The 57,671-nt window shown below is 62.3% G+C and carries 50 protein-coding genes, 3 tRNA genes and 1 pseudogene (2 of these 54 running past the window's edge); 26 read left to right on the plus strand and 28 right to left on the minus strand.

Going from position 1 to position 57,671, the window contains the following annotated elements; translation table 11 throughout:
- Positions 1 to 160 carry the start of a 16S rRNA (guanine(527)-N(7))-methyltransferase RsmG gene (rsmG, locus tag RhoBH5_RS22065; protein WP_270008785.1) on the minus strand. The gene continues 521 nt to the left of window position 1, outside the view, so the window shows 160 of its 681 coding nt (coding positions 1-160); its start codon is at positions 158 to 160; its stop codon lies beyond the left edge, outside the window.
- Positions 161 to 866: 706 nt separating this feature from the next.
- Between rsmG and RhoBH5_RS22070 the strand changes: the two genes are divergently transcribed.
- Positions 867 to 1,103 (plus strand): hypothetical protein, encoded by a 237-nt coding sequence (locus RhoBH5_RS22070; protein WP_270008786.1) that lies wholly within the window; start codon positions 867 to 869, stop codon positions 1,101 to 1,103.
- Between the two features lie 193 nt (positions 1,104 to 1,296).
- On the opposite strand, the gene RhoBH5_RS22075 is transcribed toward RhoBH5_RS22070, so the two are convergent.
- The 7 genes from RhoBH5_RS22075 to rpmH form a co-directional block, all read right to left on the minus strand.
- A complete protein-coding gene (locus RhoBH5_RS22075) occupies positions 1,297 to 1,788 on the minus strand; it encodes a DUF6301 family protein (protein ID WP_047272667.1) in 492 nt (163 codons plus the stop codon).
- Between the two features lie 257 nt (positions 1,789 to 2,045).
- Positions 2,046 to 2,372, minus strand: coding sequence for a hypothetical protein (locus tag RhoBH5_RS22080; protein ID WP_020971491.1), 327 nt, complete (start codon positions 2,370 to 2,372; stop codon positions 2,046 to 2,048).
- Positions 2,373 to 2,490: 118 nt separating this feature from the next.
- Complete coding sequence (locus RhoBH5_RS22085; RefSeq protein ID WP_270008787.1) at positions 2,491 to 3,054, minus strand: Jag family protein; 564 nt, start codon at positions 3,052 to 3,054, stop codon at positions 2,491 to 2,493.
- Between the two features lie 20 nt (positions 3,055 to 3,074).
- Entirely contained in the window at positions 3,075 to 4,181 is a 1,107-nt protein-coding gene (gene yidC / locus RhoBH5_RS22090; protein ID WP_003942570.1) for a membrane protein insertase YidC, read from the minus strand.
- Between the two features lie 4 nt (positions 4,182 to 4,185).
- Entirely contained in the window at positions 4,186 to 4,566 is a 381-nt protein-coding gene (yidD, locus tag RhoBH5_RS22095; RefSeq protein WP_007729147.1) for a membrane protein insertion efficiency factor YidD, read from the minus strand.
- Positions 4,563 to 4,943 (minus strand): ribonuclease P protein component, encoded by a 381-nt coding sequence (rnpA, locus tag RhoBH5_RS22100; protein ID WP_019746209.1) that lies wholly within the window; start codon positions 4,941 to 4,943, stop codon positions 4,563 to 4,565. The genes yidD and rnpA overlap by 4 nt, the downstream gene beginning before the upstream one ends.
- 26 nt (positions 4,944 to 4,969) lie before the next feature.
- A complete protein-coding gene (gene rpmH / locus RhoBH5_RS22105; protein ID WP_003942540.1) occupies positions 4,970 to 5,113 on the minus strand; it encodes a 50S ribosomal protein L34 in 144 nt (47 codons plus the stop codon).
- A 780-nt stretch (positions 5,114 to 5,893) separates the two neighbouring features.
- Here rpmH and dnaA point away from each other — a divergent pair.
- From dnaA to RhoBH5_RS22185, 16 genes are all read left to right on the plus strand, one after another.
- Positions 5,894 to 7,456, plus strand: a complete 1,563-nt coding sequence (gene dnaA, locus RhoBH5_RS22110) for a chromosomal replication initiator protein DnaA (RefSeq protein ID WP_003942491.1) — start codon at positions 5,894 to 5,896, stop codon at positions 7,454 to 7,456.
- 584 nt (positions 7,457 to 8,040) lie between these two features.
- The gene (gene dnaN, locus RhoBH5_RS22115) at positions 8,041 to 9,225 is read left to right on the plus strand and encodes a DNA polymerase III subunit beta (RefSeq protein WP_270008788.1); all 1,185 of its coding nucleotides are present in this window, start codon (positions 8,041 to 8,043) and stop codon (positions 9,223 to 9,225) included.
- 44 nt (positions 9,226 to 9,269) lie between these two features.
- A complete protein-coding gene (gene gnd / locus RhoBH5_RS22120; RefSeq protein ID WP_270008789.1) occupies positions 9,270 to 10,178 on the plus strand; it encodes a phosphogluconate dehydrogenase (NAD(+)-dependent, decarboxylating) in 909 nt (302 codons plus the stop codon).
- Positions 10,179 to 11,408 carry a DNA replication/repair protein RecF gene (gene recF, locus RhoBH5_RS22125; RefSeq protein WP_007729171.1) on the plus strand — a complete coding sequence of 410 codons (1,230 nt, stop codon included), beginning with the start codon at positions 10,179 to 10,181 and terminating at the stop codon, positions 11,406 to 11,408.
- Positions 11,401 to 11,946 carry a DUF721 family protein gene (locus tag RhoBH5_RS22130; protein ID WP_003942471.1) on the plus strand — a complete coding sequence of 182 codons (546 nt, stop codon included), beginning with the start codon at positions 11,401 to 11,403 and terminating at the stop codon, positions 11,944 to 11,946. The genes recF and RhoBH5_RS22130 overlap by 8 nt, the downstream gene beginning before the upstream one ends.
- Before the next feature lie 124 nt (positions 11,947 to 12,070).
- Positions 12,071 to 12,982: a metal-dependent hydrolase gene (locus RhoBH5_RS22135; RefSeq protein ID WP_007729174.1), complete on the plus strand. Its 912-nt coding sequence runs from the start codon at positions 12,071 to 12,073 to the stop codon at positions 12,980 to 12,982.
- A complete protein-coding gene (locus RhoBH5_RS22140) occupies positions 12,982 to 14,103 on the plus strand; it encodes a PDR/VanB family oxidoreductase (protein ID WP_270008843.1) in 1,122 nt (373 codons plus the stop codon). Before RhoBH5_RS22135 ends, RhoBH5_RS22140 begins: the two co-directional genes overlap by 1 nt.
- A 28-nt stretch (positions 14,104 to 14,131) precedes the next feature.
- A complete protein-coding gene (locus tag RhoBH5_RS22145) occupies positions 14,132 to 15,055 on the plus strand; it encodes an alpha/beta fold hydrolase (protein ID WP_270008790.1) in 924 nt (307 codons plus the stop codon).
- A 197-nt stretch (positions 15,056 to 15,252) separates the two neighbouring features.
- Positions 15,253 to 17,289: a DNA topoisomerase (ATP-hydrolyzing) subunit B gene (gene gyrB, locus RhoBH5_RS22150; RefSeq protein WP_003942515.1), complete on the plus strand. Its 2,037-nt coding sequence runs from the start codon at positions 15,253 to 15,255 to the stop codon at positions 17,287 to 17,289.
- An 86-nt stretch (positions 17,290 to 17,375) separates the two neighbouring features.
- Positions 17,376 to 19,907 carry a DNA gyrase subunit A gene (gene gyrA, locus RhoBH5_RS22155; RefSeq protein ID WP_047272672.1) on the plus strand — a complete coding sequence of 844 codons (2,532 nt, stop codon included), beginning with the start codon at positions 17,376 to 17,378 and terminating at the stop codon, positions 19,905 to 19,907.
- On the plus strand, positions 19,907 to 21,316 hold the full coding sequence (locus tag RhoBH5_RS22160) for a DUF3566 domain-containing protein (RefSeq protein ID WP_228401581.1): 1,410 nt from the start codon (positions 19,907 to 19,909) through the stop codon (positions 21,314 to 21,316). The genes gyrA and RhoBH5_RS22160 overlap by 1 nt, the downstream gene beginning before the upstream one ends.
- Before the next feature lie 75 nt (positions 21,317 to 21,391).
- A tRNA-Ile gene (locus tag RhoBH5_RS22165) sits at positions 21,392 to 21,465 on the plus strand.
- A gap of 176 nt (positions 21,466 to 21,641) precedes the next feature.
- Positions 21,642 to 21,714 (plus strand) — tRNA-Ala (locus RhoBH5_RS22170).
- 268 nt (positions 21,715 to 21,982) lie between these two features.
- A complete protein-coding gene (locus RhoBH5_RS22175; protein WP_270008791.1) occupies positions 21,983 to 23,092 on the plus strand; it encodes a baeRF11 domain-containing protein in 1,110 nt (369 codons plus the stop codon).
- Positions 23,093 to 23,154: 62 nt separating this feature from the next.
- Positions 23,155 to 24,819, plus strand: coding sequence for an alpha/beta hydrolase (locus RhoBH5_RS22180; protein WP_007729186.1), 1,665 nt, complete (start codon positions 23,155 to 23,157; stop codon positions 24,817 to 24,819).
- Positions 24,820 to 24,946: 127 nt separating this feature from the next.
- Positions 24,947 to 26,224 (plus strand): lipase family protein, encoded by a 1,278-nt coding sequence (locus RhoBH5_RS22185; RefSeq protein ID WP_270008792.1) that lies wholly within the window; start codon positions 24,947 to 24,949, stop codon positions 26,222 to 26,224.
- Between the two features lie 57 nt (positions 26,225 to 26,281).
- Here the strand turns inward: RhoBH5_RS22185 and RhoBH5_RS22190 are convergent, their stop codons facing one another.
- Entirely contained in the window at positions 26,282 to 26,734 is a 453-nt protein-coding gene (locus RhoBH5_RS22190; RefSeq protein ID WP_042453366.1) for a hypothetical protein, read from the minus strand.
- Between the two features lie 90 nt (positions 26,735 to 26,824).
- On the opposite strand from RhoBH5_RS22190, the gene RhoBH5_RS22195 reads away from it, so the two are divergent.
- Both RhoBH5_RS22195 and RhoBH5_RS22200 read left to right on the plus strand, forming a co-directional pair.
- Positions 26,825 to 27,352 (plus strand): peptidylprolyl isomerase, encoded by a 528-nt coding sequence (locus tag RhoBH5_RS22195; protein ID WP_007729190.1) that lies wholly within the window; start codon positions 26,825 to 26,827, stop codon positions 27,350 to 27,352.
- A 17-nt stretch (positions 27,353 to 27,369) separates the two neighbouring features.
- Positions 27,370 to 28,314, plus strand: coding sequence for a rhomboid family intramembrane serine protease (locus RhoBH5_RS22200; RefSeq protein WP_270008793.1), 945 nt, complete (start codon positions 27,370 to 27,372; stop codon positions 28,312 to 28,314).
- Between the two features lie 31 nt (positions 28,315 to 28,345).
- Here RhoBH5_RS22200 and RhoBH5_RS22205 read toward each other — a convergent pair whose 3' ends face one another.
- Positions 28,346 to 28,873, minus strand: coding sequence for a lipoprotein LpqH (locus RhoBH5_RS22205; RefSeq protein ID WP_042920742.1), 528 nt, complete (start codon positions 28,871 to 28,873; stop codon positions 28,346 to 28,348).
- Positions 28,874 to 29,177: 304 nt separating this feature from the next.
- On the opposite strand from RhoBH5_RS22205, the gene RhoBH5_RS22210 reads away from it, so the two are divergent.
- A complete protein-coding gene (locus RhoBH5_RS22210) occupies positions 29,178 to 30,521 on the plus strand; it encodes an MFS transporter (RefSeq protein ID WP_003942551.1) in 1,344 nt (447 codons plus the stop codon).
- Here the strand turns inward: RhoBH5_RS22210 and RhoBH5_RS22215 are convergent.
- A complete protein-coding gene (locus RhoBH5_RS22215; protein ID WP_073512969.1) occupies positions 30,512 to 32,377 on the minus strand; it encodes a helix-turn-helix domain-containing protein in 1,866 nt (621 codons plus the stop codon). The genes RhoBH5_RS22210 and RhoBH5_RS22215 overlap by 10 nt on opposite strands.
- Positions 32,378 to 32,516: 139 nt before the next feature.
- On the opposite strand from RhoBH5_RS22215, the gene RhoBH5_RS22220 reads away from it, so the two are divergent.
- The gene (locus RhoBH5_RS22220) at positions 32,517 to 33,884 is read left to right on the plus strand and encodes an FAD-binding oxidoreductase (RefSeq protein WP_270008794.1); all 1,368 of its coding nucleotides are present in this window, start codon (positions 32,517 to 32,519) and stop codon (positions 33,882 to 33,884) included.
- A 109-nt stretch (positions 33,885 to 33,993) separates the two neighbouring features.
- Positions 33,994 to 34,842, plus strand: a complete 849-nt coding sequence (locus RhoBH5_RS22225; protein WP_270008795.1) for a TauD/TfdA family dioxygenase — start codon at positions 33,994 to 33,996, stop codon at positions 34,840 to 34,842.
- Between the two features lie 7 nt (positions 34,843 to 34,849).
- Here RhoBH5_RS22225 and RhoBH5_RS22230 read toward each other — a convergent pair whose 3' ends face one another.
- Together RhoBH5_RS22230 and crgA are read right to left on the minus strand one after the other, a co-directional pair.
- Positions 34,850 to 35,341, minus strand: coding sequence for a PH domain-containing protein (locus tag RhoBH5_RS22230; protein ID WP_063315331.1), 492 nt, complete (start codon positions 35,339 to 35,341; stop codon positions 34,850 to 34,852).
- Between the two features lie 107 nt (positions 35,342 to 35,448).
- Entirely contained in the window at positions 35,449 to 35,712 is a 264-nt protein-coding gene (gene crgA / locus RhoBH5_RS22235) for a cell division protein CrgA (RefSeq protein ID WP_003942576.1), read from the minus strand.
- A gap of 102 nt (positions 35,713 to 35,814) precedes the next feature.
- On the opposite strand from crgA, the gene RhoBH5_RS22240 reads away from it, so the two are divergent.
- Positions 35,815 to 36,528, plus strand: coding sequence for a DUF881 domain-containing protein (locus RhoBH5_RS22240; RefSeq protein WP_020967993.1), 714 nt, complete (start codon positions 35,815 to 35,817; stop codon positions 36,526 to 36,528).
- 22 nt (positions 36,529 to 36,550) lie between these two features.
- Complete coding sequence (locus tag RhoBH5_RS22245; RefSeq protein ID WP_270008796.1) at positions 36,551 to 37,216, plus strand: aminodeoxychorismate/anthranilate synthase component II; 666 nt, start codon at positions 36,551 to 36,553, stop codon at positions 37,214 to 37,216.
- 57 nt (positions 37,217 to 37,273) lie between these two features.
- Here RhoBH5_RS22245 and pknB read toward each other — a convergent pair whose 3' ends face one another.
- The 7 genes from pknB to RhoBH5_RS22280 form a co-directional block, all read right to left on the minus strand.
- Positions 37,274 to 39,199 (minus strand): Stk1 family PASTA domain-containing Ser/Thr kinase, encoded by a 1,926-nt coding sequence (gene pknB / locus RhoBH5_RS22250; RefSeq protein WP_007729221.1) that lies wholly within the window; start codon positions 39,197 to 39,199, stop codon positions 37,274 to 37,276.
- On the minus strand, positions 39,196 to 40,554 hold the full coding sequence (locus RhoBH5_RS22255; protein WP_019746232.1) for a protein kinase domain-containing protein: 1,359 nt from the start codon (positions 40,552 to 40,554) through the stop codon (positions 39,196 to 39,198). The genes pknB and RhoBH5_RS22255 overlap by 4 nt, the downstream gene beginning before the upstream one ends.
- A gap of 3 nt (positions 40,555 to 40,557) precedes the next feature.
- Complete coding sequence (locus RhoBH5_RS22260; protein ID WP_007735774.1) at positions 40,558 to 42,024, minus strand: peptidoglycan D,D-transpeptidase FtsI family protein; 1,467 nt, start codon at positions 42,022 to 42,024, stop codon at positions 40,558 to 40,560.
- On the minus strand, positions 42,021 to 43,472 hold the full coding sequence (locus tag RhoBH5_RS22265; protein WP_270008797.1) for an FtsW/RodA/SpoVE family cell cycle protein: 1,452 nt from the start codon (positions 43,470 to 43,472) through the stop codon (positions 42,021 to 42,023). The genes RhoBH5_RS22260 and RhoBH5_RS22265 overlap by 4 nt, the downstream gene beginning before the upstream one ends.
- A complete protein-coding gene (locus RhoBH5_RS22270) occupies positions 43,472 to 44,896 on the minus strand; it encodes a PP2C family protein-serine/threonine phosphatase (RefSeq protein WP_193594700.1) in 1,425 nt (474 codons plus the stop codon). Before RhoBH5_RS22270 ends, RhoBH5_RS22265 begins: the two co-directional genes overlap by 1 nt.
- Entirely contained in the window at positions 44,893 to 45,357 is a 465-nt protein-coding gene (locus RhoBH5_RS22275) for an FHA domain-containing protein FhaB/FipA (RefSeq protein WP_003943418.1), read from the minus strand. Before RhoBH5_RS22275 ends, RhoBH5_RS22270 begins: the two co-directional genes overlap by 4 nt.
- Positions 45,358 to 45,543: 186 nt before the next feature.
- On the minus strand, positions 45,544 to 46,974 hold the full coding sequence (locus tag RhoBH5_RS22280) for a DUF3662 and FHA domain-containing protein (RefSeq protein ID WP_270008798.1): 1,431 nt from the start codon (positions 46,972 to 46,974) through the stop codon (positions 45,544 to 45,546).
- A gap of 254 nt (positions 46,975 to 47,228) precedes the next feature.
- Between RhoBH5_RS22280 and RhoBH5_RS22285 the strand changes: the two genes are divergently transcribed.
- Positions 47,229 to 47,314: transfer RNA gene (locus RhoBH5_RS22285), tRNA-Leu, on the plus strand.
- A gap of 54 nt (positions 47,315 to 47,368) precedes the next feature.
- On the opposite strand, the gene RhoBH5_RS22290 is transcribed toward RhoBH5_RS22285, so the two are convergent.
- Complete coding sequence (locus RhoBH5_RS22290) at positions 47,369 to 47,710, minus strand: hypothetical protein (RefSeq protein ID WP_270008799.1); 342 nt, start codon at positions 47,708 to 47,710, stop codon at positions 47,369 to 47,371.
- Positions 47,711 to 47,923: 213 nt separating this feature from the next.
- Positions 47,924 to 48,163: a hypothetical protein gene (locus tag RhoBH5_RS22295; RefSeq protein ID WP_270008800.1), complete on the minus strand. Its 240-nt coding sequence runs from the start codon at positions 48,161 to 48,163 to the stop codon at positions 47,924 to 47,926.
- Between the two features lie 253 nt (positions 48,164 to 48,416).
- Here RhoBH5_RS22295 and RhoBH5_RS22300 point away from each other — a divergent pair.
- Positions 48,417 to 49,418, plus strand: a pseudogene (locus RhoBH5_RS22300) (IS481 family transposase); the annotation flags it as partial.
- A 238-nt stretch (positions 49,419 to 49,656) separates the two neighbouring features.
- Here the strand turns inward: RhoBH5_RS22300 and RhoBH5_RS22305 are convergent.
- From RhoBH5_RS22305 to hsdR, 6 genes are all read right to left on the minus strand, one after another.
- Positions 49,657 to 51,045: a hypothetical protein gene (locus RhoBH5_RS22305; protein ID WP_270008801.1), complete on the minus strand. Its 1,389-nt coding sequence runs from the start codon at positions 51,043 to 51,045 to the stop codon at positions 49,657 to 49,659.
- Positions 51,038 to 51,361, minus strand: a complete 324-nt coding sequence (locus tag RhoBH5_RS22310) for a hypothetical protein (protein ID WP_270008802.1) — start codon at positions 51,359 to 51,361, stop codon at positions 51,038 to 51,040. Before RhoBH5_RS22310 ends, RhoBH5_RS22305 begins: the two co-directional genes overlap by 8 nt.
- A gap of 71 nt (positions 51,362 to 51,432) precedes the next feature.
- Positions 51,433 to 51,753 (minus strand): hypothetical protein, encoded by a 321-nt coding sequence (locus RhoBH5_RS22315; RefSeq protein ID WP_270008803.1) that lies wholly within the window; start codon positions 51,751 to 51,753, stop codon positions 51,433 to 51,435.
- Between the two features lie 404 nt (positions 51,754 to 52,157).
- Entirely contained in the window at positions 52,158 to 53,888 is a 1,731-nt protein-coding gene (locus RhoBH5_RS22320; RefSeq protein ID WP_270008804.1) for a restriction endonuclease subunit S, read from the minus strand.
- Positions 53,885 to 55,333 (minus strand): HsdM family class I SAM-dependent methyltransferase, encoded by a 1,449-nt coding sequence (locus tag RhoBH5_RS22325; protein ID WP_270008805.1) that lies wholly within the window; start codon positions 55,331 to 55,333, stop codon positions 53,885 to 53,887. Before RhoBH5_RS22325 ends, RhoBH5_RS22320 begins: the two co-directional genes overlap by 4 nt.
- A 12-nt stretch (positions 55,334 to 55,345) precedes the next feature.
- Positions 55,346 to 57,671: the 3' portion of an EcoAI/FtnUII family type I restriction enzme subunit R gene (gene hsdR, locus RhoBH5_RS22330; protein WP_270008806.1), read on the minus strand. 38 nt of this gene lie beyond the right edge of the window; the window shows 2,326 of its 2,364 coding nt (coding positions 39-2,364); the start codon falls outside the window, past its right edge; the stop codon is at positions 55,346 to 55,348.

Here is a 57,671-nt window from a genome sequence, read left to right on the forward strand (position 1 = left end):
GGACTTCACGGGGACCAATGAGCCCGCGCTCGACACCATCCGTCGCCAGGGATTGGTAATACCGTTCCGCGATCTCATATCTGTCACCGAACACTGCGCGCGCAGTCTCTTGTTCGTCCCAGTCAACCGACGCCGCACCATTCTGTTCCACGTGAAACATCCTCCCGCGTAAACCGCGAAATCAACAATCAAGACCGAAATCATTATCCGCTCTGGAGCCGACATGTGTTCGCTTCTGCACACCGACTCGCTGTGAGTCTGCCGACTCGTTCATTCTTTGGGAAGTATTCGGCCCAAAATTCAAGCGGGGGAGGGGAGGGGTTCACGTTCCACGTGAAACATTGCGCTGAAAATTCTTCCAATTCTGACGCGTTTCACGTGAAACATGGCCGGGCGATCGAATGCAGATAGGAGCGCAATTCTTAGTATCATCACAGTGACGAAACTGCCATGGGTAGTTACATGGATGGCATTCTGACCCAAAAAGACCAATTTTCGACAAAAAAGTCGTTGCAAAGATCGCCGGCGACGGACTGCAGAACGGACTCGGTCAGTCAAATCCTCTCTGTAGGTCGACTCGGAAAACAGACTTCGATTCCAGATCTCGGACAGCTTCGGTATCTCATCGCCGGTTGTTGCGAGCCATACATCCGTCGGCTTGACACTCCTGTTGCGGAACACCGGAGACTTGTCATCACAGAACGCGAATCAATCCAAGAAGCTTCGCTCCACAGGATGCGCATGGAGAGTTCGCCTTCGATGTGGATACCGGTGTCGGCGGGAAGATCAAAGTCGAGCAGGGGACCTGCCCGATGCGCAGGATGAATTCCTGCGCCTAGGCTCTGCGCGATTAAGATCCGCGCTTGGTGCGGGAGTTGTTGGACGGCAAGGACTACCTGTTGGTGCATACCGAACCCGGAACCAACAAGATCATCGCTCACCAGTTCGATCCGGGCACCGCGAAGTCCTTCCACCTCGTACAGCCCGGATCCGCCCTCATGACGAGACCAGCAGCGGGTGTGGGCGCCGATCGCGCACACCCCGCGAGTCAACCGAACTCAGGGCGGTCCCGTGATTACCCCGACGCGGTCCGCAGTCTATGAACCGGAGCCCGTGTAGATGAGGTCGATTCCGGTTTGCTTGGCAAAGTAGTCGCCGCCGATCTCACCCCGAAGCCCGCAACAGCATCATCGACTTTGCGTGGCGACGAAGCCCATTCGATGTGATTGGTCCGATTCCTGTGAGGAGCGCGCAAACCTGTTCCCACACCGGATTCGATCTCGCCGACCTCGATCGCTAGTCCTCGTCCTCATACTCCGGTTCGGGCTCATCCACCCATGCCTGATACCCCGGACTCGTCAGACGCAAGTCGATCGCATTGACACCCAGGTGCAGTGAAATGACCGCTTTCGGCAGGTCCCACCGGAGAGCTGTCTTTGGTTCGGGTTCGGCGCTCGTGGCTGTCCCCAGGAGTGCGGTAAATGCCACATCGAGGTTCGTGAACCCTTCGTCCAGCAGCGGGCGCACCACTGTCATGGGCGTAGCGTCATCTGCCACGTCCGTGACGAAGATCGAGATCCAATTCATTCTGTGTTGCCGCCCGAACATTATCGATTCGGACTGACCAACACGGAGTCCGGTCCGAATCGAGGCGCCGGTCTGATCCAATTCAACGACCTCCCATCCAGCCTGTGCGCAGAAGGGTTCCAGGTCGTCGACGGACCAGGTCCAGTCGAATTCTGCGGCGAGGCGGGCAATCCGGGTGGCGCCCTCGATGTCGACGTGCATGTGCGGATGCTACTTCCTTCGTGATCGTTGTTGATGACGCCCCAATCCGGGGGCCGTCGAAGTGAGGGCTCGCGGGTTGTCGGTCATCGGATGCCAGCACCGAAGGTGACGACCTTGCCAGCAGGCCTGACGACATCAGGTCGGTGATCCATTGTGGCGGCAATCTGGGGCGGAGTTCGAGGGCTCGGGGCAACAACCATCGATCCGGTTTCACGTGAAACGAAGGCCGACTATTCCTCCTGGGGGAGGGGAGGGGCTCACATGTAGTACGGCATGTTGTCGATCGAATATCCGAACATGCACAGTGCACCCCCGACGAACAAGAAGGCAATCGCGAAGCTGAGCATGACCGGTCTCCCGGATCGCCATGCCAGTGCAAGTGGAATGAATACGACGGCGACTACTCCCAGCGGCAACAACCAGCAGAGCCAATACTTCAGACCGCCCGGCGGAAAGGACTGGACTTCCATTTTCTGCTGTAGTTCGAAGACCACGGGCCAATAGCTCAGGCCGCACACGAGCATCCCTATCAAGGCCCCAAGGGTCATCAATCCGAGAGGGAATCCGGAGCGCTCGTTGGACATGTCGACAACGATAGGCAGACCTTCACCGTGGCGCCGGATTCGGTTTCACGTGAAACACTCTCGGACACAAAAGCGGGCCCCGGAAAATCCGGGGCCCGCATTCGATCAGGGGGGAGTGTCAGTCCTTGAGGACAACCACTCGACGAGACGGCTCAGCGCCTTCGCTCTCGCTGGAAACACCGGCGACCTTGGCGACGGCGTCGTGCACGATCTTGCGTTCGAACGGCGTCATCGGAGCAAGCTCTTCGCGTTCGCCGGTCTCGAGAACACGCTGTGCAGCTTCCGCACCGAGAGCACTGAGTGCCTCGCGACGCCCCGCACGCCACCCGGCGATGTCGAGCATCAAGCGGCTGCGCTCTCCGGTCGACTGCTGAACTGCCAGACGAGTCAGCTCCTGGAGAGCATCCAGAACCTCACCCTTGCGTCCCACGAGCTTGATCAGGTCGTCGCCGCCGTCGATGCTGACGATCGCCCGATCGCCCTCGACGTCAAGGTCGATGTCTCCGTCGAAATCGAGAACGTCGAGCAACTGCTCGAGGTAGTCGCCGGCGATCTCGCCCTCTTCGATCAGGTCGTCATCGGAATCGTCGATGTCTACATCCACATCGGTAACCGGCGCAGTGGTCTCGGTGCTCACGTCTGCGTTCTCTCCATCCACAACGATGTCAGCTTCACTGGACATTGGTCGTTCTCTTTCCTGGATCAGCGCCGTTTATTGCGCTTGGGGGAGTTGCCGCGGTTGCTCTGTGGCCGGTTCTGTTTGGGTTTCGACGTGGAACCACCACTGGAACCCGAGGGCTTCGGCTGTGGCTTCTTGAGCGAAACTTCCGGGGCGTCACCGTCGTCGTCGGCTGAATCCGCGGTCTTCAGCGCAGCCGGAGATCCCTTCTTCTTGCTGGGATCAGGACGGGCACCGGGCTTGGGCGCATTGTCGTTGCGGCGAGTGATCGCTTCCTGCTTCTTGGCTTCTTCTTCCGCGTCGATCTTGCGGAAGACGAGGTGCTGCTGACCGTAGGTCCAGATGTTGTTCGACACCCAGTACAGGAGGATCGCGATCGGAAGGAACGGTCCACCGACCAGAACACCGAGCGGGAAGACGTACAGGGCGAGCTTGTTCATGATCGCGGACTGCGGGTTCGCGGCAGCTGCTTCGCTCTGACGGGCAACAGAAGCGCGTGAGTTGAAGTGCGTCGCGATGCTGGCGATGATCATCAGCGGAGCGGCCACGAGAATGATGTTCAGCCGTGACGGAAGCTCGGGAACGTTCTCGGTGACGTAGGCCTGAAGCTGCGCAACCGGCGTCGTGATCGCGGCCGAGATGGGCGCGCCGAACAGACGAGCATCCAGGAACGACTGGACGTCAGTGGCCGAGAAGACGTAGTTCGGGGTGTTGAGGTTGTCCTCGGCGCTCATGCCCAGCTGGCCCATGCCGGTGCCGGTGCGGTTGAACGAGCGCAGGACGTGGAACAGACCGATGAACACCGGAGCCTGAGCCAAGACCGGGAGACAGCCCATGATCGGGTTGAATCCGTGCTCCTTCTGGAGCTTCTGCATCTCGACGGCCTGGCGCTGACGGTCGCCCGAATACTTCTTCTGCAATGCCTTGATCTGTGGCTGCAGTTCCTGCATCTGACGCGTCGTGCGGACCTGCTTCACGAACGGCTTGTACAGAACCGCACGCAAGGTGAACACCAGGAACACCACGGAAAGCGCCCAGGCTATTCCGTTGTCCGGGCCGAGAATGAACCCGAAGACCTTGTGCCAGACCCACAGAATCGCGGATACCGGATAGTAGATGAAATTGAGCACGGCTCTAAGTACTCCTCTGTTCGTCCGTCGGACTGTGACACGCTGCGCGTGCTTCCGGACAGCTATGGCGGCTACCCGCATCACGGTCACGACGGGCAGGGACAGGGTCCCACCCTCCAGAATGCCAGGGGGCACACTTCGCCAACCGCACCACAGTCAAGAAAAGGCCTTTGATCGCCCCGTGAGTGCGCAGCGCTTCGACTGCGTATTCACTGCAGGTGGGGGTGAACCGGCAGGTCGGCATCCTCAAGGGCGACACATACGTCCGGTACAACTCGATACAGAAGATGAGAACAGTGGCGGGAGCGCGACGCACAGCCTTCAACACCGTGATGACACGGGAGGCTCTGGGAGTCTCGATCTGCTCAGAGAGCGGAGTACTCATGGCTCTTCACTTACCGACACCAATAGGTTCATTTTGGTCAGGCCCCCGCGCAACTGCTTGGCCAGTTCGGCTGAACTGGCGGTAGCTGCACCCGGAAGTGCGCGGATAACCACGTCCGTCTCCGGCGAAACCTGCCCGACGAAATCTGCACAGATATGACGAAGCCGGCGTGCGACTCGATGTCGAATCACCGCCGGCCCGACAGCCTTGCTCACGATCAGCCCGAAACGGGGACCGTGATTTGTTACTACCAGCGCCTCTACTTGCTCGCGATCGAACGCGTGCACGACAAGGTCGCGTCTTCCCATACGACGCCCGCGTCGCACCGCCACGGAGAAATCCGCGTGGCGACGCAACCGAGACGGCTCAGGCAACACCCCGAGCTCCTGAACTCGAAATCAGATCAGGCGGTGAGGGAATCGCGGCCCTTACGGCGACGCGCCGAAACGATTGCACGACCCGCACGGGTACGCATACGAAGACGGAAGCCGTGAACACGCGCGCGGCGGCGATTATTCGGCTGGAACGTCCGCTTGCCCTTGGCCACGGTCAACACTCCTCGAAGTTCATTGACGCCTCCCGGCGTCATTCAGTGATCGACGCCTTACGGCGCCTTTGGATCCAACAGGTACAGAACAATCAACTTCACTCGTTGTGGCTTGGAAGACCGATCCGACCTGACATATGTAGCCAGCACGAAGCGATCACCACCAGCGGGTGACCGTTCGAGGTTACTTACCACCGTTGCCAAGGTCAAACCAGCCCGATTCGGAGCCCTCCCGCGGCAACCACGGCGACACGCCGATACTTACATCATTCCGCAGATTCCATTCACAGTGTGCATACGGCCGTGACCTCGAGCGAGGCGGCAAGTGTGACCTTGGCAACAGTTCCGCTACGGACTGCAGGTGACCCGAAGGCAACCCGGACAGTTCCACCGGCGCATGCTCTCGACAAGGCCTCATCAGCACATACGGGCACGAGCGCCGGACGCGACCCCGAATCCCGAGTTTCCACATTCATCCACAGGGCTGTGAGTGTTGACGCATCCCCGACACCAAGTGGCGAACGCCTCGAGTTCCGACAAAGTTGCAGGTAGATCAATTTCTCGATCACTTTGACGAATTTGGTTGACGAAAAAACCGACTCAGTGCAGGTTTGTCCACATCTGTGGATAATTGTGTGGAAACACAGCCCAGGTGGCATATTCGTAGCCTGTTACGGGGTTCTCACCCCGGGTGGTAATCCACCGAATCATTCGACGCCGCAGCCATACGCTCGGCAGCTGCAGCACACCCACTGTCGGCGAAACACGGGAAGGAACCACGTGAACGACGATCCCAACGCGCTCGCACGGGTCTGGGTCGACGTGGTTGCAGAACTCACGAGTGATGACCCCGGAAGTAATCTTCCGGCTTTGAGCAGCAAGCAGAAGGCATTTGTCCGTCTGGTGAGGCCTCTCACACTTGCTCAGGGTTTTGCACTCCTCTCGGTTCCATCGCCATTTGCTCAAGAGACGATCGAGCGCGATCTGCGCGAGCCGATCCTGCAGGCACTCGGACGCCATCTCGGTGGCCAGGTCGAGGGACTCGGTGTCCGCATTGCACTCGAAGACGATGCCGACGCACCCGCCGAACCGGTCGAGGAGCGCACGGGCAGCCGTCAGTTCGAGTCGGTCAACTCATCGGGCGCATACCGTCGGCGCAGATTCACCGAAGGCGACGGCGAACCTTCGGACTCCGAGACTGCCGAGACCGAAGAAGTCGACGACGACCGCGAAGCACTCGCGAGCGTTCACGAATCGTGGCCGTCGTACTTCACGAAGCCGCCCGCTACTCCTTCTGCTTCGGGGTCCGGCGCCAACAGCCTCAATGCGAAGTACACCTTCGACACTTTTGTGATCGGATCGTCCAACCGATTCGCTCATGCCGCTGCCGTCGCGATCGCGGAGGCGCCGGCGCGTGCGTACAACCCCTTGTTCATCTGGGGAGCTTCGGGCCTGGGCAAGACGCACCTTCTTCACGCCGCCGGCCACTACGCACAGCGACTGTTCCCCGGCATGCGGGTCAAGTACGTCTCGACCGAAGAATTCACCAACGACTTCATCAACAGTCTTCGTGACGACCGCAAGGTCGCGTTCAAGCGTCGCTACCGGGAAACGGATGTCCTGCTGGTCGACGACATCCAGTTCATCGAAGGCAAGGAAGGTATCCAGGAGGAGTTCTTCCATACCTTCAACACCTTGCACAACGCGAACAAGCAGATCGTCGTTTCCTCGGACCGTCCGCCCAAACAGTTGGCAACCCTCGAGGAGCGTCTGCGGACGCGCTTCGAATGGGGCCTGATCACCGACGTTCAGCCGCCTGAGCTCGAGACGCGTATCGCGATTCTGAGCAAGAAGGCGAGGATGGATCGCCTCGAGGTCCCGCACGACGTCCTCGAGTTGATCGCCAGCCGTATCGAGCGCAACATTCGTGAACTCGAGGGCGCGTTGATCCGCGTCACCGCTTTTGCCTCGCTCAACCGCCAGCCGTTGGATCTGACGTTGGCCGAGGTGGTCCTGCGCGATCTGATGCCCGATTCGTCGAGCCTCGAGATCAACGCGGCGACGATCATGGCGGTGACGGCCGAATACTTCAACATGTCGATCGACGACCTGTGTGGGCCGGGTAAGGCCCGGCCACTCGCTCAGGCCCGCCAGATCTCGATGTATTTGTGCCGTGAGCTCACTGATTTGTCCTTGCCGAAGATCGGTCAGACGTTCGGCCGTGACCACACGACGGTCATGTACGCCGACAAGAAGATCCGTAAGGAAATGACGGAACGCCGCAAGGTGTACGACCAGGTTCAGGAGTTGACCGCAAGGATCAAGCAGCGCTCCAAGCGTTGACCTGCACTTATTTCGATCGATGCCGCTCGAGGCAGAGGTTCCCTCGAGCGGCATCGGTGTATTCGAAGGGTTCCACGTGCGGTCCCCTCGAGGGCGGTTGTCCACCTCGAGGGACGACACGCCGGAGTCAGACACGCCGATGAGAACAAACTCTTCGTTTCTTGTGAAAAGTATTCACATCTGTGGATAAGTGTGTTGATAACTCCGAAAGTCTGTGGAGTTCTCGAGGAGGAATCCGAAAACTTTCAGAGAGTGCACAGAGGGGGTCGATTGGTCCTCGAGTCTGTCCTCGAGAAGTGCACAGGCCCTCGAGGGGACCTACCAGCGTCGACAACCGTTGCTCCACAGATTGCACAGGACTTATTACTACTACTGAGAATTTCCTAGGAAAAGCTCTTTGAAAATAGTTCTGGGGACAACTCCTGTTGAGAACCTCGCCTCAGGCTGCGCTCGCCGCGGCTTCGGCTTTCCACTTGCGCCCTCGAGGGCATACGGTGGGCATCGCTTGGTCTGTGTCAGACTTCAAGTGAGCTGATGCAGATCCGCAGCAGACGAACATGCCTACCGAGAGGAATAACCCGGCGATGGAGCTTGGAAGCCTGAAGTTTCGCGTTTCCCGGGAAGAGTTCGCTGATTCAGTAGCGTGGGTTGCTCGTAGCCTGCCCTCGAGGCCGCCCGTGCCGGTTCTCGGCGGAGTTCTTCTCGACGCAACCGAAACCGGCCTCACCGTTTCCGGGTTCGACTACGAGGTATCCGCGCAGGTCCGCGTCTCGGCAGATGTCACAACTGCAGGTCAGGCACTCGTCTCCGGTCGCCTCCTCGCAGATATCACCAAGTCGCTTCCCAACAAGCCGGTCGATGTGACCCTCGAGGGCACTCGCGTGCTCATCTCGTGCGGAAGCGCCAAGTTCTCCCTGCCCACGATGCCGGTCGAGGACTACCCCCAGCTTCCGACGCTTCCGCAGCAGTCCGGGTCCATTCCCGTCGACCTGTTCTCCGAAGCCATCAGCCAGGTAGCTGTTGCAGCCGGCAAGGACGACACCCTTCCGATGCTCACGGGTATCCGTGTCGAGATCGAACAGAATTCGATCGTCCTCGCCGCTACCGACCGCTTCCGTCTCGCCGTACGTGAACTCGAGTGGACTCCGGCCAATCCCGACGTCCAGGCTGCTGTTCTCATCCCGGCCAAGACTTTGTCCGAGTCCGCGAAAACGCTTGCCGGCAATGCAAATTCGCCGGTCGAGTTGGCTCTCGGCTCCGGTACGTCCATCGGAAACGACGGACTCCTCGGCATCGTCAACGACGGACGCCGCACCACGACGCGCCTCCTCGACGCCGAGTTCCCGAAGTTCCGTCAGTTGCTGCCTGCTCAGCACACCGCGATGGCAACGGTCGAGGTCACGCCTCTCATCGAAGCCATCAAGCGTGTAGCACTCGTCGCCGAGCGTGGCGCACAGGTTCGCATGCAGTTCTCCGCTGACGGCCTGCTCCTCTCTGCGGGTGGCGACGACGCCGGCCGCGCGGAAGAGACGCTCAACGCGTCGTTCCAGGGCGAAGCACTCACCATTGCGTTCAACCCCGGTTACCTGATCGACGGGTTGAACTCGCTTCACAGCGAAAACGTTCTGTTCGGCTTCACCACTCCCAGCCGTCCGGCTGTTCTTCGCCCCGCGGCCGAGGAAGAGCCCACGGCAGACGAGTCCGGTAACTTCGCTGCGCCCTCGAGCGAGTACACGTACCTGCTGATGCCGGTTCGCCTTCCGGGCTGAGTGGAACCCCGCACTTCAGTTCGCGCCTGACCAGGGAGAACAGTATGAAGATCGGACTCGTAGGTCTCGGCAAGATGGGCTTCAACATGCGTGAGCGCTTGCGCGCGCATGGCCTCGAGGTGATCGGATACGACCCTCGACCGGAAGTCACCGATGTCGGGTCACTTGCCGAACTCGCTGCTTCCCTCGAGGGACCTCGAGTCGTCTGGGTGATGGTTCCGGCCGGTGAAATCACCCAGAGCACCATTGCCGAACTGGCGGATGCCCTCGAGGGCGGTGATCTGGTCATCGACGGTGGGAACTCGCGTTACACCCACGACGCTGTCCATGCCGAGCTTCTGGGCGCCCGTGGGATCGGTTTCCTCGACTGCGGTGTCTCCGGTGGCATCTGGGGCCGTGAGAACGGATACGGCCTGATGGTGGGCGGATCCGAGCCTGACGTCGAGAAGGCAATGCCGATCTTCGACGCCCTTCGCCCCGACGGTGAGGCTGCAGACGGCTTTGTCCACGCCGGTCCCGTCGGTGCTGGTCATTACGCGAAGATGGTGCACAACGGCATCGAATACGGCCTGATGCAGGCGTATGCCGAGGGGTACGAGCTCCTCGAGGCGGAAAGCCTGATCGCGGACGTTCCCGGCGTGCTCCGAGCTTGGTCGAAGGGGACCGTCGTACGTTCGTGGTTGCTCGATCTGCTTGTCGACGCCCTCGAGGAAGATCCGGAGCTTGCGCAGATCACGGGCTATACCGAGGATTCCGGCGAGGGCCGCTGGACGGTCGAGGAAGCTATCAAGCACGCTGTGCCCGCTCCCGTCATCTCCGCTGCTCTGTTCGCGAGATTTGCTTCACGACAGGATGATTCACCGGCCATGAAGGCTGTGTCCGCCTTGCGCAATCAGTTCGGCGGTCACGCGGTCAAGAGCGCTTCGCCCAAGAATTCGGCTTCTGGAAGCTAAGTGTTCGTTCGTAGATTTTCGCTGCGGGACTTCCGATCCTGGGATTCGCTGACGCTTGACCTCACACCGGGAACAACCGTTTTCCTCGGTTCGAACGGGCACGGTAAAACCAACGTCCTCGAGTCACTCGGGTATCTGTCGACGCTGTCGTCTCATCGAGTGTCCACGGACGCACCGATGATCCGCAGCGGTTCCGCCAGTGCTTTTGCCGGTGCAACGGTGGTCAACAACGGACGCGAACTGACCATCGACGTCGAACTGATCGAGGGAAAGTCCAACCGCGCCAGGATAAATCAGTCTCCGACGCGTCGCCCACGCGAAGTGTTGGGGATTTTGCAGTCGGTGATGTTCGCGCCGGAAGATCTGTCGTTGGTTCGCGGAGATCCTGGCGATCGTCGACGCTATCTCGACGAGTTGTTGACGTCCCGGATACCCCGAATGGCTGCTGTCCGTGCGGATTACGACAAAGTTCTGCGTCAGCGCTCAGCCCTACTCAAAACTGCCGGTGCGGCTTTGCGTCGCGGTTCTCGTGGTGGCGAGTCCGACAACGTCCTCTCCACCCTCGAGGTGTGGGACGGGCATCTGGCCGCTCACGGCGCACAATTGTTGGCCGGGCGCCTCGAGTTGGTCCATGATCTGGCGCCGCATCTGGCGGAGTCGTATCGTTCCATCGCACCCGAATCTCGGCCGGCGTCGATTCGATACAAGAGCAGTCTGGGGTCCTCGTTGGATCCCGAATTCACCGACCCTGCAAGGATTTCCGGTATCGACGACGTTGCGTACCTCGAGGAGAGATTCCATCTCGAGTTGGCACAGATGAGGTCGAAGGAAATCGATCGCGGAGTGTGTCTGGTCGGTCCGCATCGGGACGATCTGGAGCTGATTCTCGGTGACAGCCCGGCGAAAGGCTTTGCAAGCCATGGTGAATCGTGGTCTTTTGCGCTTTCGCTGCGGCTGGCAGGTTTTGCCCTGTTGCGCGCCGACGGCAGCGACCCGGTCCTGATGCTCGACGATGTCTTCGCGGAATTGGACCGTCGTCGGCGTCGTGCGCTCGCCACCGTTGCAGCCACCGCCGAACAGGTGCTGATCACGGCCGCCGTTCCCGAGGATGTACCGGACGAACTCGAGGCGGCCAAGTTCGGCGTCGAAGCCTCCGATACCGGAGACGGTCGGATATCCCGGATAGTGCCCGTAGGCTCGGCAGATCAGGAGGTCGAGTTCGATGACTGAAGACAGCAGCGCGGCCCCGGAGCCCGAGCTCAAGGGGATCGATCTGGCGCGCCGTGCCCTCGAGGAGGCACGCGCGACAGCCAAAGCCAACGGTAAGGCCGTCGGGCAGGGGCGCTCGTCGCCCAAATACGGAAGCGGCCGCCCGCGTCGACGCAGCGGTTGGTCCGGCCCCGGCCCGGATGCGCGGGACCCTCAGCCGTTCGGTGCTCTCACCAGCGCTATCTCCAAATCGCGTGGGTGGTCCCCCAAGGTGTCCGAGGGCACGGTCCTCGGTCGGTGGCCGCAGGTCGTCGGAGAAGACATCTCCGCGCACGCCGAGCCGATTTCTCTGAAAGAAGGTGTTCTCAGCATCTCCGCCGAGTCGACGGCGTGGGCTACCCAGTTGCGCATGATGCAGTCCCAGATTCTGGCCAAGATCGCTGCTGCCGTCGGTGACGGCGTCGTGAAGACACTGCGGATCACCGGTCCGAGTGCGCCTAGCTGGCGCAAGGGAGAAAGGCATGTGAAAGGCCGCGGACCTCGCGATACGTACGGCTGAGGAAAACTCAACCAGGCCCTGGTTCTACCTATTACTTCGTGTTACAGTTAAAACTCGCTAGTGAGTGAACTGTGTCACAAGGCTGTCGTTCCCCACCGATCGGCAGGCATGAAGGAGTAGCTAGATGTCGCAGAAGATATCGACACCCGCTTCGTCGTTCGCCGAGCCGGATCACATCCTGTTGCAGGCTCGCAATGTCGAGTTCGACTGGTCCGATCTGCCCATGCACTGGATTCCGGGCGATCCGTTCAGCACACACGTTCTCAACGTGCTTCACCTTCTCCTCCCCGCCGGTGAGGAATGGTTTGTCGAGACCTTCAAGGAAGCTCTTCCTCTGATCGAGGACGAGAAACTCCGTGAGGACGTCGTCGGATTCATCGGCCAAGAGGCGATGCACTCCAACGCGCACTCGGGTGTCCTCGTCCATCTCAAGGAAAACGGCCTCGATCCGACGCCGTACACCCAGCAGATGGAGTGGGCATTCTCGAAACTGCTCGGACCGCGCCCGATGACGGGTCTGCGCGCCGAGAATCACCTGGTGGAGCGTTTGGCGATCATCGCGGCCATCGAACACATCACTGCTTTCCTCGGCGACTGGGTGCTCAACGCCAAGGGGCTGGACAAAGCCGGCATGCACCCGACCATGCTTGATCTCCTTCGCTGGCACGGCGCCGAAGAAGTCGAACACCGAGCCGTCGCGTACGACGTCATGCGCTACTTCGACAAGCGTGAGACCCGCCGGATCCGTACCCAGATCCTCGTCACGCCCGCAATCGTGTGGCTGTGGATTCGCGGTACCCGGTTCTTGATGCGCAACGATCCCGAGCTTGCCGCTCAGGCTCCCAGCCGTCGACGCCCCCACCTGTCCGATTTCATCGCGGCCGGTAAGCGCGGCACAGTTCCCACGTCGTTCGAGCTGGTCAAGCGGATGTCGACCTACTTCAGCAAGTCCTATCACCCCAGTAACGAGGGCTCGACCGCCCAGGCGGTGCAATACCTCGCGTCGTCACCCGCAGCCCAGGCGGCCGCACGGTGATTTCACTCTCGAGGGTCAAGGACGTCATCTCCGGGCACGACGGGTTGCCGCGGTTTCCGGCGCCACCCGATCTGTCCGGCAAGAACCGTCCCGACCGCGCCATGCGCATCACGGAGTTGTTGGCGGACAAGTACCTTCGGGTGTTGACGGCCTACGACTACAACCCCGAGATCGCGGGCCACAACCCCGACACGGCCATGAACATGGTGGTCAGCACACGTGAGGTGGTGGCAACCGACGAGAACGTCGTTCGCCTGCGCTTCGAATCCGCAGACGGCTCACCGATTCCGCCGTGGCATCCGGGTTCGCACCTGGACTTCCATCTACCTTCGGGTCTGCGGCGTCAGTATTCGCTGTGCGGCGACCCGGCCGATCGCACGGGATACAGCGTCGCGGTGCGCCGGATCCCCGACGGCGGTGGCGGTTCCATCGAGATGCACGCTCTCCAGCCCGGTGAGCACGTCACGGTACGCGGACCACGCAACGGCTTCCCGTTTGTCGGAGAAGGCAGCGCGTTGTTCGTCGCCGGCGGCATCGGTATCACGCCGATCATCGCAATGGTCCGTGCGGCAAGAGAATTGGGGATGGACTGGTACTTCGTGTACTCGGGCCGCTCCCGTGAATCCATGCCGTTCCTCGACGAGATCGCAACCTGGGATCCCGAGCGTGTCTTCGTGCGCCCGGACGACGAGTTCGGATTGCCCACCACCACAGACCTTCTCGGACGAGCGCCGGTCGGCGGCGCCGTGTACTGCTGTGGCCCGACGCCGATGCTCGATGCCGTCCGCCGCGGTTTCCGCGATACACCCTCCACCGCTTTGCATTTCGAGCGGTTCGGGGCTCCGCCGGTGATCGACGGCAAGGAATTCGAAGTGCAGCTTGTCAATTCGGGACAGGTGCTCACCGTGCCCACCGACGAGTCCGCGCTCGACGTCATCAAGAAGGCATTGCCCGGTGTCGGGTACTCGTGTCAGCAGGGTTTCTGCGGAACCTGTCGTGTGAAGGTGCTCGCGGGTAAACCCGATCACCGCGAAAGGCGTCTGACCGACACCGAACAGGAAACGGAGATGCTCATCTGCGTATCCCGTTCCGACGGTGGACGTCTCGTTCTCGATCTCTAGATATTTCCCGACTCCGAAGGGTTCGACAATGTCGAAGCACTCTCCTGTCCATGCCGTGACCGCGCGTCGCGTGACCAACGGTTCCGTCAGCCTGGCCGTGTTCGACCAGGGCAAGGCGGACGGCGAGACCATCGTCCTGGTGCATGGTTGGCCCGACACCCATGAACTGTGGAACCGCATCGTGCCTTTGCTGGCAGACGACTTCCGCGTCGTCAGCTACGACAGCCGCGGGGCCGGTGAGAGCACAATCCCCTCGAGGGTGCAGGACTACCAACTGAGCGCACTGGCCGGCGATCTTTTTGCCGTCATCGACGCGGTCAGCCCGGGCAAGCCGGTGCACGTCCTTGCGCACGACTGGGGATCCGTCGAAACGTGGGAAGCGGTCTGCGAGCCGGGTGCCGAAGAGAAGATCGCGTCGTTCTCGTCCATCTCGGGCCCCAATCTCGATCATCTCGGCAAGTGGATCCGGGCGAGCGCGTCCAAGCGTCGTTTCCTCGGCCCGGCGGCGCAGGGAATTGCGTCGGCCTACACCGTTCTGTTCCAGATTCCCGGCCTGTGCACCCTTCCGTTGCGTCTGTGGTTCTCCAAGCACTGGCCGGCGTTTCTGGGCTTCTTCGACGGTCTGGACCCCCGTGTGGTCAACACCGCGCCCACCATCGCCGACGACATGGTGAACGGACTCAAGCTTTATCGCGCGAACATCCGGCCGTCTCTCGGCAAGCCACGGGATCGGTACACGGACGTGCCTGTTCAGCTCATTCTGAACAAGTACGACAAAGCCGTTCGTCCGGTGGGATACGAAGACACCGAAAAATGGGTCTCCGACCTGCAGCGACGTGAAATTGCCGCGGGACACTGGTCGCCGTTTTCACATCCGGGTGAGGTTGCCGAACATGCGCGGGCATTTATCGCGAGCCTGAGAGAGCGTCGCTCGGAGAAGCAAAGTTCCTAGCGTTTCACCTTCCGGGGATCGTAAAAATTCGTCTGCGGCGCAGCCAGGGGTGTCATTGGCCGCTTCTAGTCGGTGCTTACCAGTAAGATGGTCAACGGTAACTAGCGGCAACATTCTCGAACCCGCTCCGACGACACCCGCAAGGGCTTGCTGACGGCTGCGCTCGAGTATTGACGGAGAAGGAGAGCTACCCACCCGTGGCTGCCCAGAAGTCAGATACAAGCACTTCCAGCAAGGACTACAACGCGTCGTCCATCACCGTCCTCGAAGGACTCGAGGCGGTACGTAAGCGTCCAGGCATGTACATCGGTTCCACCGGTGAACGCGGCCTGCACCACCTCATTTGGGAGGTCGTCGACAACTCGGTCGACGAGGCGATGGCCGGACACGCCACCAAGGTCGAGGTCACCCTCCTCGAAGACGGCGGAATCCGCGTCATCGACGACGGCCGTGGCATCCCGGTCGGCATGCACGCCTCCGGAGTCCCCACCGTCGAGGTCGTGCTGACCCAGCTGCACGCCGGCGGCAAGTTCGACTCCGACTCCTACGCCGTCTCAGGTGGTCTGCACGGCGTCGGTATCTCGGTGGTCAACGCGCTCTCCACCCGGCTCGACGTCGACATCAAGGTCGACGGCTACCGGTGGCAGCAGACGTACACCGATTCCAAGCCGGGAGAGCTCGTACAGGGCGACCCGACGAAGGAAACCGGCACCACCGTCAGTTTCTGGGCCGATCCCGAGATCTTCGAGACCACCCGCTACAACTTCGAGACCGTTGCGCGTCGTCTGCAGGAAATGGCCTTCCTCAACAAGGGCCTGACCATCACGCTGACCGACGAGCGCGCCGAGGTCATCGACGACGAAGCTGCCGAGGTGGCCGAGGCTCCCAAGTCTGCTGCCGAAGAAGCCGAAGAAGCTGCTCAGGCAGCGCCGCGTAAGTCCAAGACTCGCATCTACCACTACCCCGGTGGACTCGAGGACTACGTCCGGCACATCAACAAGAGCAAGACCCCGATCCACAACTCGGTCGTCGGATTCACCGCCAAGGGCACCGGCCACGAGCTCGAGGTCGCAATGCAGTGGAACTCCGGCTACTCGGAGTCCGTGCACACCTTCGCCAACACCATCAACACCCACGAGGGTGGTACCCACGAAGAGGGCTTCCGCGCCGCACTGACCGCAACGGTCAACAAGTACGCGCTCGAAAAGAAGCTGCTCAAGGACAAAGATCCCAAGCTCACCGGTGACGACATCCGTGAAGGACTCGCGGCCATCATCTCGGTGAAGGTCGGTGAACCCCAGTTCGAGGGTCAGACCAAGACCAAGCTCGGCAATACCGAGGTCAAGTCCTTCGTGCAGAAGGCGTGCAACGAGCACCTCGCGCACTGGTTCGAGGCGAACCCGGCCGACGCGAAAACCATTGTGAACAAGGCTGTTTCGTCGGCGCAGGCCCGCGTCGCCGCACGTAAGGCGCGTGAGCTGGTCCGCCGTAAGAGCGCGACCGACCTCGGTGGCCTGCCAGGCAAGCTCGCCGATTGCCGCTCCAACGATCCGGAGAAGTCCGAGATCTACATCGTGGAGGGCGACTCCGCAGGCGGCTCGGCCAAGTCCGGCCGAGACTCGATGTACCAGGCGATCCTCCCGCTCCGCGGAAAGATCATCAACGTCGAGAAGGCGCGTATCGATCGCGTCCTCAAGAACACCGAAGTCCAGTCGATCATCACCGCGTTCGGCACGGGCATCCACGACGAGTTCGACATCGCCAAGCTGCGCTATCACAAGATCGTGCTCATGGCCGACGCCGACGTCGACGGTCAGCACATCGCAACGCTGCTGCTCACGCTGCTGTTCCGCTTCATGCGGCCGCTCGTCGAGCACGGCAAGGTCTACCTCGCGCAGCCGCCGCTGTACAAGCTCAAGTGGCAGAAGGGTGCGCAGCCGGAATTCGCGTACTCCGACCGCGAGCGCGACGCGATGGTCAAGGCCGGCCTCGAGTCCGGCAAGAAGATCAACAAGGACGACGGCATCCAGCGCTACAAAGGCCTCGGCGAGATGAACGCCAAGGAGCTGTGGGAAACCACGATGGACCCGACGGTGCGCGTTCTGCGTCTCGTCACGCTCGACGACGCGGCTGCTGCCGACGAGCTGTTCAGCGTGCTGATGGGCGAAGACGTCGAAGCACGACGCAGCTTCATCACCCGCAATGCCCGGGACGTTCGTTTCCTCGACGTGTAGGCCTGCGGCCCTGTGCGTGGTTGAGGAGTCCCCGGGCTCCTTTTCCGCGCACAGGGGCTTGCCCCCTCTTTTAAGAAAGTGAGCTCATGACCGACACCACGTTGCCACCGGACGGTCCGCAACACGACCGGATCGAACCGGTCGACATCCAGCAGGAAATGCAGAACAGCTACATCGACTACGCCATGAGCGTCATCGTCGGTCGCGCTCTGCCGGATGTCCGCGACGGACTCAAGCCGGTGCACCGCCGCGTGCTCTACGCGATGTACGACAACGGATATCGCCCCGACCGCGGATACGTGAAGTCTGCCCGACCGGTCGCCGAGACCATGGGTAACTACCACCCCCACGGCGACTCCTCGATCTATGACACGTTGGTCCGTATGGCCCAGCCGTGGTCGCTGCGTTACCCGCTCGTCGACGGTCAGGGAAACTTCGGATCCCGCGGCAACGACGGCGCAGCCGCCATGCGTTACACCGAGTGCAGGCTCACGCCGCTCGCGATGGAAATGCTGCGCGAAATCGACCACGAGACAGTCGATTTCACCCCGAACTACGACGGCAAGACGCAGGAACCGACGGTTCTGCCCAGCCGAATCCCGAACCTGCTGATCAACGGTTCCAACGGCATCGCCGTCGGTATGGCCACCAACATTCCGCCGCACAACCTGCGTGAAGTTGCCGAGGCCATCTACTGGGCGCTCGACAACTTCGAAGCGGACGAGGAAGCCACCCTCGCGGCCGTCATGGAGCGCATCAAGGGACCCGACTTCCCCACGCACGGGCTCATCGTCGGTGGACAGGGCATCCAGGACGCCTACACCACCGGCCGTGGCTCCGTTCGTATGCGCGGCGTCGTCGAGATCGAAGAAGATGCCAAGGGCCGCACCACGATCGTCATCACCGAGCTGCCCTACCAGGTCAACCCGGACAACCTGATCACCTCCATCGCGGAGCAGGTTCGTGACGCCAAGATCGGTGGCATCTCCGACATCCACGACGAGTCCTCGGACCGCGTCGGCATGCGCATCGTCGTCACCGTCAAGCGTGACGCCGTTGCCAAGGTCGTGCTGAACAACCTTTACAAGCACACCCAGCTGCAGACCAGCTTCGGCTGCAACATGCTCTCCATCGTCGACGGAGTGCCGCGCACGCTGCGCCTCGACCAGATGATCCGTCTGTACACGGCGCATCAGCTCGAGGTCATCGTTCGTCGTACCAGGTACCTGCTTCGCAAGGCACAGGAGCGCGCCCACATCCTGCGCGGTCTGGTCAAGGCCCTCGACGCTCTGGACGAGGTCATCGCCTTGATCCGTGCGTCGCAGACCGTCGACATCGCTCGCGCCGGATTGATGGAACTCCTCGACGTCGACGAGATCCAGGCCGACGCCATCCTCGGCATGCAGCTGCGTCGTCTGGCCGCCCTCGAGCGTCAGAAGATCGTCGACGAGTTGGCCGAGATCGAACTCGAAATCGCGGACCTCGAAGACATTCTGGCTCGCCCGGAGCGTCAGCGCGCGATCGTTCGTGACGAGCTCAAGGAAATCGTCGACAAGTACGGCGACGACCGTCGTACCCGCATCATCGCCGCCGACGGAGACGTCAACGACGAGGATCTGATCGCCCGCGAAGACGTCGTCGTCACGATCACCGAGACCGGTTACGCCAAGCGCACCAAGACCGACCTGTACCGCTCGCAGAAGCGCGGCGGCAAGGGTGTTCAGGGTGCCGGCCTCAAGCAGGACGACATCGTCTCGCACTTCTTCGTCACGTCGACGCACGACTGGCTGCTGTTCTTCACCACGAAGGGCCGCGTCTACCGCGCCAAGGCTTACGAACTGCCCGAGGCGAGCCGTACCGCTCGCGGTCAGCACGTTGCCAACCTGCTGGCCTTCCAGCCGGACGAGCGCATTCAGTCCGTCATCCAGATCAAGACGTACGAAGACGCGCCCTACCTGGTGCTCGCCACTCGCAACGGTCTGGTCAAGAAGTCCAAGCTCACCGACTTCGACTCCAACCGCAGCGGTGGCATCGTCGCCATCAACCTGCGCGGTGAAGACGAACTGGTCGGCGCTGTCCTCTGCTCCGCCGAAGACGACCTCCTTCTCGTCTCGGCACAGGGCCAGTCGATCCGCTTCTCGGCCACCGACGAGGCACTGCGTCCGATGGGCCGCGCCACTTCCGGTGTCCAGGGCATGCGTTTCAACGGTGACGACGAGCTGCTCTCGCTCAACGTCGTTCGTGAAGGAACGTTCCTCCTGGTCGCCACCTCGGGCGGTTACTCCAAGCGAACCGGCATGGAGGATTACCCGGTGCAGGGTCGCGGCGGCAAGGGCGTGCTCACGATTCAGTACGACAAGAAACGTGGCACTCTGGTCGGTGCGCTCATCGTCGACGACGACGACGAGCTGTACGCGATCACCTCGGGCGGCGGCGTCATCAGGACGGCTGCCAAGCAGGTTCGTAAGGCGGGACGCCAGACCAAGGGCGTGCGTCTGATGAACCTCGGCGAAGGCGACACACTGCTCGCGATTGCGCGCAACGCCGACGAGCCCGAAGAGCTCGCTGCAGAGACCACCGACAACGCAGACAATGCCGATGGAGCTAAGGAGTCCTAGTGAGCACTCCCAACCAGCCGGGCAGTGACCAGAAGAGCGAAAGCACTTCAGGTTCGACGCCACCGAAGCCGGAGCAGGCAACTGCTCCGGCGGGGCCGCAGACCTCGAAACCTGCAGCTCCAGCGGACGGCGGACCCAAAGCTTCCGAGGCAGCTCCGGCGCCCAAGGCACCGGAGCCGCCTCGCGGCCCGTCGGCTCAGAAGCCGGCGGGTGGGGCTTCCGACGCCGCGGGTGCGGCCAAGGGTCAAGCTCCTTCCGCTCCTTCAGTGGCTCCGGCTGCGCCGGTAACTCCGGCAAAGGGTGACGGTCAGGCTCCGCCGCAACCGGTTGCCAATCAGGCTCGTGGCAGCCAGGCGCCGCCGTGGCAACGCGGACCCCAGCCGTCGGGTCAGCCGCAGGGGCAGCCAGCTCAGAACCCGGCTGCTCAGAACCCGGCGTCCAAAGCCCCGGCGTCGAAGACTCAGCCACCGCAAAGTCAGGCGCCGCAAAGTCAGGCGCCGCAAAGTCAGCCGCAGACCAACATCACGCGCCCAGCCGGCGCTGGTGCTCCTGCGGGTCGTCCGGCAGCTCCTGCCGGGGGTAAGCCGCCTGCGGGTCCGCAGCGTCCTGCAGCGGCCGGCCCGGCGCAGGGTGGTCCGGTGCAGGGTGGTCCGGCCAAAAACCCCGCGCAGGGTGGTGCGCCGAAGGGACAGCCGCAATCGGGTCGCCCCGCTGCCGGTGCACAGACGGGTCGTCCTGCCGGCAACCCGTCGGCACGTCCCGTCGTGACGGGAACGGCGGCTGCCGCAGCTACCGGTGGCGTCGCCGGCGCGGCAGCAGCCAAGGCTGTTGCACCCTCGGGCGCAAATCCCAAGGCTGCAAACGCCACAGTCGCCAATCCCACCGTCGCTAATCCGAAAGCAAAAGCCGCCGCGATCGACGGGCCGACTCGGCACATCGATCGCAAGGATCTACCGAAGGACATGCCTGACCTCTCCGAGGCCAAGCATCCGTTGCCTGCTGCGGTGAAGGGTGAGAAAACTCACGCCGTATCGGCTTCGGTCGTGGACGGTGCGCCACTGCGCGCAACGGTCCAGATCCGTCGCATCGACCCGTGGTCCACGCTCAAGATCACATCCGTGATCTCGGTGTCGCTGTTCTTCGTGTGGATGGTGGCCGTCGGACTGCTCTACGTGGTTCTCGACGGCATGGGCGTCTGGGATCGCCTGAACAACGCGTTCACCGACATCGTTGCCGACGGCGGCTCCGACGGTCTGGTGACGGCCGGCCAGGTGTTCGGCTACGCCGCGCTGATCGGCATCGCGAACATGGTGCTTTTCACGGCACTCGTCACGATCGGATCGTTCATCTACAACCTCTGCAGCGACCTGGTTGGCGGCGTAGAGGTAACTCTCGCCGACCGCGACTGACCTGCGAAAACATTGCTCCGCCGGGCCCGTTTTGGTGTCAGCGGCCCGGTGGGGTAATCTTTGGAATCGGTTCAGGGGCCTATAGCTCAGGTGGTTAGAGCGCTTTACTGATAATGAAGAGGTCGGAGGTTCAAGTCCTCCTAGGCCCACTCCCATGTGCCGAAGAAGGGTTGCTGGAATGAAGGTTTTCCTGCTTGTCGGGGCCGGAATTCTGGTAGCTCTCGGGGTCACCAAACTGATCAAAAGTCAGCGCGGAGACAAGGTTTGGCACGATTTGGAAACAGGATAGAACCTAGGTACTCTGACTCCGGTCAGAAAACCGAACGGGGCCTTAGCTCAGTTGGCAGAGCGCTGCCTTTGCAAGGCAGATGTCAGGAGTTCGAATCTCCTAGGCTCCACAGTAAGAAAACACCCTTCCGGGATCCGGGAGGGTGTTTTTGTATCTCCACCCACCGTTTGTCGACCCACCGACGGTCTCGTGGCCCTCCCGCTTTTGAGCGAACGGCACTTTCGGCGCACTGGAGGCGATGAACATGCCGTTCGCTCGGAGTGGGGTGGCCAGAACCGCGCCCACTATGGACCGTTCGTCCCGAATTCTCCGGAAAGTCTAGTGGTCATAACCAGCCGGGCGTAGCGTGAGGAGAACCCAATTTCAGGAGGTTCGTAGTGCTTCACAACGACATTCCCAGCCACGGTGAAATTGCCGCACTCGCGGAGGTGGAGGGGCCCACCTGCATCACCATCGTTACTCCGACTGAAGATGCGCCGCAGGATCATGACAAAGCGCGCATAGCCTTCAAGGACCAGGTCCGCTCGGCACTCGCATCGGTGGAGGATCCGGCCGAGCGCAAGCAGTTCGAGGCCGAATACGCAGAGCTCGACGACGACGACGATTTCTGGCGCTTCCAGTCGCGCTCATTGGTCACGTACGCGACGCCGGACCGTCTGGTGACCTTCCGCCTCCCCAACCGTCTGCAGGCGCTCGAAACGGTCAGCGATCGGTTTCATCTCAAGCCACTGCTCCGTTCGGTGACGTTCCCTCAGACGGCGTTTGTTCTCGCTCTGGCAGAGGGTTCGGTGCGACTGATCGAGATCGCTGCCGATCAGCCGGCCGACGAGGTCCGTGTTCAGGGAATGCCGAAGAACGCTGCGGATCACGCGGGCAAGTCGTCAATCAACAGCCGTACCGAAGCGGGTCGGTTGTCGGGGTCGGACAGCCGAAAGTTGCGCGTCAATCAGTACGCCCGCGCAGTCGATCACGAGGTCCGCGGTGTGCTCGCCGGCCGTGACGTCCCCTTGATTCTGGCCGCTGCGGAACCCATCGCGTCGGTGTATCGCTCCGTGAATTCGTACCGCCACCTGGTCGACAAAACCGTCGAGGGAAACCCGGAAGCCTTGTCGACGCAGGAAGTGGCGGACGGTTCGCGTCCGGCGCTCGACGACTTCCATGCCGAGCAGCTGGCGGCGGTGCGGGACACCTTCAATGTGCGCACGGAACAGGGACGCACTCAGACGGACGTCGCCGACGTGGCAACAGCCGCGACGTACGGACAGGTCGACACCGTTTTCATCGACATCGATTCCGTCGTACCCGGAAGTCTCGATCCCCAGACGGGCGCTCTCACGACCGGCGAGTCGACCAACGGAAGCACCTACGGGGTCGTCGACGAGATCGCTCGTCGTGCGCTCCTGACGGGTGCGCGGGTGCTCGCTGTTCGCGCGGAGGACATTCCGGGCGGCGGCGCAGTTGCCGCGATTTTGCGCTTCGCCCCGTAAACAGACTGGACGCGTGTGCGCTTCGTGACCTGATTCGGGCACGGGGCGCATACGATTCCGGCATGAAACGTGTGTGGGAACGGCTGCGCCTCTACTGCAAGACGCTGCACCCGGTCGGGCTTGCCTTTGCTCTGGTCTTCTTCACCTGGTCGATGAGTCCGTCCCTGTTGCCGCGCGCGTGGTACCTACAGGGCGTTGCGACGGGCATCTCGCTCGCCATGGGATACGGCGTCGGCGTGACGGTTGCCTGGATGATCCGCAAGTGCGGCGTCGAACCGCAGTGGTCGGATCGCACCAAGAAGATCGGCTGGCGAATCCTGTTGGTCGCGGCCGTCATTCTGGTGCCGACGTTCTTGGTCCTCGGTTCGTGGTGGCAGCAGATCGTTCGCGATCTCGTGGAAGCTCCACGCACCAATCAAGCGAATTATCTTCTGGTGTTGATGATTTCGCTCGGAATCTGGTTCATCCTGCTCGAGGCAGGCCGTGGTCTTCGGTTCACCACCAACAAGCTCACCGCCGTCGCACTACGGTTCGTTCCCCTCGAGGCGGCGAAGGTCGGCAGCTTGATCGTCATCTTCGCCCTCGGCATCTTCATCGTGAACGGTGCGCTGTACAACGGGCTGATCGCCTTCGCGAACTGGAGTTTCTCCGGTGCGGATCACGAAACACCGGACGGCATCGAACAGCCCATGATTGCAGAGCGGAGCGGTTCGCCGATGTCCGCCGAGGCTTGGGATTCTCTCGGTCAGGAGGGGCGCACCTTCATGGGTAGCGGTCCCACTGCAGCCGAGATCTCTGCATTGACCGGACGTGAAGCGAAGCAACCGATCCGGGTGTATGCCGGACGTGAATCCTCGGACTCGATCAACGGTGTCGCACAGCGGGTCGTCGACGAGTTGGAGCGCACCGGCGGATTCGACCGCGGAACCCTCGCAGTTGTCACGACCACCGGCCGCGGTTGGGTGAACGAGGACGTCGCGTCGGCGTTCGAGTACGTCGAGGGCGGGGACACGGCGATCGCGTCGATGCAGTACTCGTTCCTTCCGAGTCCGTTGGCCTTCATCGCAGACCGCGAGACGCCGATGATCGCCGGGCGGGCACTCTTCAACGCGGTCTACGCCAAGTGGATCGACCTGCCCGTGGAGACGCGTCCCGAACTGGTTGTCTTCGGTGAGAGCCTCGGCTCCTACGGTGGCCAGGCCGCATTCGCCGGCGCCCAGGACATGATGACGCGCGTCGACGGCGCACTGTGGGTCGGAACCCCCAACTTCACTGCTCAGTGGCAGGAAATCACGGACAGTCGTGACTCGGGCTCACCGGAGATTCTGCCGGTGATCGACGGTGGCCAGGCAATTCGGTTTGCCGGTGATCCGGAAGATCTGGAGCTGAAGTCGGACTGGGACGACGATCGCATCGTGTACTGGCAGCACGCCAGCGACCCGATCACGTGGTGGTCCTTCGACCTGCTGCTCAACAAGCCGGATTGGCTCAAGGAACCGCTGGGTCGCGACGTGGATCCGGGAATGACATGGGTTCCTCTCGTGACCTTCTGGCAGGTAACCCTCGACATGGTCTTCTCGGCTGACGTCCCGTCCGGGCACGGTCACAATTACGGCGAGGATGCAGCGGACATGTGGGCCAAGATCCTGCACCCCGAGGCCTGGACCTCGGCTGATACCGACAAGCTTCGTGCGCTGCTGACCACCAATCTGGAGCCCACGAAGTAGTCGTAAACGGTTGTAATTCAGCCTGTTAAGGCAAAAACCTCACCAAAAAGTGTTACGTGAGGTATGTGTTACTCTGCGTTCGCTGTGTGCCAAGCCACAGCGCAGGCGAACGTGGGGAGATCGAAACGTGAAGAGCAGAGCATGGTGGGCGGCCGGGGTCTCCGTCGCGGCACTGGTCATGGGTGCTGTGACGGCCCCTGCCGCAACGGCGGAGCCGGCGGATTTCTACACGCCGCCGTCGGAGCTTCCGGCAGGTGCCAACGGAGATCTCATCAAGAGTGAGCCGTCACCACTGCTGCTGAGCGTGCCCGGATCGAACGGTGCGTGGCCGGCAACCGCCACCAAGATCATGTACCGAAGCGAGGACGCCAAGGGCGCCCCCGTTGCCGTGACGGGCACCTATCTCGAACCGTCGAACCCGTGGACCGGGCAGGGGGCGCGTCCACTGGTTGCCGCAGCGGTGGGAACGCATGGGCAGGGCGATCAATGCGCACCGTCCAAGCTGTTCAACACCGGTATCGAGTACCAGTTCCCGACGGACGTCATGGTCGGCTACGAGTCCATCTGGGTGAACACGTTGCTGCTCAACGGCATTGCCGTCGTCGTCACCGATTACGAGGGCCTCGGAACTCCGGGCGATCACACCTACGTCAACCGTGAAGCCGAAGCGCACGCCGTTCTGGACTCGGTGCGAGCCGCTCAGCAACTCCCGAACACGAGCATTCCCGCCGACGGCCCCGTCGGACTGTGGGGTTACTCGCAAGGTGGAGGAGCTGCCGCTGCCGCAACGGAATTGAAGCCGTCGTACGCTCCCGAGCTTGATCTCAAGGGCACCTACGCAGGTGCACCGCCCGCCGATCTGGCGGCGACGCTGCAGCAGGTCGACGGCACGTTTCTCACCGGAGTGATCGGCTACGCGCTCAACGGGATCCTTGCGCAGTACCCCGAGGTTCAGCCGCTGCTCGACGCCGAGATCAACGATCGTGGCCGACAGATTTTGGCCGCCACCAAGAACCAGTGCGTCGCCGAAAGTGGATTGCAGTTCGGCTTTCAGCAGTCGTCGAGCTTCACCAATTCCGGTGAATCACTGTCCGCGGTTCTGGCCCGTCTGCCCATGGCGCAGGCGATCCTCGACGAGCAGAAGATCGGCAAGCCGACGCCGGAGTCGCCCGTGCTCATTCAGCATGGCCGCTCCGATGACATCGTTCCGTTCGGCCAGGGACAGCAACTGGCGCGAGACTGGTGCGGCAAGGGTGCAACGGTGCAGTTCTCCGTCAACGAACTGCCCCCGATCATTCCGGGACTGGCAATCAATCACGCGACGCCGTACCTGGTGGGTACCCCCGAATCCATCGGATACATGATCGATCGCTTCAACAACGTCCCGGCACCGTCCAACTGCTGAATGTGAACATCGAAAAGCCCCGGAACACAATCTGTTCCGGGGCTTTTCGTATGTCGACTAAGCGGTCTTCTCGGCCGAGTTCTCCTCGAGGCGAGGGGGTGCGGAAGCGACCGGCGGATGCTCGCGTCGGCGGCTCTTGAAGAACACCGCGCCACCGATCACCGCGACACCGGCGATGACGAACACCGTGACGCGCTTGCGGCCGCGAGGCTTCTCGGTGCGTTCCGCGGACTTCGTGGGGATAGCCTTTGCGCGCTCGACGCCCTTCTTGGCGAGGACTTTGCCCTGACGGCCCAGGAACAACCCGACCTGCCCAGCGCCGCGAGCGACCGACGTCGCGACCACCGCGGCGATACGGCGAGCGTTGTCGGCTGCCTCGGACTCCTTGATGCGAGCCGCTGTCTCTTCGAGGTAGGCGGCAGTCTCGTCGAAGGTGTCCTCGACGCGGGCGCGCGCGTGATCGAAGGTGTCGGGCAACTGCGTGCTGAGGGACTCGGTCACTCGTGTCATGACTTCACTGTGCCATAACAGTGGGGCGAGGACAGGGAGACTTTTGCGGGGCGACATCCGCGAGAACGCCGGCAATGGCACGATGGTGGTGTGACTTCAACTCATCAGACCGCAACCGCAACGCTGCACACGAACCGCGGCGACATCAAGATCGCTCTGTTCGGCAACCATGCGCCGAAGACCGTCGAAAACTTCGTCGGCCTCGCCGACGGCTCGAAGGAGTACACCACCGCAAACGCCGCCGGCACCAAGACCGGCCCGTTCTACGACGGTGCCATCTTTCACCGCGTCATCGACGGCTTCATGATCCAGGGTGGCGACCCCACCGGAACCGGCACCGGCGGCCCGGGCTACAAGTTCGGTGACGAGTTCCACCCGGAACTGCAGTTCGACCGCTCCTACCTGCTGGCCATGGCCAACGCAGGCCCGGGAACCAACGGCTCGCAGTTCTTCATCACCACCGGCCCGACGCCGCACCTGAACCGTCGCCACACCATCTTCGGTGAGGTTCTCGACGACGATTCCAAGAAGGTTGTCGACGCTATCTCCTCCACCGCCGTCGATCGTGGCGATCGTCCGGTCGAGCCCGTCGTGATCAACAGCATCACCATCTCCTGAACAGGTAAAACAAGCAGATGACGAACCCCGGTTGGGGCGGCGGTGCGAGTGAGGGCATCCCGCCCCAACCGCGGTGCGTCCGCCATCCAGATCGACCTACCGCACTTTCCTGCAATCGTTGTGGACGACCGGCGTGCCCGGACTGTCTCCGCGAGGCGGCGGTGGGATACCAATGTGTTGACTGTGTAGCTGCCGGTCAGCGTGATGTCCGCCCCGTTCGGGGCGTCGCCGGAAACACCGTGAGCCCCACCCGTGCGGTCCCGGTCGTGACGTACACCTTGATGGGGCTCAACGTCCTGGCGTTCCTCGCCACCTTCGCGCAGTCGCGAAGCATCATGAACAATCAGGTCGGCTCGTCGATCTTCGCGAACTGGGCACTCAATCCGGGGCTCGTCGCCAGCGGTGACTGGTTCCGGCTCATCGGCTCCGGGTTCTTGCACTTCGGCATCTTGCACCTCGCGGTCAATATGTACGCCCTCTACATCCTGGGCCGCGACACCGAAATCGTGATGGGCCGCTCGAGGTACATCGGCATCTACCTGGTTTCGCTTCTCGGCGGTTCCGCCTCGGTGATGGCATTCCAGCCGGTGTTCTCTTCGCTCACGGCCCTGTCCTGGACTGCTGGGGCGTCGGGTGCGATCTTCGGCATCATGGGCGCACAGGCCGTCCTTCTATTGCGTTTGCGTCGAAGCCCGGTCCCGATCATCTCGGTGATCGCGATCAATGTGATCATCAGCATTTCGCTGCCCGGGATCTCGTTCTGGGGTCACGCGGGAGGTCTGGTGGCAGGTGCCGCAACAGCCGCTGCCTTCCTGTACGCCCCACAGTGGTTGGGTGCCGGTGAGAACCGCGTGAAAGCAGTGCGGATCGGCTGGATCGCTTTTGGTGCCGTCACCGTGGTGACAATCGGAGTCATAGCGCTCCGCGTCGTTCAACTGCGCGAACAGCTGGGAATCAGCTAGCAAGAATCCTAGGGCCCAGCCGTTCTATGGCTCAGCCGCCGATGATGGACTCACAGGCGAACGTGATCTCGAAGCTCGACGTCGCCGTCGGGTTGCCCTTGTCCCGGGCGCCGATTCCCTCGCCCGTCACCACGAAGGTATCGCCGTCCTGCTTGGCACTGGCAGATCCGCCGGGCAGTCCCGGTGCGAATCCGGCGGTGTACGGCAGACCGTTCGATCCACCCTCGCTTCCGGCGATTCCGGCAGTCTGAACCGTGCCGGATTCATCGACGATGGCCGAGACGGTCAACATGCCGTAGGTGGGATTTTCCGCGTCGAGCAGTGTCATAACTGTCGTGCCGCCGTCCTTTGCGCACTTCGTCTCGAATTTGGCGTCGAGCGTCTTCCCGCCGACGGTGGCCGAGGATGTAGCGGACGAGGCGCCGGCAGCGCTCTTGTCGGAGTTGGTCTTGTCGGAGTCGCTGCCGCAGGCGGAGGCGAATATAGCGACCGCCGCGAGGGTGGCAGCGACTGCGGTGGAGGACCGGCGGGTCATCGTGGTCCGAACCAACTTCGTCATGTTCTGTCCTTCAAGTCACGCGGTGCGTCCGCACTTGCTCTGGCTGTTTCGCCGACAACACTAGCCAGTGACTCGGTGCTCGTAGCTCTAAACCCCCAGCTCAGACGGGTTTGTCGCCTTCGACTGTTCAGGGACGTTCGTCGGGCTGCCCGGGATCATCTGCCGGATCTTTGGGAGCAATCGCACATGCAGAGACGGCTTCTGTAGAGATTGTCCACATAGGTTGGGCTCAGTCGTGCTTCTACTGTGGCTTGAGTCACTTCGTAGATAGCAACGCTGACCTTTTCCGAGGAGTACCCCTGCCATGACCTCCACCGATAGCACCACCACTGACGGTGGGGTTGCGCCGAGCGAGATCGAATCTCGCGTGGTGAAGAAGGTAGCGCGCCGGCTGATTCCCTTCCTGATCCTGCTCTATTTCGTGAACTATCTGGATCGTACGAACATCGCCTTCGCCAAGCTCACCATGAGCGCCGACCTCGGTATGACCGAGACGATGTTCGGGCTCGCATCCGGTCTCTTCTTCGTCGGCTATCTGCTGTTCGAGGTGCCGAGCAACCTGGCCCTGCACCGCTTCGGCGCCCGGCTGTGGATCGCGCGGATCATGCTCACCTGGGGCATCCTCGCCGCTGCGCTGGCATTCGTGCCCAATGTGGGCAGCCTCTATTTCCTTCGCATTCTCCTGGGCATCGCCGAAGCCGGCTTCTTCCCCGGAGTTCTTCTCTACCTGACCTTCTGGTTCCCGAAGAAGTACCGCGTACGCCTGATGGGATTGTTCCTGCTGACACTTCCGCTCTCGTCGGCGCTCGGTGCCCCGCTCTCGGCTGCCATCATCCAGTACGGCGACGGACTGTTCGGCCTGGCCGGATGGCGCGTGATGTACCTGATCGAGGGTCTGCCCGCCGTGATCTTGGCGTTTGTCGTCTGGTTCTACCTCACAGATCGTCCCGCCGACGCAAAGTGGTTGACCCTCGAGGAGCGCACCTGGCTGATGAAGTCCATGGCGGACGAGGAGAAAGAACTCGGCGACGCCGGTCACCAGTCGGCCGGCAAAACCCTGCGTGATCCCCGCGTCATCGGTTTCGGTCTGGTCTACTTCGGAATCACGTACGGCCTTTACGCTTTGAGCTTCTTCCTGCCCAGCATCGTCGCGGGATTCAAGCAGACGTTCAACACCGATTTCTCGCTCGTCGAGACAGGCCTGATCGTGGCCGTCCCCTACGCGATCGGCGCTGTCGCGATGGTGCTGTGGAGCCGCCATTCCGACAAGACCGGTGAACGAATGTGGCACGTTGCAGCCCCGACGCTCCTGGGCGCGGTATCCATTCCGATTGCGCTGTACCTGGATTCACCGTTCACCGTCATGATCGCGGTCTCGCTCACCGCCGTCGGCGTGCTGTGTGCACTCCCCGTATTCTGGTACCTTCCCACCACGTTCCTGACGGGTGCCAGCGCGGCCGCGGGCATCGCCATGATCAACTCGATCGGCAACGCGTCGGGCTTCGGTGCTCCGTACATCACCGGCTGGCTCACCGATGTGACCGGAAATGCCAAGGCAGGACTGTGGGTGGTGGGCGCCGTGATGCTCTGTGCCGCAATCCTTGTGGTGGCACTGGCAAAGCGATCGAGCAAGCCCGCTCAGATCTGACCGAGTTTCCCGGCACTGGCACGCAGCCGGATCAGGAGCGCAAGATCGAGCGCCTGGTCCGGCTGACGCCACTGTGTACCGATCAACCTGTCGATCGACTCGAGCCGTTGGTACAGAGTGTTGGCGTGAATCGCGAGCGCGGCGGCGGTCGCGGAGTGCTTGCAATTGTGTGACAGGTACGACGCGAGGGTGTCCAATAGCGGAACGCCGCGTCGTTGCTCCTCCTCGAGGAGAGGACCGAGGGAACGCTCTGTCAGGGCTTCCAGTTCTTCGCGGCCGGTGCGGCTGAGGAGAATTCGGTAAATGCCGAGTGAACTTGCCGGTTCCACGTGGGAGGCCCGCCCGAGAGTCTCGAGGACGTCGACGGTGTGCTGTGCCTCGACATACGCCCGCGCCAGACCTTCCGCTCCCACCGCCGGATCGGCGATTCCGACGGTCGGGTTCTCCGCCGGCTGCACCCACGCCGCCGCAACTGCTGCCGGTGACATTCCGGGAATCAGTGCGATGACTCGTGAACCATGTTCGGCAACAACGGTTCCCGAGGGGAATGCAATTTCCTCGATACTGCGACGCGCACGGTCGACGGCGTCGGCCGGGCGGGCCACCACGACGGTGTACGAGCGGTCAGGATTGAGCCCGGCCAGGCGGAACTGACCGGTGACCTCGGCCGGCGTCGGCGCAGGCCTGGTGATCAGATCGACCAGAAATGCATCGCGTGCTCGGCGGGTGGCTTCCCTGGCCGCCCGTTCGCCGACCAGTGCCAGCGCAATGGCGGGAGCAGACCTTTCGAGTGCCAATCTCATGGCGGCGGTGGGTTCCTGGCGCGAGAGTAGGAACAGAACTCCGAGTTGGTCACCGGCACTGCGTACTTCGGTGGCGAACAGGAACTGCTCACCGACGATAAGCGTCACTTCCTGCTCGCGTCGGTCGGCGGCAAGGATGTCGAAGACCCGATGCACGCTCTCGCTCACCCGTTGCAGTCCCGGTGGGATCTCGGATGTTCCGGTCACGAAGAACACGGGCGAACCCGTCGACGCCGAGGTTTCCTCCACGAGTTCGCGAACACCGCCGCCGCGCAGGACAACCTGAGTGAGCGAACGATCCCAAGTCAGTGTCTGTTCGAGAAGTGCTGTGCGCTTGGCAAGTTCGGTGTTCGCGGCGTTCACTTCCGCAACCGTCGCGCGATAGCGTTCGAGAGAGCGGGCATTCTCGATGGCCACCGAGGCATGGGCTGCGAGGGCGGACAGCAACGCAACTTCCTCGTTGCCGAATCGGCGCTCTTGACGTTTGCACGCGCACAGGGCACCCAGGATCTTGCCGTTCAAGGTCAGCGGCACAGCCAGCAGGCCGCGCATGTTCTCGGCTCGCGCTGCGTCGTCGGCCGGTCCGATATGTGCAAACGAGGGATCGTTTCGGTAGTCGGGAGACCAAGCAGGAGAAGAGTTCTCGACCACGCGACCGATCAGACCTTCGCGGAAGGGAACCGTGAGGCCGAGCAATTGGGAGGTGTACGCACCGCTCGTGACTTCGATGATCAAGATGTCGTCATGAATGAGAGCAAGGTACGAAAGGTCGACGCCGAGTAGTCGTTTGGCCTGATCCACGATCTCCTGCAGGAGGGCGTGGTGATCGTGCATCGTGGTCAGCAGCGACGCGATGTCGTTGAGTGCCCCGAGTTCGGTGGCGCGCTGTCGGCGCTGAGCCAGGAGACTTCGTAGTTGAAGCGCCGATCGGGCTTCTCGCTCGATCTCGGCGGCGACCTCGGGGCCTGACCCAGCGGCCAACTGATCGCGGTGTTCGATCAGTTCCTCGGTGGATGCCTCGGCCAGGAGAAGCTGTAGCCAGTTCTCGTGCATCCGCGCTCCCTTGTCAGACCAACTCGTCAGACCAACTCGTCTGACCAAAGATGAGTATGGAGAGAATGTCCATACAGTTTCCGGTTTCTCGGAGTAAATCTACATGGGGCGGTGTAGCCGCCGTCACTATCGTGGAGACATGACACTCCTCGAGGCGCTCGGCTCGCAGATCGATGCGGATCGACTGATCACCGACCCCGACATCATGGCGAGCTACATCCACGACGACGCCGAGTGGGCTCCCTACGAGATGCCTGTCGCAGTGGTCCGCCCGCGCACAGCCGAGCAGGTACAGACAGTTGTGCAGGCGTGCATCGCCCACGGTGCGCCCGTCGTCACGCGCGGCGCCGGAACCGGTCTGTCGGGCGGAGCCAACGCAGTCGCCGGCGGCGTCGTGATCGCCTTCGACGCGATGAACGCCATCAAGGAGATCAACACCCTCGAGCGTTTGGCCGTGGTCGAACCCGGAGTGGTCAACGATCACCTCCGCGACGCCTGCGCCGAGCACGGCCTCTGGTATCCACCCGATCCGGCGAGCGCACCCTGGTCGACGATCGGTGGCAACGTCGCGACCAATGCCGGCGGCCTGTGTTGCGTCAAGTACGGCGTCACCAAGGACTACGTGCTGGGCATGCAGGTGGTCACCGGAACCGGTGAGCTGGTTCGGCTCGGGCGTCGAACTGCCAAGGGAGTGGCTGGGTTTGATCTCTCGGCACTCATGGTCGGCTCCGAAGGCACTCTCGGCGTGATCACCGAGGTGACCGTCAAGCTTCGTCCTCAGCGCGATCCCGAACGCACCATCGTCGGATACTTCGACTCCATCGTCGCTGCGGGCAAGGCCGTCGAAGCCGTAGCTGCCGACGGTCTCACGCCGTCTGCCCTCGAGTTGATCGATCGACAGTGCCTGCTTGCCGTCGACGCCTGGAAGAACATGGGCCTCTCGGCCGACGCCGAGGTTGTCCTGCTCGGCCGCATCGACACACCGGGCGAGATCGGCGACGCCGAAGCCGAGCGAATGTTGGCCTGCTTCAACCGTTCCGGGGCAAACTGGAGCGCCAGATCCACCGATCAGGAGGAAGCCGACGCTTTGTTCTCTGCCCGGCGTCTGGCTTACCCCGCCCTCGAGCGGCTCGGCCCGGTGCTCACCGAGGACATCTGTGTTCCCAAGGCGGCGGTTCCGGAGATGTTGGCGCGCATCGAGGCCATCTCGGCCAGGCACGACACGCACATCGCGAACATCGCGCATGCGGGTGACGGCAACCTGCATCCGCTGCTGATCACGCCACACGACGACGAAGCGGCGCGGAGGCGTGCTCAGGCGGCTTTTGCCGAGATCATCGACAACGCCCTCGAGTTGGGCGGAACCGTCACCGGTGAACACGGCGTCGGCCTGCTGAAGATGGGCGGCCTCGCGCAAGAACTGTCACCGGCCGTCGTCGCGATGCATCATGCAATCAAGGGCGCACTCGACCCCCACGGAATCATGAACCCCGGCAAGGTGATCTGAAGGAAGGCTGGCTCCGTAACCGAATCGGTTTCCGGAGTTACGCCGTCGAAATGACGAGTTCCTACGCTCGAGTTGAACCGTTTGGCCAACTCGACGTATGGAGTCATGAATGTTCTCTTCCGAATTGACGCTGGCAAGTGTTGTTCCGCGGCGCGTGGACACGGTCGAGGCCGTCCGGGCGGCAATCGCTCTCGACGGCGCCGCGGTCTTCGGTGGGCTGCACACCGAGGAAGATGCCATTGCATTCGCGTCGAAGTTGCTCGGTGAGAAGTGCATTCGCGTCGGCCGACAGTTCGAGGCGAGCGCCAGAAGCCAGGATGCCGAAGCCGCTGTCGTCGACACCCAACCGGTGGACGAACGCGGCCGCAAGCGCTCGTTCGGGATCTCCGGCGAACGGATGACCGCCCACAACGACGGTTTTGCTTTCGGTGATTACGCGCCCGACTATCTATTTCTGTGGTGCAAGCGTCCGGCGTACCCGAGTGGCGGCGACTCGTTTCTCACCGATGCGGTCAAGCTGACGCAATTACTCGCCTTCGATCCCGCAACAGCGGAACTGGCCGAATTCTGTTGGAGCACAGACATCGACCATTCGGAACCGAACTTCCCGCAGGACACCTTCGCGCCGATCGCCCGGACTGTGCCGAGTGGACGCAACCAGGTTCGGTACCACCCGTACCTCGCGCCGATCGCCGGTGAATCGGAGGAAGCGCAGTGGCCGCTGGTGAAGCAGTGGAGTGAGGCCGTGATTCACGTGCGAGACAGCGGGCCGATGTTCCGTGCCGAAGCCGGCGAGATGATCTGCATCGACAATTACCGGGTGCTGCACGGCCGCGATGGGTATACCGACCCCGGCCGCGAGCTGTACTCGATCTGGGGATGGTCGAGCGACGCCGTCGCGGTGCCGCAGCAGGCCCTCGACATCGTGCAGCCGGACCTCGCGGCACTGGCCATGTAACCCGCGCTTACTTCTCCGGCGGCACCAAACCGTGGACGGCAAGCACGTCCAAGACATCTTCCGGCGACGTGCCGAGATCCCAGCGTCCGAAGATCAACAGCTTCTCCGTGTCGGTGGGCCGGTCGACGATGTCGATCTCGAGCATCGGGACGCGTCGGCCCAGACGCGGGTAGCGGACAAGCCGCACGCGGTCGATCTGTTCGCGGGTGAACTCGTGACGGGCGCGCAATCGCTGCACCGCGATCGACTTGGTTCCCGCGTCCTCGATCACCGCCAGGCGGGGACGCTGACGCAGGGCGAGTCCGCCCATCACGAACAGTCCGATCACCGCGAGGGCGAGCAGGAAGCGTCCGGCAGGCTCGGTGGGCGCGATTATCGAGGCGATCGCGAGGGCAATTCCGCCGCCGAACATCGCGTAGACAACACCCATCGGAGTAGCCCACGAGACGACCTCCGTGGCGTTGTCACGAGGCTGTGGATGAAATTCATCCTCGAGCATGTGGATAACTTCCTAGGTTGTCCACAGGAGTTATCCACAATGGGGATGAATGACACCCATGTAATTGAATGACGGTCACGATCCGGGCCGAATCAGATAATTGCTGGTCAGCGCCATCTCATGGTCATCACAAGGCCCACGACCATGAAGCCGAAGCCGACGAGGAAGTTATAGTTTCCCAAGTCGTTCATCCACGTGATCGAATCCGCGGCCAAGTAGTACACAATCAGCCATGCCAGGCCGACAAGCATGAATCCGAGCATCACCGAGACGTACAACGTGCTCGACGGACCCATCTTCACCTTCACCGGAGTGCGGTTTGCCGGGTTGACTGTGTAGTCGTTCTTCTTACGGACCTTCGACTTGGGCATGACGTCCTCGCTCTACGGTGTGACCTGCATGTGTTACCTACACGCTAACGTAGCTGTGTCCAGTTGGTCACCGGCCGACCTGCACAATCCGGGAGGAGCCACGTGTCTTCGGGTGAATCTTCACGAACCGTCTGGCACATCGGTGTACTTGCCGTCTGCCTGGTAGCCGGTCTGATGGTCGCCACGGCGCAGAGATCCGCCGAGGAAAATCAGCTCCAGGTCACCGAAAGCACCAGGCTCTCCGATCTGGTCCGCAGCGCCCAGGCCAATGCCGAGAAAGTTTCGGCCGATCGGGACGAACTTGCCGCCCAGCTCGATTCGCTGCAGGAAGACGCCGCTCGGTCCGACGCCGGCGTGGCAGCGGCTCTCGGTGACATCAAGAACATTTCCGCCGACGCGGGACTGACGGAGATGACCGGCCCCGGTGTCGTGGTCACCATGACGGACGCCCCGCGCAACGCCGACGGCAAGTATCCGGTCGACGCCACCCCGGACGACCTCGTCGTGCATCAGCAGGACGTCCAGAGCGTGCTGAACGCACTGTGGGCCGGCGGGGCCGAAGCGGTGGGCATGCAGGACCAACGGATCATCAGTACGTCCGCGCCGCGATGCATCGGAAACACCCTCCTTCTTCACGGCCGCACCTACAGCCCGCCGTATGTGATGAGCGCGATCGGCGATGTTGCGCGCCTCGAGGCGGCACTCGCTGCCGAACCGGGCATTCGGATCTACAAGCAGTACGCGACCCGCTTCGGCCTCGGGTACACGCAGGCGACGCCGTCGCAGATCACGGTCCCCGCCTATACCGGCGGATAGCACGGGCGTTTACCCTGCTCTCATGAGGATTCTCGTCGTCGACAACTACGACAGCTTTGTGTTCAACCTGGTGCAGTACCTCGGCCAGCTCGGAACCGAAGCCGTGGTCTGGCGCAACGACGATCCACAACTGACGGCCGACCTCGAGGGTGCAGTAGCGCAGTTCGACGGCATTCTCCTGAGCCCCGGCCCCGGTACCCCGCAGCGCGCGGGAGCGACGATGGATCTGGTGAAGGTCTGCGCCGACACCAAGACCCCGTTGCTCGGCGTCTGCCTCGGACACCAGGCGATCGGTGCGGCTTTCGGCGGAACCGTCGACCGCGCGCCCGAACTGCTCCACGGCAAGACGAGTCTGGTTCACCACAAGGACGTCGGCGTCCTGGCCGGGCTACCCGATCCGTTCACCGCTACCCGATACCACTCGCTGACGGTTCTCGAGGACACCATTCCCGAGGAACTCGAGGTGACTGCACACACCGAGAGCGGCGTCGTGATGGCGATGCGTCACCGGGAACTGCCGATTCACGGCGTCCAATTCCACCCCGAGTCCGTACTCACCCAGGGTGGGCACCGGATGCTCGCGAACTGGCTCGCAGTCTGCGGTGACGCGCCCCCGGAAGGACTCGTCGCAGCCCTCGAGGCCGAGGTCGCGTCGGCGCTCGGCGGCGCATTGCCCGCAATTCTCTGACATCTGTCCACAAAAAAGTGCCTCCCGGAAATCTCCGGGAGGCACTTTTTCAGTTTGCTAGCGGCCGGGGATTCCGAGCGCTCCGACGCTGACGGTGATGACCGCGTCCTTGGAGATCTCCGATCCCGGAGGCTGGGTCTGCGAGACGATCTTGCCCACCATTTCCGGGGTGAGCGTCGTGCTCTGGTTCTGCACCAGCTGCGACGCAGTTCCCGCCCAACCGGCTGCGCGAAGCGTGCTCAACGCCTCGGACACCGTCTTGTTGGTCAGATCAGGCATCGCGACCTGGTTGCCGTTGGACACTCGCAGCGTCACGGTCGAACCCTTGGTGGCCGACGTACCGCCGGTCGGGTCGGTCGAAACGACCTGTCCCTTCGGCAGACCCGAATCGATCTCCGTGATCTGGACGACGAACCCGGCACCTTCGATGTTGGGCCTCGCCACCTCTTCACGCTGACCGGTGACATCCGGGACACGAACCTGCTCCGGCCCGGTGCCGACGGTGATCGAGACCGCGGAATCGAGAACAACCGACACTCCGACGGCCGGGTCCTGATTGACGATCTTGTCGACTTCGGCAACGGTCGACGCCGCCTTGCCGATTGTCGGATCGAGTCGGAGACCGACGGAGTTGAGCTTCTTCTCGGCGTCGTCCTGACTCAGCCCGGTCAGGCGCGGGATCGCGACCTGCTCGGGGCCGGTGGACACGTCGATGGTGACGGTGCTGCCCTTCTCGATACGCACCCCGGCAACCGGACGCGTCGTGATGACGTTTCCGGCGGCGATCACCTTGTCCGTCTTCTGCTGACGCTCCACCTGGAATCCGGCGTTGGTCAGCGTCGCCTCGGCGACGTCGGCGGGCTGGTTGGTCAGGTCACCCGGAACGGTCACCATCTCGACCTTCGGCGAGTTCACCCGAATGAGAAAGAACGTCACCAGACCGATCACCAGAAGCGCCGCGATGCCCATCAGGGCGTAGCGTCCGCCCTTCTTCTTGGCAGGCGGCTCGGCGGCGCGAGTTGTCCTCGCAGCAACCGGCTCGACCGGATCGGGAGCAGTGCGGTAGTTCCCGGTGTCGGAGCCGACGGCGCCGAGGATGGTGGTGCGGTCCTCGTCGTTCATCACCATCGGCGCACTCGGACGCTGACCGCCCAGGACACGCACCAAGTCGCTGCGCATGTCGCCGGCGCTCTGGTAGCGGTTGGCCGGGTTCTTGCTCATTGCCTTGAGAATGATCGAATCCAGCTCGCGCGGAATGTCGGGATTGATCTCCGACGGCGTCTGCGGATCTTCACGAACATGCTGGTACGCCACGGCGACCGGTGAATCACCCTTGAAGGGCGGCTCGCCCGTCAGAATCTCGAACAGCACGCAACCGAGTGAGTAGACGTCCGAACGCGCGTCCACCTGCTCACCTCGCGCCTGCTCCGGCGAGAGGTACTGAGCGGTGCCGATCACGGCGGCCGTCTGCGTCATCGGGCTCGACGCGTCGGAAATGGCACGGGCGATACCGAAGTCCATCACCTTCACGGCGCCGGCACGGTTGATCATGATGTTGGCGGGCTTGACGTCGCGGTGCACGATGCCGTTGCGGTGGCTGAAGTCCAAAGCGGCACAGACGTCCGCGATCACTTCCATCGCCTTGCGCGGAGCCATCGGCCCGGTGCTGCGCACGATGTCACGCAACGTGTCGCCGTCGACGTACTCCATGACGATGTACGGCAGCGGCCCGGCGTCGGTCTCGGCTTCACCGGTGTCGTAGACGGCCACGATCGCCGGATGGTTCAGCGCGGCAGCGTTCTGCGCCTCACGACGGAACCGCAAGTAGAACGTGGGATCGCGCGCGAGGTCTGCACGCAGCACCTTGATCGCGACGTCGCGGCTGAGTCGGAGGTCGCGCGCCAGGTGAACCTCGGACATTCCGCCGAAGCCGAGAATCTCACCCAGCTCGTAGCGGGAGGAGAGATTGCGGGGTGTCGTCATTGGTCTTGTCCTAGCGGTTCTTCAGCGTCTCCGGGATCCGCCAACGGCTCAGTGGTCGTTGTGGTCGTCGTTGTCGTCGTGGTGGTGGTTGTGGTCGTCGGAGTTGTTGTGGTCGTGGTCGGCGTTGTCGTGGTGGTTGTCGGCTCGGTCGTGGTTGTCGTCGGCCGAGTCGTCGTTGTTGTCGGCTCGGTGGTCGTCGTTGTCGGCCGAGTCGTCGTCGTGGTGGGCTTGGTCGTAGTGGTGGTCGGCAACGTCGTGGACGTGACGACGGGTGGCGTCGGGTCGCTCGGACCGTCGGTTGCGATCCAGACTCCGCCGATGATCAACGCCAACAAGATCAATCCGCCGCCGGCCCATGCCACGGCCTTCTGCCCACTGGTCATTCCGCCGGCTGCCGCGTCGTCCGCAACAGCTGCGCCCGTCACCGGGCCCGCGTACGTCGGCGGCATGACCTGCGTGGCACCCGTTGCCGGCAACGCGCTCGCGGCACCGGTAGCGAGCAGACCGGGCGGCGGTGGACGCCTCCCTGCCCGAACGGCTGCAACGGCGTCGGCGAACTCACCGCCACTGGCGTAGCGGCCGGCCGGATCCTTGGTCAACGTGATGTCGATGAGCTCGCGGATGTTCGGCGGCAGGTCGGCCGGCATCGGCGCCGGGGTTTCCTGCACGTGCTTCATCGCGACGGTCAGCGCGCCGTCACCCGTGAACGGACGTCTACCCGAAAGTGCTTCGTATCCGACGATTCCCAGCGAGTACACGTCACTCGCCGCGGTCGCGTCCTGACCGAGAGCCTGCTCGGGCGCGATGTACTGGGCGGTGCCCATCACCATTCCCGTGCGCGTGACAGGAGAGTTCTCGACGGCCTTGGCGATGCCGAAGTCCGTGATCTTCACCTGGCCAGTAGGCGTGATGAGGATATTGCCCGGCTTCACGTCGCGGTGCACGACACCGGCGTCGTGTGCGACCTGCAGGGCGCGGCCGGTCTGCTCGAGCATGTCGAGGGCATGCGGAACCGCCAGGCGGCCGACGCGTGCCAGGACAGCGTTGAGCGGCTCACCGTTGACGAGTTCCATCACCAGGTACGCCGTGGAATCGCCCGAGCTGTCGCGGGTCTCGCCGTAGTCGTAGATTCCGGCGATACCGGGATGGTTGAGCTGTGCGGTGGTGCGGGCCTCGAAGCGGAAGCGCTCCAAGAACTCCGGATCGGAAGAGAACTCGGACTTGAGTACCTTGACGGCGACGCGACGGTTGAGCCGGGAGTCGGTGGCTTCCCACACCTGACCCATCCCACCGGTGGCGATGAGACGGATCAATCGGTAACGATCGGCGATCAAAGCGCCGTTGTTCAACGCCACGGTTCAGCCCCCTTGGATTCCGGCTGCGATGACTGCACGACCGATCGGCGCAGCAACCGAGCCACCGGTAGCGGCGAGTCCGCGGTCACCACCGTTCTCGACGATGACGGCCACGGCGACCGTCGGATTCTGCGCCGGTGCAAAAGCGATGTACCAGGCGTGCGGCGGAGTTTCCCGCGGGTTCACGCCGTGCTCGGCGGTACCGGTCTTGGACGCGATCTGAACTCCGGGGATCTTGCCGTCGCCGCCGGTGAAGTTCTCCGAGCCGATCATCAGATCAGTCAGCGTTGCGGCCACTGCCGGCGAGATCGCCTGACCCATCGACACCGGTGACGGCGTACTGAGATCGGTCAGATCGGGTGCCTGCAACTGGGAGATCAGGTTGGGCTGCATCCGCACACCGCCGTTGGCGACGGTCGCGGCGATCACTGCATTCTCGAGCGGGGTCACCGCGACGTCGCGCTGGCCGATGCTGGTCTGGCCGAGAGCCGCGTCGTCGGAGATGTCGCCGACGGTGCTGTCTGCAACCGGCAGCGGGATCGCGGGAGTGTTGGGTCCGATGCCGAAGGCGCTGGCCTCGTCCTTGATGGCGTCGGCGCCGTCCTTGATGCCCAGTTCGACGAAAGCGGTGTTGCACGAGCGCGCGAAAGCGTCGCGCAACGACGCCGTCGGGTTGGGGCCGCACGTGCTGCCGTTGTAGTTCTCGAGGGTCGTGCTGGTGCCGGGCAGCGTGATCTGCGGCGCCGCGGTCAGCTGGTCGTCCGGCGTCGCACCGTTGCCAAGAGCTGCAGCCGTGGTGAGCACCTTGAACGTCGAACCGGGCGGGTAGGTCTGCGAGATAGCGCGGTTGACCAACGGATCGTTGGGATCGGCATTGAGCTCGTCCCACGCCTTGGTGGTTTCGGCGCCGTCGTGGCTGGCAAGCAGGTTCGGGTCGTAGCTCGGAGTGCTGACCATCGTCAGGATGCGTCCGGTGCTCGGCTCGATCGCGACGACGGAACCGGTGTAACCCTTGCTGGTCAGCTGGTCGTACGCCACCTGCTGCATGGCCGGATTGAGCGTCGTGACGACGTTGCCGCCGCGCGGATCGCGTCCGGACACCAGGTCGAAGAAGCGCTGACTGAACAACCGGTTGTCCGAGCCGTTGAGAATCGGATCTTCGGTGCGCTCGAGGCCGGCGCTGCCGTACTGCATCGAGTAGAAGCCCGTGACCGGTGCGTACGGGTACGGATTCGGATACTCGCGCAGGTACTTGTACCGGTCGTCGGTGGCGCGGGAGGCGGCAAGCACCTGACCGGAAGCCGAGATCTGACCTCGCTGGCGTGAGTACTCGTCGAGCAGCACCCGCGAGTTGCGCGGGTCGGCTCGCAGGTCGTCAGCTTTGATGACCTGTACGTACGTGGCGTTGGCGAGGAGCGCGACGACCATCACCATGACGGCCATCGCGACGCGGCGCAGTGGAGTGTTCATACGCGCGGCATCATCTCGGTATTGGCGTCAGCGATTGGGGGCGGACCTTTCTTCTTCGTCACTACCGGCGCACGAGCCGCGTCCGAGATCCGGACGAGGATGGCCAGCAGTAGGTAATTCGCGAGCAGCGACGAGCCGCCGTACGACATGAACGGTGTAGTCAGACCCGTCAGCGGGATCAGCTTGGTGACGCCGCCGACGACGACGAAGATCTGGATCGCGATGGTGAACGACAGACCGGCGGCGAGCAGTTTGCCGAAGCTGTCGCGCACGGCCAACGCCGTACGCAGGCCGCGCACGATGAGGAGCAGGAACAGCATCAGCACAGCGGCCAGGCCGATCAGGCCGAGCTCTTCGCCGATGGTCGCGATGATGAAGTCCGTCTTCGCGAACGGCACCTGGTTGGGGCGGCCGCTGCCCAGACCTGTTCCGGCGATACCACCGGTGGCCAGGCCGAACAGCGATTGCGAGATCTGATAACCGGTGTTGGCGTAGTCGCCGAGCGGGTCCAGCCAGGTGTCGACGCGCACGCGCACGTGTCCGAACATCTTGTAGGCGAAGAAGAATCCGATGGCGAGCAGTCCGCCGCCAATCACCAGCCAGCCCACACGCTCGGTCGCGATGTAGAGCATCACCAGCACGGTGCTGAAGAGCAGCAACGACGTACCGAGGTCGGTTTCGAAGACGAGCACGCCCACCGAGACTATCCAGGCGAGCAGGATCGGACCGAGGTCTCGGGCACGCGGAAAGTCCATGCCCAGGAAGTGTTTACCGGCTGAGGTGAACAGGTCGCGCTTGGCGACGAGCACGGACGCGAAGAAGATGATGAGCAGGATCTTCGCGAACTCACCTGGCTGAATGCTGAATCCGGGCAGGCGAATCCAGATCTTCGCGCCGTTCACGCTCGAGAACTTCGCCGGCAGGATCGCGGGAATCGCCAGGAACACCAGGCCTGCGAGGCCGAGGGTGTAGCTGAACCGCGCCATCAGGCGGTAGTCCTTCAAGAACACGAGCAGCAACACGAAACCGGCGATCGCCAGTGCAGTCCACATGACCTGCTGGTTCGCATCCGGTGACGGTGCCTCGACGCCGTTGTAGAGCGCAGTCTGTTCGTCGGCGAGGTCGAGTCGGTGGATGAGCACCAAACCCAGGCCGTTGAGCAGGGCGACGATCGGGAGCAACAGCGGATCGGCGTACGGCGCATACCGCCGAATTGCCAAGTGCGCGATCAGGAACAAGCCCGTGTACGCGAGTGCGTACTTGGCGAGGTCCAGCGTGATCTTCTGTTCCTGGCTCGCCTCGACGAGCAGAAGCGAGACCGTCGTGATGATGACGGCAAAGCCCAGGAGCAGCAGCTCCACGTTTCGGCGGGTCGACTGGACCGGCGCCGGGGCAAAACCTCCGGGCGGACTCGGAAAAGCCGTCCCCGCAGCTGCGTTGGACGACATCAGTTGACCGTCCTGCAAGTCTGACCGGGAATGTCGGTCGGCGTAGGCGTAGTCGTGGGTGCTGCCGTCGTCGGCGTGGCCGGCTCAGCGGGCGGCGCAGGAGCCGGAGTGGTCTCCGGTGCCGGCGGGGGAGTGGGCGCGGCCGTCGTCGTCGGAACCGGCTCACAACGAGGCAGCAGATCGCCGCCGATGAGACGGATCATCTGGCTCTGCGCATCTTCACGCTTGCCGGACGGCAGCCCGGCGCGCACCTGCTCCTGCGCAGACGGCTGCAGATCGGTGACCTCGAGGATGTTGCAGTCGCTGGGAATCGCGTCGGGGGAGACGAGGGTCAGGACGTCGTCGTCGCCGACGCAACCCACCAGATCCGCGTCTTGCAGCGAGTAACCGAGCACCGAACCGGGGATTCCGCGCAGCACCGTCACGCGGCCGTTGTCTTCGCCGACGTAGTAGTTGTTGCGGATGACGGCGCGGCCGATCACGGCGCCGACACCGACCAGCGCGATCAGCACCACGGCGAGGACCACCCACCACAACCGGTTCCGCTTCTTCTTCGGTTCCGGTTCGGGTTGGGAGACAACTCGCTTGGGCGTCGCGCGCGGCGGACGCATGGCAGCGGCGCGGCCGGCAGCAGTGTTGGGGGGAGGGGAGTCCTCTTCCTCTTCCGTCGACGCGGCGCCCGCGACGATGGGATGCGACTGGCCGTAGTCGAGATCGATGACATCGGCGACGACGACGGTGACGTTGTCGGGGCCGCCGCTGCGCAGCGCCAATTCGATGAGACGGTCGGCGCACTGCTCCTGCGAGCCCTCGCGCATCGTGTTCTCGATGGTCTCGTCGCTGACCACGTCGGAGAGGCCGTCGGAGCAGAGCAGGTAACGATCGCCGGCGCGGGCTTCGCGCACGGTGAGCGTCGGCTCGATCTCGTTGCCGGTCAACGCCCGCATGATCAGGGATCGCTGCGGGTGCGTGTGTGCCTGTTCGGCGGTGATCCTGCCCTCGTCAACCAGTGACTGGACGAACGTGTCGTCCCGGGTGATCTGCGTCAGGTGATCGTCACGCAGCAGGTAGGCGCGCGAGTCGCCGATGTGCACGAGTCCGAGCTTGCTGCCGGAGAAGAGGATTGCGGTGAGCGTGGTGCCCATGCCGTCGAGTTCGGGCTCTTCCTCGACGTGATCGGCGATGGAATCGTTGCCCTCGCGGGTGGCTGCCTCGAGCTTGCCGAGCAGATCCTCGCCGGGCTCGTCGTCGTCGAGATGCGCCAGAGCGGCAATCATCAACTGCGACGCGACCTCACCGGCCGCGTGGCCGCCCATACCGTCGGCCAAAGCCAGCAGACGGGCACCGGCGTACACGGAATCTTCGTTGTTGGAGCGCACGAGACCGCGGTCGCTGCGCGCCGCGTAGCGGAGAACAAGGGTCACGGGCGTAGCTCGATTACCGTCTTGCCGACGCGAACCGGAGTGCCCAGCGGCACGCGCACCGCAGTCGTGACCTTGGCGCGGTCCAGATAGGTGCCGTTGGTCGAACCGAGATCCTCGACGTACCAGTCGGCGCCGCGCTGCGAGAGCCGCGCATGGCGCGTCGACGCGTAATCGTCGGTGAGAACGAGCGTCGAATCGTCGGCTCGGCCGATCATGACCGGCTGAGAACCCAAGGTGATGCGGGTGCCGGCGAGGGCGCCCTGCGTGACCACCAGGTACCGAGGCACCTTCGCCTTGCCCAGCGAGGGCAGGACCTTTCCGGCGCGGGTGTACCGCGGCGGAACCCTGACCCCGGAGCCGGCATAGATGTCGGAGCGGAGAGTGCGGAGGACTGCCCAGACGAACAGCCACAGTAGGAGCAGGAAGCCCGCCCGTGTGAGTTGCAGAATCAGGCCCTGCACGGCTGTCCACCTCCTTCTATGGCTCGAGCCCCGCCGCAGCGGGGTTCGAGCATTGTCGACTGGCAGCATCATAGGGGGCTCTGGGCCCCGGAGATCACGATACTGACAGCCGCGTGACGGCGGCGCGCCGACGGACCGCCGAATGTTCGATTGTTATCGGAAAAATCCTGGCGTCCGTTTCTCAGCTCAGAGAATGCGAACCAGAATCTCCGAGTGACCTGCGCGAATGATGTCGCCGTCTGCCAGCTGCCAGTCCTGGACCGGCGCTCCGTTGACGGTGGTGCCGTTCGTGGATCCCAAATCGGACAGCATCGCGGTACGGCCGTCCCAACGGATGTCGATGTGGCGACGTGAGACGCCGGTGTCCGGGAGGCGGAACTGAGCTTCCTGGCCGCGGCCGATGACATTGCTGCCGTCGCGAAGCTGGAAGTGGCGTCCGCTGCCGTCTTCGAGTTGCAAGGTTGCCGTCAGGCTCTGGGCCGTCGGTGCGTAACCACCCTGCGGCTGGGCGTAGCCCTGCTGCGGGTAGGCCTGCGTCTGCTCGAAGTTGCCGCCCTGCTCGTAGCCGGCCTGCTCGTACGGCTGCTGTGTGTACGCCTGCTGGTCGTAGCCGCCCTGCTGGTAGCTCTGCTGGTCGTAGCCCGGCTGATCGTAGGACTGGCCGTTGTAGGGCTGCTGGTAACCCTGCTGGTCGTAGCCACCCTGCTGGTAGCCCTGCTGGTCGTACCCACCCTGGTACGCCTGCTGGCCGTAGCCCTGCTGGTCGTACGGCTGCTGCTGGTAACCCTGCTGGTAACCCTGCTGGTCGTAGCCGCCGCCCTGCTGGTCATAGCCCTGCTGGTCGTAACCGGCCTGCTCGTACGGCTGCTGCTGGTTCGGGTACGCCTGCTGGTCGTAGCCACCCTGCTGCTGGTTGTAGCCCTGCTGGTCGTCGCCCGTGCGGTAACCGTCGCCGCGGTCGTAACCGTTCTGGTACGGCGCTTCCTGGCCCTGCGGAGCGGCGTAGCCGCCGTCGTCGTGGGAGTACCCGTTCCGTGCCGGCTGCTGCGGTTCGGGCTGGCGACCCGCCGGTTCGCGGCTTGGTTCGTAGCCTGAGTTCTGCGTCATGGGGCCGGCTCCTGGTTGTGACGGGACTGGATTGGAAACAGGGGGAACAATCGGTGCGGGTCGCTGAGGCGGCCGTTGTGGAGGCCGCGACGAAACCTGCGGAACATGCGACGGCGGGGATGCCTGCTCGGCGTCACCATCCGGGTCGACGGTTCCGCGGGTGCGGAACTGACCGGTGTGGAGCGTAGGCGAAGGCTCGAAAGTGACCGAGATGTCGCCATACGTCTGCCAACCCTGATCGCGGATGAAATCCTGCAGGTGTCGGCTGAAAGCCTTTGTCGTCAGTTCGCGATCAGCTGCCAACTCTTCGTGATCGGAGTTGTTGATGGTGATCACGTAGTTGTTGGGGGCGAGAAGGATTCCGCCGCCGAGGTGCTCGACGCGGTCACGTGCCTCCTGCTGGAGTGCCGCCTCTACTTCCTGCGGCACAACGCCACCACCGAAGACCCGCGCGAATGCGTCGCCGACAGCTCCTTGGAGCTTTCGTTCGAATCGCTGCACGATGCCCATCGGGCCCTCCTCTCGCCTCGCATCTACGACGGCAAAATGCTCGGCAAGTAGCGCCGGCACCGCCTTGTCGCGTGTCGTCCAAACTGCTGTACAGGTTCCACGGTACTGTCAAATGTCGCTTCGGCAGTACCTGGCCGCTGTTTCAGCATGGTATCGGTTCTGGGCTTTTGGGTGCTCGGTGTTCACCGATTCGTGCCCTGAGCTGCACGAATAGAACTTTCAAAGTTTGTCGTGATAATGTTTCGGCGTTGCTCGGGCGAGTGGCGGAATGGCAGACGCGCTGGCTTCAGGTGCCAGTGTCCTTCGGGACGTGGGGGTTCAAGTCCCCCTTCGCCCACCACAAGACGAGGCCACGAACTCATAAGAGTTCGTGGGCCTCGTTTTTTGTTGTCGGCTATCTGGCCGCAGCCTGGATGAAGCTCAGGACGAAGTCCAAAGCGGTGCCCGCAAACGGGTCGCCGACTGGTTGAGTGGGCGGGGCGGGCGCAGTGATCTGAGGGTTCATCATCCCTGGCGGCAGTGTCCCGGGTGGGAGATTGATGACGGCGTTGATGTCGTAGATGGTGTTGTCGGGACCGTTGGTCACCGAGAACGAGATACTGCCGAAATCTGCGACCGGGGTGTCGGCTGATGCAGTACCAACTGCACTGCCGAAGGTGATCGCGGCAGCGAGCGCGCCGACACCGAGGGCGGCGGTGGTCCGGGACAAACGAGTAGGCGTTTCGAGTCCATTCACAGATGTGCTCCCTTTCGTGGTGACAGCATCCGCGTGGGAACGCGGAGGAGCCACGAGATTGCAACCACTATCGAGGAAGATAACGGACATTCACCCCATGGCGGGGTGGTTCGGCACCGGTTGCTTGGACAACGGATCTGAGTCGATTCTCAAGTCGAGCGAGGACTGCGCGCGAGTTTTCGCGTGAACGAAGGCCCTGTATCGACTGGTAAATTACGAATCGTCCATCGCGGCAGGCTGATTGAACGACTCGTTGGCTCTGGGCACCAAGTTCAGCGCGGCCACGTCAGACCTGGGGCTGGCCACGACGTTCTCGTGATCGCGCGCTCCGATCAGTTGTCCACTTGCGAGAAATGCCTTTCCGAACCCCAACGGCAGGGGCTGAGTTTCCTGGCCGAATTCTCGGGGTGGCGCACGTCGGGCCGTAGGCGGGCCGTCGGCGCCAGTCAGCATGAGGCCCGGTTCAACCGACTGTGGCCGGTTGCGAGCGCTCCACCGAAAAAGATCGCGCGATTACTACGATAATTCGTACTTATCGAAGTATTCGCATTCCGACCAGCTACAACGACCGCTCGGCGAACCGGATTTCCCCCATCTGTGGAGGAATTGCGTGTCCAGGGGAGGAAAGGGCGCCTGTGCGGATGGAACACTCCGCAACCGAATGGGAATTGCGATATAGCCGTTCTCGACAAGAAGGACCAGCCCTGTGACACACCGTAATGCCCCATTGACCGTGGAAGGAAGGCGACGCCTGATCGAGCGGTGTCAGAGCCGTCCGATCGCCCATGTCGCCGCCGAAATGGGCATCTCCCGTCAATGCGCCTCCAAGTGGGTCAACCGGTATCGCAAGTATGGTGACCTAGCATTACAGGACCGATCCAGCACGCCACACCATCACCCGACTGCCACAGCAGCAGAGGTGGTGGCCGAGATCGAATCCATGCGACGAACCCGGAAATGGTCGGCCTCGCGAATCACGTTCGAACTGCGTACCGACGGCATCGTCATTGCCCGCCGAACCGTCACGAAAATCCTGCGAAACCTAGGCCTGCACCGCCGCCGGTTCATCGACCCGAACGGCGAAATCAACCGAAAACCACAGGTCATCGTCGCGAAACGGCCCGGGCAGATGGTGCACGTCGACGTCAAGAAAGTCGGAAGAATCCCCGAAGGCGGCGGGTAGCGCGTCCACGGTCGCGGGTCCGAGTAGGCCAAACGATCCCAGCGGCGCAACGCCCGAGCGAAGCAGCCTCGGATCGGCTACACGTATATGCATTCCGCTATCGACGGGAATACCCGTTTGGCGTACACCGAGGCCAGAGACAACGAAACCGCAGCATCAGCCATCGATTTCATGAACAACGCCCGCGTCTTCTTCGCCGCACACGGCATCACCCGGATCGAGCGCGTGATCACCGACAACGGATCATGCTATCGGGCAGCAGATTTCACATCTTCACTGCGAGAAGCACGGCACTACCGGATCAAGCCGTACACGCCGAAACACAATGGGAAGGTCGAGCGCTGCAACCGCATCCTCGCCGAAGAACTGCTGTACTCACGCGAGTACACCAGCGAAGCCGAGCGGCGCACTGCCGTTGAGGTGTGGAACGTTCACTACAATTATCACCGACCGCATTCAACACGCGGAGGACGACCGCCCGCCGCCTATCGCCGGCATCGCGTAACCAACGTCCGTGCCTCATACAGACGCCTTGCGCTACAACGTCATGATCCCCCGGCGACAAGTGACCAACGACGGTCACGGTGGCCCTTCGATGAGGGCCACGGCCCAGAATGAAGTGCCCGTACAGAGCGGGCACTGCGCCCCGCCCTGTACGGGCACTCCGAAACTCCGATCACCGGTCAATTTCGTGCAGAATGAAAGAGGGCCAGGACGCGTGCGGCGGTTGCTGTGACGGCACTCAGCGAATGTGCGCGGTAATTCACGTCCCGCGCTTTAAAATAGTCGCTTTATCGTAGGGCTCAGCTTCAGACGCTCGTTCCTTCATTCGCTTCACCAGTTGATCCAAAGTCGAATCTTCCGGATGGCCGTTCCTCACCTGCGCCCAGACCGCCGCTTTCACAATGTCGTGGGCGCGCCGGGACTCCTGGGGGTTATTGCCAAGACCCGTAACCACCTGCACGTGGTCAGATTCCAGTGCGATCTTGACGGGAAAGGAACTGTACTGTTTCGTAGCCTCGGTATCCGAAAAACTCAAGTGCATGCGGAACGAAATATTCGCGAGTGGTCGCCCTTCCTCAACGAGAAACCTGCACGCTGCCGCCGAGTCGAAGATATGGTTCCCTTCGAATCGAACGGCCTTCAATGCGGGCGAATCGTCGTTCATCGAATCACCTGTCGAGTCGAGCTTGAACCTTGCGACAGTCGGATTTATGGAGCTAATTCCAACCTGTGGAAGGCGATCGTGCAGGACACTCAGCAGGAACTCTGCCGAGCCATGTACCTTTCCGCTCACGAGATCTGCTCCGCTTCCCGTATTGGGAACGTAGCCGAGTGTCGGTTGATTCAACACTGCACTTGCCGCAAAAACAGCAGCCCTCGCTGCACTCACTGCCGCCTTGCTGACCTCGACAACGCCCCTTGCTGGGACGACTGTCGCATTAACATCTTCAATTTTTGGAACTGTCCTCAACGAAGCGCGGTCTTTGGTCGGATCGATATCGGCGCTGTATGACATGAATTTGCCGAACAGGCTTACGGCATCACTGGTTCTACTCAAGTTGTCAAAGACATACCATCGCGCTAACCCGACTCGGATGTAGCGACCCATTAGGCGTGCGATTGCTTCGCTAATCTCGTCTACATCTGCCGTATCGTCAGTCAGCGGATACAGCCGTGTCGCGTGTCCGCTGTTATCGGTGGGCTCTTCCTCGTTTTCGAGTACGAATTTCGCGACAGCTTCATCGTCCCAATGGAGCGCCTTTGCGATCGCAGCCGCAACATCCTCAGAGGTCCTGACGCCTACGAGTGGAGCTCCTATCTCTTCCGCACCTTCTCGAAGTTGAGACAGCTTCAGGCCGACGAGCGCCTTCTTTGCCAGTTCGTGACGTAGTTCGGTCTCGTCGATGTATCCGCCGCCGCTCGCGTTCGGGATCGCAGGAATAATTTCGTCCTCGAAATGTGCCTTGAGCTCTTCCTTCAGGAGCTTCGTGAAGTCAGGAGTGTGAGGACGTTCCGGCGTTCCATCGATGCCCTCATCGAAGTTCATAAGGGCGTCCACGCGCTTAAGCAACGTTGATACGCGATCGTCGATCACTTCTTCTTTGATTATCTGACGCTGAGTCTTTCGCGTGACAGCCAACTCACTCACCTCCGTTCGCGACAAACTCTCGGAAATACGTTTGGACTACCAGCCAACCGGCCGCCGTGCAGACCCCAAACCATCCTTCGGGATCCGATGGATACGTCTGGTTATTGTCCTCAATCCACTCGACCAAAGATTGTTCGCGGTCGATTGAACGCCCGATCAACAGTGCTATCGCCTCGAGCGCCGTCGCGTCCGCATGTCGAATCTCGGAGTCTTCGGGCGATCCCGAGCTCATCGCCATGTACTCCTTGTACACAACTGGAACTCCGTCCAGAAGACGTTTGCGGTTGGGGCAGTGCTTACTGAGCCAATCAGCCATGGCGTACTCCGTGACGAAAGAGCGACGGTGGGTAGGGATAACAACGCGCTCACGATCCTTCCCCGACGTCATCAACGCGACCTCAAACCGATCGCCATCAGTCCAGCAATGACCGGTTGTGCCACGACCGCGAACAGCAGAATCGCTGCGAGAATCACCTCACGGACTGGACGCCACGAGCCACCCACGTAAATGCCGCCCCAACTTAGGACAGCACCCACCGCGAGCACGGTAACAACCCCGGCAACGCCGAACGCGAGTTGTGTGGGCTTCACCGGAAGGGCAGACACTCGCCTACGGCCTGGTGCCGCAATGGTCGCTGTCAAACTCAATACCGCCAACATAAAGGACTCCACCGTCAGGAACGTGGAGAGCGCCTGCGCATCAGTCACTGACATGCCCTTGGTATGCCGCTCGACCAGCACGAATGGTGCCCCTCCATGTCATGCGGACGACATTACCAAGTCCGCCGTCCGTAGAGTTCCTACGGGGACGCTCAACGTCCAGGCGCGTTGTGTTGTCCGTCGAGGGTCTGGTGTCCGGTGCTGACGCGGGTGTGTCCGACGAGGTGTCCGGTGTGGGTCGCTGTGTCCATGCCCGTCTCACAAGTCGACGAAATTGAACAACGATGAGACGCCAGTTTTGGTACGTACTTCTGAGACATGACGAGCTGGGGCAACACCCGATCCCGTACACGAACGAGCGGGTGTCTCAATTCCAAAGAAATGAGACAGCCTGAAAAATGGTTCGATAAGCGTGTTCGCCCGCGCAGGCGATAGTCCACTCTCCCAGGGGACTACCAGCTTGCATGCGCGGCGACCGAATCTCCCAAGTCCCTGCGAACGTCTTGGGCGGCCAAGAACTGCTGCTCCAAGTCGTCACAGATAGCAAAGAGAGCCTCCACGGCTTCTGCAATCCGTGCTTGCTCGCCCAAGGGAGGAACCGGCACCGCCAAGGCTCCGATTCGATCCCTCGTCACGTTGCTCATCGTGCTGGTTCCAGAAGACTTTGCCGAGTAGTAGCATTGGACCTCGGTGCTGTCGTTCAAGATCGCCCAGTAGCGGGTCGACGCCTCAGAGAGGAACGACAACCGAATGTGCTTGTCCGAGAGCATGAGGTGTGACTCAGTTTCGGTCACGATGGCCCCGCGGCCGACGAGGTCCTTCGAACCACTAGCTCGAATCATCACGAAATCGCCCGGATGGACCTCCAACTGTGGCCGAGGTTCGAGGGCCGGCGGAAGTTTCTTGTTTGCGGCTTCTTCGAACACCCCTCGCGAAACAGCACTTGTCTTGAGTACTCCCCACTCGCCGGGACCCGCCTGTTCTATGAGGCATTGGGGACTCCAGCCTGAGTCGCTGGCGATGAAGAACTCATTGGCCCGCGTCCACGTCCATCCCTCAGGAAGCGTGAACGAAACCTCGCCCGGCTCCGTTGGGGCGAATTTCTTCGGCTTGCGGATCTCCATGGCTTTGACGAGGCGGTCGCGCTCGACCGCGATTTGCGTGAGGAGATCGGTGGCGGGCGCATCATCGGGGTCTCGGTGAGTCAGCCATCCGCGGACGGCAAGATCGAGTATTGCCTGGCGTATGCGCTTCAGAGCGGCGAGGTCGCCTTCGCCCGGTGCGAGGTGGAGGCCGATGTTGTCGGCGAATGCCCCTGCTGCTGACTGCAAGTCGTCGTTCTGGCCCGCTTTCGAGACGCGGTGCAGGGTCGCTGCAGTCAGTGCCGAGCGAGCCTCGGCGCGAGTGGCTTGTTGCTCTTCCAGCTCGTCACATAGCCCCATGAAGTCTTCGACCTTCTCGACGATTCGCCACTGCTCCTTGATAGGCGGAATTGGAAGAATCCAATGGCGTATGTTCGTTCCGTTGATGTTCTGTTGCGCCGAGCCAGTGGTGCTCTTCTTAACCTGGCGCCAGTAGTGGCCCGACCCAGCGACAACCGGCCACCATGCAGAAAGCCAATTCCCTGTCGGCACGATCCTGATTAGGTACGAGGCAAAAACTGCGGGCCGCGGAAGGTCGCGGACAACTGTTGAAACTCCGACAGATCCAGATCGTGCAATCAGAATGTCACCCACAGTGAGGAGGAACTTGTCCGTCGCTCCATCCGATTCGATACAACCAGGAACGCCTGACCATTGGATGTCGCTGTGCTTGATATCCGTGATTCTGACGAAGGCAGGCTCGGTCTTCTCTGTTGAAGCCTTTGCAGTCATACCGTAGTGGATATCGACTGCGAGTTGCCCGAGCTGAACCCACTCCCAAGTGTCAGGCAAGCCGAACGGAACATCAGTTTCCACCAAGGGTGTCAGCGTCTTCGGGGCTCGGACTCGCCTAATTGCCGCGAGACGTGCACGCTCCTTCTCAAGATTTGACAGGAGCTCACTGGTCGGCTCGTCGCTGTCTCGCCGCTCAGTTAGTCTCCCCTGAATGGCGAGGTCGAGTACTAATCGTCGTAGCTTGTCGATGCCGCCGGGCGCATTCGCAATGTGGCCGAACGAGTCGAGGAAGGTCTGCTTGTTCACTTCAGTCCGTTTTCGATCGCGGCAACCAACGAGTCGCGAAGGCTGGTCCGGGTGACGTCGATCTCGCCCAGGAGCTCCTCGTACTCCTTGAGCAACTCGTCAGGGTCTCGGTGCTCGGCGTCAACCTTATTGGGGTTGGCAACATCGAGATTCCAATCGCCCCTGATCTCGTCGATCGAGACTTTCCACGCGAACGCGGACTCAACACGATTGTCCCACCACGCCTTCTCGGCCTCGAACTCTTCGATGCGAATCGGCTTTGTCTTGGAGTAGTTCTTGTAGCCCGCCGGGTACTGGTGCTCGTAGTACCAGATCTCGGTCGTGGGCTGCCCCTTGGTGAAGAACAGCAGGTTCGTCGAGATGCTCGTGTAGGGATTGAAGACACCCTTCGGGAGCCGGACGACGGTGTGCAGGTTGCAGTCGGTGAGCAGCTTCTCCTTGATGCGCGCCTTCACACCGTCACCGAACAAGGTGCCGTCGGGCAGGACAACAGCAGCGCGGCCACTCTGCTTGAGCAGGTGTTCGATGAGCACGAGGAACAGGTCCGCTGTCTCTCGGGTGCGGTAGGCCTGTGGAAAGTTGTTTTCGATGCCCGGTTCCTCGGTACCGCCGAACGGCGGGTTGGTCAGGATGACATCGACGCGGTCTGCGTTGCCGTAGTCACGCAGCGGCCGGCTCAACGTGTTGTCGTGGGCGATGTTGGTCGGCACGTCGATGCCATGCAGGAGCATGTTTGTCGTGCACAGCAGGTGCGGCAGCTGCTTCTTCTCCACCCCACGGATCGAATCCTGAAGCCGCGCTTCGTCGTCGGGTGTCTTCACGTGGTTCGCACGGACGTGCTCGATCGCTCCGGTGAGGAAGCCTCCGGTTCCGCAGGCAGGGTCGAGCACCGTCTCACCGAGTTTCGGTCCGACGATGTCGATCATGAACTGGGTGACGGCACGGGGCGTGTAGTACTCGCCACTGTTTCCGGCGTTCTGGAGGTCCTTGAGGATCTGCTCGTAGATGTCGCCGAACATGTGCCGGTCTTCGGAGCGGTTGAAGTTGATCTCGTTGATCTTGTTGACAACCTGCCGGATCAGGGTGCCGTTCTTCATGTAGTTGAAGGCGTCCTGGAAGACATTGCCGACCATGCTCGCGCGGCCTGTCGTCGACGTCTCGGCGAACTGCTTGAGCGTCGGGAACAGGTCGTTGTTGACGAAGGTGAGCAGGGTGTCACCGGTGATGCCCTCCTTCGGTGCCGCCCATGTGCGCCAGCGAAGGTTTGTCGGGATGGGCGACGTGTAGTCGGGGTCGAGGAGTTCAGTCTCGGCTTCGCGGTCGTCGAAGATCTTGAGGAAGAACATCCAGGCGAGCTGACCGATCCGCTGTGCGTCGCCGTCGACACCGGCGTCCTGGCGCATGATGTCCTGGATCGACTTCACGATCCCGCTGATATTGCTCACAAACATTCCTTACTACCCTGCCGTATAGAGGTGCTGCTCCAGCTCTTCGACGGCGGAGTCGTACTCAAGCTTGCCTCCGAACTGGCCGACGATCTCGATCGGGGTGCCGATGTCGATGAACGGGTGGATCTGGAGGATCCGTGCATTGTGGTCCGGCTCGACGCCCTCGTCAGCGTACTTGTCGAGCAACGCCTGGAGCGTCGCTTGGGCCTTGGAGGAGTACTTGGCCCAGTAGCCGGTGGCGCGTACGTTGTCGGCACGCTGGCGGCGGGTCAGTGGGGGTTGGTCGAAGGCGACGTGGCAGACAAGGTCGAAGAGGCTGAAGTCCTTGCCGACCTCCTCGGCGAGTGCCTCGAAGAACACACCCTGATTTCGTAGCTCATCGACAACCGCCTGCTTGCTCTCGGCCTGACTCCAGCGTGTCAGGAAGGCGTCGAGAGTCGGGTAGGCATCGTGAACCCGCTTGCGGGTGTAGTCGGTGAGTCTCTCGGTGATGAGCTTTCCGTCCGGACCCATGTACTGAACGCGCTCGGCCACGAGCTCGACGGGCACGTCACCGACCACGTACTTCGTGCGCTGTCCGGGAAGGTCCGGCTGATCGAGCGGAGGGTCGATCACAGGTGGATTGGGATTATCAGGGCCGAAAGTGTCGGGCCCATCCGGAGGGTCGACCGGATCGTCCGGACCCGGCGTATAGATGACTACCGGCGCTCCATCGAAGTCCGGATCGGCGAACAACTCCGTAACTCGGCGGAAGTCCATGATCGTGAAGTAGAACTTGCCGTGCTCTTCGTTGATGCGGGTCCCGCGGCCGATGATCTGCTTGAACTTGGTCATCGAGCTGATCGACTGATCCAAGACAATGACCTTGCAGGTCTGAGCGTCGATGCCCGTAGACATCAGCTCGCTGGTCGTCGCGATTACCGGGTAGCGCGATTCGGGGTCGATAAAGTTGTCGAGCTCGGCCTTACCTTCGGTGTCGTCACCTGTGATGCGCATGACGTACTTGCGGTTCTTGGCGACGAGGTCACTGTTCTCGTTCGCCAACGCCGAGCGCATCCGCTCGGCGTGGTCGATGTCCTGGCAAAACACGATGGTCTTGGCGTACCGGTCGCCAGACTCCGTGAGGTACTGCGTTACCTTCTTCGCAATTAACTTGGTGCGCTGCTCAAGGACCAGGCGGCGGTCGAAGTCACGCTGGTTGTAGATCCGGTCTTCGATCACCTGGCCGTGTTTGTCCGTCTTTCCGTCCTCTGGGCGCCAGCCGGCGACATCCTTGTCGATGTCGATGCGCACGACCTTGTAGGGCGCGAGGTATCCGTCGTCGATGCCCTGTTTGAGCGAGTAGGTGAAGACCGGCTCGCCGAAGTAGGTGATGTTCGAGGTGTCGGACGTCTCCTTCGGGGTCGCAGTGAGACCGATCTGGACGGCGCCGTTGAAGTAATCGAGTACCTCGCGCCACTGGGCGTCTTCCCGGGCACTTCCCCGGTGGCACTCATCGACCACGATGAGGTCGAAGAAGTCGGGCGAGAACTTTTTGTAGATGTTCTGTGTGTCCTCAGTGCCGGTGATGGCCTGATAGATGGCGAGAAAGATCTCGAAGGCGGGGTCGGCCGTGCGGTTGGTGATCTTGGTCATCGCGTTGCCGAACGGCTTGAAGTCGTTGACCCGAGTCTGGTCGATCAGGATGTTGCGATCCGCGAGAAACAGCACCCGTTTGGCGCGCTTGGACTTCCAAAGTCGCCAGATGATCTGGAAGGCGGTGAATGTCTTGCCGGTGCCGGTGGCCATGACGAGCAGTGCTCGGTTCTGCCCATGTGCCACTGCCTCGATCGTCCGGTTCACGGCTTGGAGCTGGTAGTAGCGCAGCTCTTTGCCCTGGAAATAGTAGTCCTGCTCGATGACCTGGGACTCGGCGGTGTCAGGCTCGATGCCCTTCCAAGCGAGCCACTTGCGATGCAACTCCTCTGGCGAGGGGAACTCGTCGAGGGTTAACTCGCGCTCGATATGACCGGAGGTGACGGTTCGGTCGTGGAACAGGAAGCCGTCACCGTTCGAGCTGAACACGAATGGCACGTCCAGGCGATCTGCGTAACCGTGTGCCTGCTGCATGCCGGCGCCAAGGCTGTGTTTGTTGTCCTTGGCCTCGACGACAGCCAGCGGCAATCCCGGCTTGAGGAACAGCACGTAGTCGGCAGACTTGGAGGCCTCGCGAGCGTGGAGTTTGCCGCGCACCACGATCTTGCCGGGCGCGATCGTGTATTCCTCGCGCATCTGACTCTTCTCGGGGTCCCAGCCCGCGCGCATGATGGCAGGCGTGATGTACCGAGTACGGATC

The organism is Rhodococcus sp. BH5 (genome assembly GCF_027583855.1).
Taxonomy (GTDB): domain Bacteria; phylum Actinomycetota; class Actinomycetes; order Mycobacteriales; family Mycobacteriaceae; genus Rhodococcus_F; species Rhodococcus_F qingshengii.

Bases quoted from the DNA above. Each gene is read 5' to 3' on its own strand.
- RhoBH5_RS22075 (WP_047272667.1), bottom strand. From the start codon at position 1,788: ATGCACGTCGACATCGAGGGCGCCACCCGGATTGCCCGCCTCGCCGCA.
- RhoBH5_RS22080 (WP_020971491.1), bottom strand. From the start codon at position 2,372: ATGTCCAACGAGCGCTCCGGATTCCCTCTCGGATTGATGACCCTTGGG.
- RhoBH5_RS22085 (WP_270008787.1), bottom strand. From the start codon at position 3,054: ATGTCCAGTGAAGCTGACATCGTTGTGGATGGAGAGAACGCAGACGTG.
- yidD (WP_007729147.1), bottom strand. From the start codon at position 4,566: ATGAGTACTCCGCTCTCTGAGCAGATCGAGACTCCCAGAGCCTCCCGT.
- dnaN (WP_270008788.1), top strand. From the start codon at position 8,041: ATGGAGCTTGGAAGCCTGAAGTTTCGCGTTTCCCGGGAAGAGTTCGCT.
- gnd (WP_270008789.1), top strand. From the start codon at position 9,270: ATGAAGATCGGACTCGTAGGTCTCGGCAAGATGGGCTTCAACATGCGT.
- RhoBH5_RS22130 (WP_003942471.1), top strand. From the start codon at position 11,401: ATGACTGAAGACAGCAGCGCGGCCCCGGAGCCCGAGCTCAAGGGGATC.
- RhoBH5_RS22135 (WP_007729174.1), top strand. From the start codon at position 12,071: ATGTCGCAGAAGATATCGACACCCGCTTCGTCGTTCGCCGAGCCGGAT.
- RhoBH5_RS22145 (WP_270008790.1), top strand. From the start codon at position 14,132: ATGTCGAAGCACTCTCCTGTCCATGCCGTGACCGCGCGTCGCGTGACC.
- gyrA (WP_047272672.1), top strand. From the start codon at position 17,376: ATGACCGACACCACGTTGCCACCGGACGGTCCGCAACACGACCGGATC.
- RhoBH5_RS22180 (WP_007729186.1), top strand. From the start codon at position 23,155: ATGAAACGTGTGTGGGAACGGCTGCGCCTCTACTGCAAGACGCTGCAC.
- RhoBH5_RS22190 (WP_042453366.1), bottom strand. From the start codon at position 26,734: ATGACACGAGTGACCGAGTCCCTCAGCACGCAGTTGCCCGACACCTTC.
- RhoBH5_RS22200 (WP_270008793.1), top strand. From the start codon at position 27,370: ATGACGAACCCCGGTTGGGGCGGCGGTGCGAGTGAGGGCATCCCGCCC.
- RhoBH5_RS22205 (WP_042920742.1), bottom strand. From the start codon at position 28,873: ATGACGAAGTTGGTTCGGACCACGATGACCCGCCGGTCCTCCACCGCA.
- RhoBH5_RS22210 (WP_003942551.1), top strand. From the start codon at position 29,178: ATGACCTCCACCGATAGCACCACCACTGACGGTGGGGTTGCGCCGAGC.
- RhoBH5_RS22215 (WP_073512969.1), bottom strand. From the start codon at position 32,377: ATGCACGAGAACTGGCTACAGCTTCTCCTGGCCGAGGCATCCACCGAG.
- RhoBH5_RS22220 (WP_270008794.1), top strand. From the start codon at position 32,517: ATGACACTCCTCGAGGCGCTCGGCTCGCAGATCGATGCGGATCGACTG.
- RhoBH5_RS22225 (WP_270008795.1), top strand. From the start codon at position 33,994: ATGTTCTCTTCCGAATTGACGCTGGCAAGTGTTGTTCCGCGGCGCGTG.
- RhoBH5_RS22230 (WP_063315331.1), bottom strand. From the start codon at position 35,341: ATGCTCGAGGATGAATTTCATCCACAGCCTCGTGACAACGCCACGGAG.
- crgA (WP_003942576.1), bottom strand. From the start codon at position 35,712: ATGCCCAAGTCGAAGGTCCGTAAGAAGAACGACTACACAGTCAACCCG.
- RhoBH5_RS22245 (WP_270008796.1), top strand. From the start codon at position 36,551: ATGAGGATTCTCGTCGTCGACAACTACGACAGCTTTGTGTTCAACCTG.
- pknB (WP_007729221.1), bottom strand. From the start codon at position 39,199: ATGACGACACCCCGCAATCTCTCCTCCCGCTACGAGCTGGGTGAGATT.
- RhoBH5_RS22260 (WP_007735774.1), bottom strand. From the start codon at position 42,024: ATGAACACTCCACTGCGCCGCGTCGCGATGGCCGTCATGGTGATGGTC.
- RhoBH5_RS22265 (WP_270008797.1), bottom strand. From the start codon at position 43,472: ATGTCGTCCAACGCAGCTGCGGGGACGGCTTTTCCGAGTCCGCCCGGA.
- RhoBH5_RS22280 (WP_270008798.1), bottom strand. From the start codon at position 46,974: ATGGGCATCGTGCAGCGATTCGAACGAAAGCTCCAAGGAGCTGTCGGC.
- RhoBH5_RS22295 (WP_270008800.1), bottom strand. From the start codon at position 48,163: ATGCTGACTGGCGCCGACGGCCCGCCTACGGCCCGACGTGCGCCACCC.
- RhoBH5_RS22310 (WP_270008802.1), bottom strand. From the start codon at position 51,361: ATGGCTGATTGGCTCAGTAAGCACTGCCCCAACCGCAAACGTCTTCTG.